This is a genomic window from Pseudomonas sp. 24 E 13 (assembly GCF_900004715.1).
GTDB lineage: Bacteria > Pseudomonadota > Gammaproteobacteria > Pseudomonadales > Pseudomonadaceae > Aquipseudomonas > Aquipseudomonas orientalis_A.
Map to the genome: position 1 here is coordinate 1 of NZ_CVTO01000116.1, position 43,679 is coordinate 43,679.

The 43,679-nt window shown below is 61.1% G+C and carries 34 protein-coding genes and 2 pseudogenes; 16 read left to right on the top strand and 20 right to left on the bottom strand.

The annotated features are described in order from the left end of the window. Positions 1-132, top strand: a pseudogene (locus BFP90_RS29185) (3-(3-hydroxy-phenyl)propionate transporter MhpT); the annotation flags it as partial. Here the strand turns inward: BFP90_RS29185 and BFP90_RS12865 are convergent. From BFP90_RS12865 to BFP90_RS12875, 3 genes are all read right to left on the bottom strand, one after another. Continuing rightward, positions 110-1,057, bottom strand: a complete 948-nt coding sequence (locus tag BFP90_RS12865) for a SphA family protein (RefSeq protein WP_065896884.1) — start codon at positions 1,055-1,057, stop codon at positions 110-112. The pseudogene BFP90_RS29185 and the gene BFP90_RS12865 overlap by 23 nt on opposite strands. Before the next feature lie 81 nt (positions 1,058-1,138). Then, a complete protein-coding gene (locus BFP90_RS12870; protein ID WP_065893283.1) occupies positions 1,139-1,906 on the bottom strand; it encodes a coniferyl-alcohol dehydrogenase in 768 nt (255 codons plus the stop codon). A gap of 73 nt (positions 1,907-1,979) precedes the next feature. Then, complete coding sequence (locus BFP90_RS12875; protein WP_065896885.1) at positions 1,980-3,455, bottom strand: benzaldehyde dehydrogenase; 1,476 nt, start codon at positions 3,453-3,455, stop codon at positions 1,980-1,982. Between the two features lie 269 nt (positions 3,456-3,724). Between BFP90_RS12875 and BFP90_RS12880 the strand changes: the two genes are divergently transcribed. Both BFP90_RS12880 and BFP90_RS12885 read left to right on the top strand, forming a co-directional pair. Continuing rightward, entirely contained in the window at positions 3,725-5,479 is a 1,755-nt protein-coding gene (locus tag BFP90_RS12880) for a sigma-54-dependent Fis family transcriptional regulator (RefSeq protein WP_065896886.1), read from the top strand. 98 nt (positions 5,480-5,577) lie between these two features. Further along, complete coding sequence (locus BFP90_RS12885) at positions 5,578-6,189, top strand: TetR/AcrR family transcriptional regulator (protein WP_065896887.1); 612 nt, start codon at positions 5,578-5,580, stop codon at positions 6,187-6,189. A gap of 19 nt (positions 6,190-6,208) precedes the next feature. On the opposite strand, the gene BFP90_RS12890 is transcribed toward BFP90_RS12885, so the two are convergent. From BFP90_RS12890 to BFP90_RS12930, 9 genes are all read right to left on the bottom strand, one after another. Further along, complete coding sequence (locus BFP90_RS12890) at positions 6,209-6,688, bottom strand: DUF3237 domain-containing protein (protein ID WP_017139047.1); 480 nt, start codon at positions 6,686-6,688, stop codon at positions 6,209-6,211. A gap of 42 nt (positions 6,689-6,730) precedes the next feature. Further along, a complete protein-coding gene (locus BFP90_RS12895) occupies positions 6,731-7,834 on the bottom strand; it encodes a polyamine ABC transporter substrate-binding protein (protein WP_065896888.1) in 1,104 nt (367 codons plus the stop codon). 40 nt (positions 7,835-7,874) lie between these two features. Continuing rightward, positions 7,875-9,212, bottom strand: coding sequence for a hypothetical protein (locus tag BFP90_RS12900; RefSeq protein ID WP_065896889.1), 1,338 nt, complete (start codon positions 9,210-9,212; stop codon positions 7,875-7,877). 117 nt (positions 9,213-9,329) lie between these two features. Then, positions 9,330-10,592 (bottom strand): serine hydrolase domain-containing protein, encoded by a 1,263-nt coding sequence (locus BFP90_RS12905; RefSeq protein WP_065893289.1) that lies wholly within the window; start codon positions 10,590-10,592, stop codon positions 9,330-9,332. A 208-nt stretch (positions 10,593-10,800) separates the two neighbouring features. Continuing rightward, positions 10,801-12,408: a GMC family oxidoreductase gene (locus BFP90_RS12910; RefSeq protein ID WP_065893290.1), complete on the bottom strand. Its 1,608-nt coding sequence runs from the start codon at positions 12,406-12,408 to the stop codon at positions 10,801-10,803. 68 nt (positions 12,409-12,476) lie between these two features. Beyond that, positions 12,477-13,694, bottom strand: coding sequence for a mandelate racemase/muconate lactonizing enzyme family protein (locus BFP90_RS12915; protein ID WP_065893291.1), 1,218 nt, complete (start codon positions 13,692-13,694; stop codon positions 12,477-12,479). A gap of 1 nt (position 13,695) precedes the next feature. Next, positions 13,696-15,015 (bottom strand): MFS transporter, encoded by a 1,320-nt coding sequence (locus BFP90_RS12920; RefSeq protein ID WP_065896890.1) that lies wholly within the window; start codon positions 15,013-15,015, stop codon positions 13,696-13,698. 83 nt (positions 15,016-15,098) lie between these two features. Continuing rightward, the gene (gene aldA / locus BFP90_RS12925; protein WP_065896931.1) at positions 15,099-16,523 is read right to left on the bottom strand and encodes an aldehyde dehydrogenase; all 1,425 of its coding nucleotides are present in this window, start codon (positions 16,521-16,523) and stop codon (positions 15,099-15,101) included. 145 nt (positions 16,524-16,668) lie between these two features. Beyond that, positions 16,669-17,601: a LysR substrate-binding domain-containing protein gene (locus BFP90_RS12930; RefSeq protein ID WP_065893293.1), complete on the bottom strand. Its 933-nt coding sequence runs from the start codon at positions 17,599-17,601 to the stop codon at positions 16,669-16,671. Positions 17,602-17,944: 343 nt separating this feature from the next. On the opposite strand from BFP90_RS12930, the gene BFP90_RS12935 reads away from it, so the two are divergent. After that, the gene (locus BFP90_RS12935; RefSeq protein ID WP_065893294.1) at positions 17,945-19,180 is read left to right on the top strand and encodes an MFS transporter; all 1,236 of its coding nucleotides are present in this window, start codon (positions 17,945-17,947) and stop codon (positions 19,178-19,180) included. Here BFP90_RS12935 and BFP90_RS12940 read toward each other — a convergent pair. Further along, positions 19,118-20,032, bottom strand: coding sequence for a LysR family transcriptional regulator (locus tag BFP90_RS12940; RefSeq protein WP_065893295.1), 915 nt, complete (start codon positions 20,030-20,032; stop codon positions 19,118-19,120). The genes BFP90_RS12935 and BFP90_RS12940 overlap by 63 nt on opposite strands. 116 nt (positions 20,033-20,148) lie before the next feature. On the opposite strand from BFP90_RS12940, the gene BFP90_RS12945 reads away from it, so the two are divergent. The 8 genes from BFP90_RS12945 (at position 20,149) to BFP90_RS12980 (ending at position 30,388) form a co-directional block, all read left to right on the top strand. Beyond that, a complete protein-coding gene (locus tag BFP90_RS12945; protein ID WP_065893296.1) occupies positions 20,149-21,030 on the top strand; it encodes a HalD/BesD family halogenase in 882 nt (293 codons plus the stop codon). A 55-nt stretch (positions 21,031-21,085) separates the two neighbouring features. After that, complete coding sequence (locus tag BFP90_RS12950; RefSeq protein ID WP_065896891.1) at positions 21,086-22,315, top strand: M24 family metallopeptidase; 1,230 nt, start codon at positions 21,086-21,088, stop codon at positions 22,313-22,315. Positions 22,316-22,773: 458 nt separating this feature from the next. Then, on the top strand, positions 22,774-24,408 hold the full coding sequence (locus BFP90_RS12955; RefSeq protein WP_065896892.1) for an ABC transporter substrate-binding protein: 1,635 nt from the start codon (positions 22,774-22,776) through the stop codon (positions 24,406-24,408). A 75-nt stretch (positions 24,409-24,483) separates the two neighbouring features. Further along, the gene (locus BFP90_RS12960; RefSeq protein WP_054052764.1) at positions 24,484-25,437 is read left to right on the top strand and encodes an ABC transporter permease; all 954 of its coding nucleotides are present in this window, start codon (positions 24,484-24,486) and stop codon (positions 25,435-25,437) included. After that, entirely contained in the window at positions 25,434-26,270 is an 837-nt protein-coding gene (locus BFP90_RS12965) for an ABC transporter permease (RefSeq protein ID WP_065896893.1), read from the top strand. Before BFP90_RS12960 ends, BFP90_RS12965 begins: the two co-directional genes overlap by 4 nt. Positions 26,271-26,272: 2 nt before the next feature. Further along, positions 26,273-27,919, top strand: a complete 1,647-nt coding sequence (locus BFP90_RS12970; RefSeq protein ID WP_065896894.1) for a dipeptide ABC transporter ATP-binding protein — start codon at positions 26,273-26,275, stop codon at positions 27,917-27,919. Between the two features lie 161 nt (positions 27,920-28,080). Further along, entirely contained in the window at positions 28,081-29,187 is a 1,107-nt protein-coding gene (locus tag BFP90_RS12975; RefSeq protein WP_256097474.1) for a hypothetical protein, read from the top strand. Positions 29,188-29,512: 325 nt separating this feature from the next. Next, the gene (locus BFP90_RS12980) at positions 29,513-30,388 is read left to right on the top strand and encodes a LysR substrate-binding domain-containing protein (protein WP_065896896.1); all 876 of its coding nucleotides are present in this window, start codon (positions 29,513-29,515) and stop codon (positions 30,386-30,388) included. Positions 30,389-30,449: 61 nt separating this feature from the next. Here the strand turns inward: BFP90_RS12980 and BFP90_RS12985 are convergent, their stop codons facing one another. The 7 genes and pseudogenes from BFP90_RS12985 to BFP90_RS28315 all read right to left on the bottom strand — a co-directional run. Further along, positions 30,450-31,814, bottom strand: a complete 1,365-nt coding sequence (locus tag BFP90_RS12985; RefSeq protein WP_065896897.1) for an MFS transporter — start codon at positions 31,812-31,814, stop codon at positions 30,450-30,452. A gap of 100 nt (positions 31,815-31,914) precedes the next feature. Then, the gene (locus tag BFP90_RS12990; protein ID WP_065896898.1) at positions 31,915-33,348 is read right to left on the bottom strand and encodes an NAD-dependent succinate-semialdehyde dehydrogenase; all 1,434 of its coding nucleotides are present in this window, start codon (positions 33,346-33,348) and stop codon (positions 31,915-31,917) included. Beyond that, positions 33,345-34,379, bottom strand: a complete 1,035-nt coding sequence (locus BFP90_RS12995; protein ID WP_065893306.1) for an aldo/keto reductase — start codon at positions 34,377-34,379, stop codon at positions 33,345-33,347. The genes BFP90_RS12990 and BFP90_RS12995 overlap by 4 nt, the downstream gene beginning before the upstream one ends. Positions 34,380-34,389: 10 nt before the next feature. Continuing rightward, positions 34,390-34,902 carry a formaldehyde-activating enzyme gene (fae, locus tag BFP90_RS13000; protein ID WP_017845677.1) on the bottom strand — a complete coding sequence of 171 codons (513 nt, stop codon included), beginning with the start codon at positions 34,900-34,902 and terminating at the stop codon, positions 34,390-34,392. 239 nt (positions 34,903-35,141) lie between these two features. Next, positions 35,142-35,291 (bottom strand): hypothetical protein, encoded by a 150-nt coding sequence (locus BFP90_RS28815; RefSeq protein WP_158254517.1) that lies wholly within the window; start codon positions 35,289-35,291, stop codon positions 35,142-35,144. Positions 35,292-35,352: 61 nt separating this feature from the next. Next, a complete protein-coding gene (locus BFP90_RS13005; RefSeq protein ID WP_065896899.1) occupies positions 35,353-36,975 on the bottom strand; it encodes a methyl-accepting chemotaxis protein in 1,623 nt (540 codons plus the stop codon). 230 nt (positions 36,976-37,205) lie between these two features. After that, positions 37,206-37,535, bottom strand: a pseudogene (locus BFP90_RS28315) (SDR family NAD(P)-dependent oxidoreductase); the annotation flags it as partial. Positions 37,536-37,634: 99 nt separating this feature from the next. Here BFP90_RS28315 and BFP90_RS29190 point away from each other — a divergent pair. From BFP90_RS29190 to BFP90_RS13025, 4 genes are all read left to right on the top strand, one after another. After that, positions 37,635-37,757, top strand: coding sequence for a hypothetical protein (locus tag BFP90_RS29190; protein ID WP_256095207.1), 123 nt, complete (start codon positions 37,635-37,637; stop codon positions 37,755-37,757). Positions 37,758-37,894: 137 nt separating this feature from the next. Further along, the gene (locus BFP90_RS13015) at positions 37,895-38,698 is read left to right on the top strand and encodes a response regulator transcription factor (RefSeq protein ID WP_065896900.1); all 804 of its coding nucleotides are present in this window, start codon (positions 37,895-37,897) and stop codon (positions 38,696-38,698) included. Further along, positions 38,698-41,100, top strand: a complete 2,403-nt coding sequence (locus tag BFP90_RS13020; RefSeq protein WP_083203237.1) for a hybrid sensor histidine kinase/response regulator — start codon at positions 38,698-38,700, stop codon at positions 41,098-41,100. Before BFP90_RS13015 ends, BFP90_RS13020 begins: the two co-directional genes overlap by 1 nt. A gap of 1 nt (position 41,101) precedes the next feature. After that, complete coding sequence (locus BFP90_RS13025; RefSeq protein WP_065896901.1) at positions 41,102-43,453, top strand: TonB-dependent receptor; 2,352 nt, start codon at positions 41,102-41,104, stop codon at positions 43,451-43,453. The last annotated feature ends 226 nt before the right edge of the window (positions 43,454-43,679 follow it).

A 43,679-nucleotide genomic window follows, 5' to 3' on the forward strand; every position in this document is an offset into this window, starting at 1 on the left:
CAACTGCTTGCCGCCGGCGCCGGCACCGCCGGGGTACTGCTGGCGACGTCCCCCGGGGTGGTGATTGCCGCACTGACCATCATCAGCGTGATGGTGCGTACGGCGCCCACTAGAACTTATGCAGCCAATTGAGCACCAGTTTGTTGCCCTCAGTGCGGTTCTCAGCCTGCTGTTCAAAGTAGGCGTTTACCGATAGCACCTCTTCCTTGCTGAACGCATAGACCAGGCCTGGGCCAATGGCCCAGGCCTTCTCCCGGCGCCCGCTCACGGCGCGTCCATCGACCCGGGTGTCGGTGATTTGCTTCAACCAATAGCCGTTGACCCCCACGCTCAGTTGCTGGTTCAAGGCATATTGCAGCGTCAGATTGGCATGCAATGCCTGGCCGGCCTGGGTATCGGAAACATCCCCGAAGCCTGCCTGCGGATCATCATTCTTGCCATTCCACAGGTACATGAAACGCCCGCTCGCCGACCATTTCGGGCTGAACCAGTACGTCGCCGCGTAATACGGGTTGAATGACCAGAAGTTGCTGCCGGGGTTGATCGAACGATTGCGGTCATAGGCGCCCACCGGGATCGACACATCAGCCTCCACACGCTGGGTCAGCAGTGGGCTGCCATCGGCGCGGCTCAGGGTCGGCAGTTGCAGGAAGGCACCGACCGTCAGATCACCAAAGCCGGCACGGGAACTCAGCGCCGCATTGTTCAACCCATCGTCGACATTCACGTGGGCCAGGGAGGTGTTGATCAGGGTGAATCCGGGCATCGCGCCATTGGCCAGGGGCTGGCCGACGTAGATGATCTGCGTGGTGGGCGCCACCACTTCCACATCCTGCCTGGGCAACGCCAGCTTGTTGCCGTGGGCATCGTTGAAACGGCTCGCTCGGGAGTACGTCAGGTATTCCTCCAGGTACCAGCCAGGCCCCGCCGGGGCCGGTGAGCCGTCGTAGAAACTGGTGGTGCCCAGGTTGAGTCCGGGCAGGTCATAAGCGTGTGCAATCGGTGACAGTGCGACAAACGTGGTGGCCGCAACCGTCCGCAAGATAGGCTTGAGCATCTTGTATGTCCTGTATTTTTGTTGTTGTTCAAGACTCCCGGCACGGTGGGGCCGCACCAGGATTTATTGCTGTGGCAGGCCCTACACGTAGGTGGCGGCCAACCCGCCATCCACCGGCAGGTTGACCCCGTTGACCCAGCGCGAAGCGTCCGAGCAGAGGAAGGCAATCACCGCCGCCACCTCATCGGCCAGGGCTGGGCGGGTCATGCGCCGGCTGTCCTCGGCCACCCGCTGCGGCCCGAGCATGCTGACGAAATCGCCGAGAATCGGGGTAAACACCGGCCCCGGCGCCACGCAGTTGATACGCACCGAGTGATCGCGAAACCAGCCCTGGGATTGCTGGAAGCTCCACACGATCAGCGCTTCCTTGAAGTACTGATAACAGCTGGCCTGCTCCACCGGATTGGCCGCCAGCCACTGCTGCCCCGCCTCGAAGCTGGACGTCGCGGCCAGCGCCTTGTGCAGCTCCAGCCGTTGCGGCCATTGCGCGCCAAGCACCGAGGCGACATTGACGATGCTGCCGCCCGCCGGCATGCGTGGCAGCAGCGCTTGAGTCAGGTGCCGCAGCCCCAGATAATTGACCGTGGCCACCGCTTGCGTGGGCGCCGTACCGGGCACCCCGGCAATGTTGCACAGCCCGTCGACCCGCGCGGGCAGACGCGCCACCAGGGCATCAATGCTGGCCGGGTCGCCCAGGTCAGCCTGGAAGAAGCCATCCAGGGTCAGTTGCGGTTCATGGCGATCCACACCGATCACCGTCGCGCCCTGGAAACGCGCGAGCCGTGCCAGTTCGGCGCCAATACCGGAAGCGACGCCGGTGACAATCAGGGTTTTGTTGTGCAGGTTCATGTTCAAGCCCTCTTATTTTTGTATAGGCATGGGTGTATCAAAGCGATGAGCCAGGGCCCGGAACGGCCACGGCTCAGAATGGATAGACAGGCGGCGTATTTTTTACCGTGACCCACTGCCACTGGCTGTACTCGTCCCAGTCGGCCGGCCCGCCGACGCTGCCGCCGTTGCCGGATGCACCGCGCCCGCCGAACGGGTTGATGCATTCGTCGGCCACGGTCTGGTCGTTGATGTGCAGCAGGCCGCAGTCCAGCCGCTCACCGATGGCCATGGCGCGCCCGACCGACGGCGAGATGATGGCGGCCGAAAGGCCGTACTCCGTGCGGTTGGCCAGTTCGATCGCTTCCTCGTCGGTGGAGAAACTGACCACCGTGGCCACCGGGCCGAACAGCTCTTCCTCAAAGGCGCGCATGCCCGGACGTACGCCACTGAGCACGGTCGGCTGGTAGAACAACCGGTCATAGTCGCCGCCCGCCTCCAGCCGTGCGCCGGCCTGTACGCTGTCACTGACGATCTCGTGCACGCGCTGCAGTTGCCGTTGGTTGATCAACGGGCCGAGCGCCGCTTCACCCTGGGCGGCATTGCCCACAGTGAGCGCCCGGGCCTTGTCCACCAGCTTGCGGGTGAGGCTTTCGGCGATGGATTGATGCACGAGAATCAGCCCGGTCGCCATGCAGATTTGCCCCTGATGCAGCCAGGCGCCCCAGGCTGCATTGCTCGCGGCCAGGTCGAGGTCGGCGTCTTCGAGAATGATCAGCGGGTTTTTCCCGCCCAGCTCCAGTGCAACCTTTTTCAGGTGTCGACCGGCCACTTCAGCGACTTTGCGCCCGGCCGCCGTGGACCCGGTGAATGCAATCATCCGCACGTTCGGATCGCGGCACAGCGCTTCCCCCGCCGGCGCCGCGCCGGGCAACACCTGCAGCAGGCCCTTGGGCAAGCCCGCTTCCTCAAACAGACGGGCGATGAGAAAACCGCCGCTGACCGGAGTCTGTGGGTCGGGTTTGAGCACCACGGCATTGCCCGCCGCCAGCGCCGGAGCCACTGAACGCAGTGACAGCACCAGCGGGAAGTTGAACGGTGAAATCACCCCGACCACGCCGTGGGGCTGGCGCCGTGCATAGGACAGTCGGCCGGCAGCACTGGGCAGCACCACCCCGTGAGGTTGGGACAACAGCCCCGCCGCCTGATGCAGCAGCACAATCGCTTCACGCACTTCGTGCTCGCCCTTGAACAACGCGCCGCCGGTTTCCCGGGCGACGTACAGCGCCAGCTCGGCGAAGGACCGCTGGGCCAGGTCCGCCGCTCTGCGAAATACCTCGGCGCGCTCCCGTGGGCCCAACGCAGCCCAGGCAGGCTGCGCCAGAGCCGCACTGCGGCAGGCGATGGCGATGTCGGCCGCGTTGGCCATGGCGCAGCGCATCAGGGGTTCGCCGGTGGCGGGTTCAATCACGTCAATCACAGATCCCGAAACGGGAATCCAGTCGCCGTTGAACAGGCATTCGGACGCGATGGCCCGCTGTAAAAAAGGGGTGGTCTCAGACACTGGCATTGGCAACTCCGGTTCTTGTAATTGTCATCGTCTGCACAGGGTGCACACGCCGCATCAGGTCTTGAGCAAAGGCTGTGCCGCTTGCACGCAACGGCGCCTACATAAACCGGCGAGGGCTCTGGGTCGAGGCCTGCCACGCAGCGCTCACACGCCTGGGGCGTTCACCGGCAAAAAACCGGGCTCTGCCACTTGTTCAAATGATAAGGTTATGTTTTATAACTATCTGAGCAGTTGCTCATATCGATCACTCGCTTTGCAGGGGCATAACAATGACTAATCCCCACAGCGCGCTGCCCGACGACCGGGCGGCCACCGCGCCCTACCCTCCGCGCGGCGACAGTCGCCAACTCAGTGACAGCAGCTCGCCCACCACGGCGGAACTGGCCGACTGCCTGTTCTTTTCCCCCGAAGACGGGCGCATCTGGCTCAACGATCAACGCATGTTGTTGCTGCACAGTTCGTCGTTCGGCGCCTTGCGCGCCGAGGTCATCGAGCGCCTGGGACTGGACCAGGCCCGGGGCCTGTTCACCCGCACCGGTTATGCCTCCGGCGCACGGGATGCGCGCTTGATCCGCGAGCGCTGGCCACAGGCCGATGCCGCCGCGGTGTTTCGCGCCGGGACTCACCTGCACACCCTGGAAGGCATGACCAAGGTCGAACCGCTGCACTTCAAGTTCGATGCCGACTCGGGGTTCTATGAAGGGGAATTTCTCTGGCACCACTCGTGCGAAGCCGATGAACATGTAGGGGCCTACGGCATCGGCCAGGACCCGGTGTGCTGGACCGAAACCGGCTATGCCATCGGCTTCGTCAGTGGTCTCTTCGGGCAAATGGTGATTTTCCGCGAAGTGGAATGCCGCGGCATGGGCCATCGCCGTTGCCGCGTGATTGGCAAGACCGCCGAGCAATGGGGTGATGTCGAGCAGGACCTGCGCTACCTGAATGTGTCCCAGGCCGTCACTGGCCCTGCTCCCCCCACGCTCGCAGGCCCCGTCGCCAGCAGTGGCGGAACCCGCCAGCCGCAACCGTTGGTGGGCGCCAGTGCCGCGTTCAACGCGGCGATGCAAGCGCTGCAACGGGTCGCGCTGACCCCGGCAACGGTGCTGATCAGCGGTGAGTCCGGCGTGGGCAAGGAGATGTTTGCGCGCCAGTTGCACCAGCTCAGTCGTCGCCATGACAGCCCGTTTGTGGCACTCAATTGCGCCGCCATCCCGGATAACCTGGTGGAGGCCGAACTCTTCGGTGTCGAACGCGGCGCCTACACCGGCGCAACGCACTCACGCCCCGGGCGGTTCGAACGGGCCCAGGGTGGCACCCTGTTCCTGGATGAAATCACCAGCCTCAGCCTGCCCGGGCAAAGCAAGTTGCTGCGAGCCTTGCAGGAACGGGAAATCGAACGGGTCGGCGGGGTGCGCGGGATCAAGGTGGATGTGCGCGTGGTGGCCGCCACCAATATCGACCTGCGTAAAGCAGTGGCAGACGGAAGCTTTCGCGAAGACCTGTTCTACCGGCTGAATGTATACCCCATCGCCCTGCCCCCGCTGCGTGAACGCCGGGACGACATCCCGCTGCTGATCAATGCGTTCCTGACGCGCTTCTGCCAGGACTACGCCCGGACCCCGGCAGGCCTGACCATGCGCGCCCTGAAGACGTTGCTGCGCTACGACTTCGCGGGCAATGTGCGCGAGCTGCAAAACCTCATCGAACGCGGCCTAATCGCCAGCGATGAAGGCCAGGCCATTGACCTGGTGCATCTGTTTCGCAACGAACCGATGCCCGCCGAGCCCTATGGCCTCGACGACCAGGGCGGCCTGTCGAATACCGCGCAGGCGCCGCGCGCGACGCTGCTGGGTACCCTCGACCCGTTGGACCAGGGGGTTTCCATCGAAGGCCTTGAATCGCGCCTGATCACTGAAGCGTTGCAACAAAGCGCCGGCAACCTGGCTGCGGCCGCCAGACTCGTGGGGCTCAGCCGTGCTCAATTTGCCTACCGTATGAAGAAGCACCAGCGGCAAACCCCTTGAATGGCAATTAGTGCTTTAAAAGCTTTACCCAATTAAGTATTTTGCAGGGGTATGGGGCCGACACGCGCCCCTCTTTTTATTCGTGACAAGGATCTCCTGTGAGCGGACTGCGTGAACGTCAGAAAGCCGAGCGCCGGCAAGCTATCAGTAAAGCCGCGGTCGAACTGTTTGAGCGCCAGGGTTTCCAGAACACCACCATCGAACAGATCGCCAGCCAGGCCGGAGTGTCGCCGCCGACGGTGTTCAAGTACTTCGGCAACAAGCAGGAAATCATCCTCGAGATTCTGCGCCATGCCGATCAACGCGCGATCACCGACACCCGCAGCCTGATCCACGAAATAGACGACCCGGTCGAAGCGCTCTGCCACCTGGAACGCCTGCTCACGGGCTATGCCCTGGAGGTCATGCACCCCAGCCTGTGGCGTGAACTGTTGCCGCTGATCCTGTTTGGCGGCAGCAATGGGCTGCCCGAAGGCTATCGGGCCATGAACGATGCGCTCAGGGCCGAAATCAGCGAACTGCTGCGCGAGTTGCAACGGGCCGGCAAGCTGCGCCCGCAACTCGATGTGGAATTGGCCGCGTTCCTGTTGAACGATTATTCGCACCTGCAACTGTTCCGGCTGGTGAACCAGGAACACCCGGATATCGACGCACACTCGATGCAGGTCAGGCGTATCACCGAGTTGCTGTTCTACGGCATGCAGGCCTGAGAGCTTCCAGGGTCGGGCCTCAGTAAAAGCGATAGCAACGAATCACCACCTGGTCGGCGCACGGGTAATGCACCAAGCCGATAAAACTTGAACGGGTGAGCCAGTCCAGCCGCCCCTTGGGCACCTGGAACACCGGCGTACAGGTGCAGCGGTACTCCGTCTCAGGAATCGGCCATTGGCCGTCGCGCTCCAGTTGGCGTCCGTACTCAGTCATGCTCAGCACACCCCGGTTACGGATGTTGATCACCTCGCCTTCGTCGGTCCTTACGCTGTAGCGGGCATCCAGTTGACCGATGCCATCGGGGCGCAAAAGAAAGCAATCTTCTCCACCCGCCAGGACCTGGCCGCTGATGCCGACCCCATCGAAATCCCCGCCCACAATCGGGTAATTGCAGCGCAGGCCTTCAACGCTGTCGCCCAGCATCACGCCCGGCCCTATCGCGACGCGAAGGGTCAGCACCCGCTGCAAGTTGGGGGCAATGTCCATCCGTTCAGTCATGGCAAGCTCCAAGCCCGGCGCGCACGCACCGGGCCACACTGATCAGCGGTTGCTCTTGATGGCGGTCCAGGTGCGGGTGCGGATGCGCTCCGCGGCAGCCGGGATCGGCTCCAGGGCGAACAGGGTCTTGCGCGCTTCGTCCGGCACATACATGTTCGGGTCGTTGCGGATGCTGGCGTCCACCAGCGCAGTGGCGTCCTTGTTCGGGTTGGGGTAGCCGATCTTGTTGCTGATGCGCGCAATCACGTCCGGGCGCAGGATGTAATTGATGAACGCATGGGCCTCCGCCAGATCGGGGGCCTTGGCCGGGATCGTCATCACGTCCGACCACATCGGCGCGCCTTCCTTGGGCAGTGCCATTTCGACCTTGACGCCCTTGCCAGCGGCATCTGCCAGTCGTGTGGCCAGTGCGACACCGCCGGACCAGCCCACGCCCACACAGATATCACCGTTGGCCAGGTCCATGCCGTAGCGCGACGAGTTGAAGTAACTGACGTAAGGGCGAATCTTCATCATCAGGGCCTGGGCTTGTACATAGTCCTCGCGCTTCTGGCTATTGGGGTCGAGGCCCTTGTAGTGCAAGGCAATCGGCAGGATCTCGTTGGCGGCGTCGAGAAAACCCACGCCACAACTGGCGAGCTTGGCGAGGTTTTCTTCCTTGAAGATGATGTCCCAGCTGTTCATCTGCACGTCAGGGCCGAGAGCTTTGCGCACCTTGTCGACGTTGTAGCCGATCAGCGTGGTGCCCCACAGGTAAGGCACGGCGTAGCGATTGCCGGGGTCACCTGCGGTTTCCAGGGTTTGCATGAATAGCGGGTCCAGGTGCTGCCAGTTTGGCAACTGCTTGCGATCCAGCGGCTGCACGGCCCCGGCCGTGATCAAGCGTCCCAGGTTGGCGGAGCCGGGAAACACCACGTCATATCCGGAGTTGCCCGTCAACAGCTTGGACTCCATGGTTTCGACGCTGTCGAACACATCGTAAATCGGGCGAATGCCGGTTTCCTCCTGAAAACTCTTGAGCACTTCGGGTGGCAGGTATTCGATCCAGTTGTAGATCCGTACGGTGCGTTCTTCAGCCAGGCAAACTCCACTGATGAGCAACGAGGCGACAGCGCCCAGCACGGTGTTACGCAAAAATCTGTTCATGATCAAAACACTCCAGCGCGGCCGCGATGGCTCGCAGCACTTAATAGCGGTAGGTGAAATACAGTTCCAGCGCACTGAACATCTGGTCGTTGCCGAACACCTGTTTGGCGGCGGCCAGTGGCTTGACCCAGTTGTAGGACAGCGACGTATAGAACGACGGCGTGGGTGTCCAGTCGAGGAAAACCACACTTTCGTCAGCAAAGCGCCGATCGCTGACCGGTGCGCCCAGGTAGTTTTTCTCATCCAGCCAGAACTGGTAGTGAATCGCGCCGAGGGTCAGGGTTTCGTTGAGGTGGGTCTTGAGGGAGAACTGCTGGACGTTTTCGTTGCTGTTGAACAACAGGTAGTTGCCGACCACGTCCCCGACCAGCCAGGTGCTCCAGTCGACGAAGCCTTTGCTCAGTGGGTCCCAGGCTTTTTGCCGGTTGTCGGTGAGGTTGTCGTCACCGGAAAAGCTCGCGTAGCGGTAGCCGAGGATCGGCGTCAGCGGCACGGTGCTGAAGGCGTAGTCGGCCTGGGCGTACCACGCGTTGGCATCGTAGTCGACGCCCTCGCCGCTGCCGCGCTCCAGCGCGTACTCGGCATTCAGCGTCAGCGCCTGTAAGCCGGGCACCTTGGCGTTGAGCGCCCGCAGGTTGTACACCTGCATCCCGTCCCGGCGGCGCGGGAGCGTGCTGCCTCGGGGGCCAAGGGCATTGACCTTCATGGCCATGGCGCCGAGCGTCACCTGGTCATCGAAGTTGTAGTCCAGGTTGACGCCGGTCATGCGGAAATCGCCCAAGTCATCATCGGTGCGCAAGGTGAAGGCCTGGGACTTCAGCGCGCCATGATCCCAGGCGAGGATCGCCGAATCCTTGAAGGCGGTTCGCGGGGCGAGCCAGTAGGCGCCATCCTTGAACTGGTCGAGGTTGCCATCCATGACGATGAACCCCGTACCGATCATGTAGTTCTGGCGGCCGGCGGTGAGCTTCCACTCGCCGGCGCGAAAACCGCCGTAGAGTTCTTCGGCTGCGGCCTTGCCATCGGAGCTGCGGGTCAAGCCACCCGCGTCGCCGTCGCCGAAGGTGCTCGCCGCCACCAGGGAGCCGCCCGCGAGCAGGCTGAAATCCGGTTGCAACGCATACTCCAGTTTGACCCCCGGTTTTACGTAGACCTCTTGCCAGTTGATCCGGGCGCCGCCGTTTTTACCGTTGCGCGCATCGACCTGGCCGCTGCCGAAGTTGACACCACGGGTAAACAACGTCGCCCCGCCTGCGGTCAGATTGACTTCGCCCTTGAGATCGCCGTCCTCAAAGGTGTAGCCCGCCAACGCAACGTGGGTAGTCAAAGGTAAGCCGACCGCCAACAGCGCTCGAGAGAAACGCTTGGTGAATACCATAAGAAGCTCCTGTGGAATTATTGTTGTTACAGGGCAGTCAATGGCGACGCAGGGCGCCGCCAACACCTGGGCAAGCCAGGTGAATAGAACGCAAGACTCTTATTTTTTAGGCATGGGTCAGTGACTCAGGTGGGCGGCGATCGCGCGCAGCATGCGCACGCTGTCCGTATCGAACGGGCTGACCGCATCGGTGAGCGACGATTGCTTGACGATCACTACGCCGGACGGCTTGTCGATGAACAGGTACTGGCCGTGAATGCCCCCGGCCATCAGGGCCTGGCTGTGGTCGTTGAACACGTACCACTGGCTTCGATAGGACGCCCCCGGGGTCCAGCTGGAGAACTCGGCATTTTGCGCGTAGATCGCCGGGTCCGCACCGGCGGCGATACGGGCCACGGTCTCGGGCGACAGCAGCTCAGCACCGTCGTGGCGACCGTTGTTGGCCAGCAGGCGACCGAAGCGCGCCATGTCTCTCAAAGTGGCGCTGAACCCCGCCCCGGCCACGTTACGGCCCCACGGATCGGCCATGAAATAGCCGTCGCGCTCGCACCCCAGGCGCCCCCAGACCTCCTCCAGCATCTGACTGCAGGCCTTGCCCGAGGCACGTTCCATGACCCACGCCAAGGCTTCGGTGGTGGCCGTCACATAGTGGAAAAAGCCGCCGTGGCTGCCGCGTTTCTTGAGGGATGGCAAGTACTGGTACAACGATTCGAACTGCGCGTACTGCGCCGGTGCGGGTTGAAAGCCGCAGGCATAGCCGTACTGCGAGCTTTCTGAATTGGGGTCGTCATACACTTCGCTGTAGTCGATGCCCACCGCCATATCGAACAATTGGCGCACCGTCGCATCGCCAAATGCGCTGCCCGCCAGTTCAGGCACGTAGTAAGCGGCCGGCCGCTCGGGGTTGAGCGCGCCGCGCGTCACCAACTGTTCACCCAAGGTACCGATCAACGACTTGGTCACCGAGAACATGATGTGCCGGTCACAGGCGCGCTGACCGTTGAAGTAGCGCTCGTACAACACCCTGTCACCCTGCATCACCAAAAAGGCGTCCGTCTGGCTGGCGACGAGGTGCTCGATCACACGGATGCCCAGCCCACTCTCACTGTCGAAACACAGCTGATCCAGCGCGCGCGGGGCCTCCTGGAGCTGACCGGCAGGCCCTGGCCCCGCCGACACATCAATGCTGGGGCGCAGTCGAGACAGATGACGGAACCCCCATTGATTGAAGGGCGCGCGCATCCAGTTGTTCCACGTTACCCGGTGTTCCGGCGCGGCGGGAAAACCCTGCATCAGCAGCGGCGCCACGCGAGTGGCCAATGAGGATTCATTGGCCAAGACGTAAGAAGTCGCGAGGGAGAATTGAGCTTTATGACTCATCGGGATAACCCTGAAGATGACTCTGCATGAAGCAGATGCAGAGAAATAATTACCCCGTACAATATTTTAGTCAATAAAACTTTTTACCATGAAAATAAATTTGCTTGCACGTAGCGCGCGAGTCCACCCTGCCCATTCTCCAGCAACAGACCTGAGGTTCGCTTCGAGCAAAAACAAACGGCGGGCTTTCAATCACGATGGCAACGAATCAGGCGTCCTGCAAAATCAGGTCGGCGCCCTTCTCCGCTACCATCAGCACTGCGGCGTGGGTATTGCCGCTCGTCACATTGGGAAAAATCGACGCATCAACAATGCGCAGGCCATCGAGACCATGGACTTTAAGCCGTTTATCCACCACTGACGTCTGTACATCCGCCCCCATCGCGCACGAGCCGCACAGGTGATAGATCGAACCGCTGTTTTCGCGAAAGTACTGCAGCATCTGTTCATCACTTTCGACCATCGGCCCCGGGAGGACTTCGGCAACCGTGATGCTTTTCAAGGCCGGCGCCTGCATGATTTTGCGCATCAGCCGACTGCCCTGGATCACTTCGTCGATGTCCTTTTGTGTGCTCAAGTAATTGGGATCGATCAGCGCCGCATCTCGGGGGTTATTCGACCGGATCTCGATATGCCCACGACTCGTCGGACGGCAGGGGTTGAAACACAACAGGAAGCCGGAGTACGGCTCTGGCTTGAGGCTGGCCTTGTTGTTTTTCGGGATCTGGTACGACAGCGGATTGAAGTACAGCTGAAGGTTCGGGTTGGCCTGCGCCTCGTTGCCACGGAAGAAACCACCGGCCTGGTTGACGCTCATCGCCAAGGCACCCTTGCGGGTCAGCAGGTATTTGAGGCCGAGCTTGAACTGCCCGAACAGCGAGCTGAGCTGGTCATTAAGCGTCGCAATGTTGGCCTTGTAGTAGTAGCTGACGCACAAGTGATCCTGAAGGTTCTGCCCCACCGCCGGCAGGTGTTTGACCAGCGGGATCTGGTGCCTGGCCAGCAACGCCTGATCGGCGACACCGGACAGTTGCAGAATCTTCGGTGTGTCAACAGCACCGGCGCAGAGGATCACCTCTTTGCGCGCCTGGAAGGTGCGGACCACGCCGTGTTGGGTCACGCAAATACCGCTGGCCCGCTCGTTCTCGAACACTACCCGATCCACCAGTGCGTAATGCTCGACCGTCAGATTCGGGCGGCTGAGTGCGGGATGCAGATGCGCAAAACTACTGGAACTGCGCTGGCCGTCCTTGGTGTTGACATCGTAGATGCCCGAGCCTTCGAAGTTCGGCCCGTTGAAGTCGTCACTCTGCGGGTAACCGAGTTCATCGCAACCCTTGAGGAACACATCGCAGATTGGATGGGTCTCTCCCTTCATCGGAGTGATGCTGATCGGGCCGCTGCCGCCGTGGTATTCGCTTTCGCCCAACGGGTGGTTTTCCAGTTTGCGAAAATACGGCAACACGTCCTTGAAACCCCAGCCATCGTTGCCGTTGGCGGCCCAGTCATCGAAGTCATGGGCCTGACCACGGACGTAGACCATTGCATTGATCGAGCCGGAACCGCCCTGGACCTTGCCGCGCGGGGCATAAATTTCACGGTTGTTGAGCTGCTTTTGCGGCTGGCTGTAGTACATCCAGTTGAAGGTTGGGTTGTAATACATCTTGGCGAAGCCAACCGGGATCTTGAACCACAGCGAACTGTCCTTGCCGCCCGCTTCCAGCAGCAGCACCGTGTATTGGCCGCAGGCCGATAGCCGGTTGGCGAGGATGCAACCGGCCGCGCCTGCGCCAGCGATGATGTAGTCGTATGTCATGCACGGTTACCGCGTAAGTCGTTATTTAAAAAACACCCATTCCCGCAACTGAACGACGGGAAATCCCGTCAGCCTCTGGCCGGCGATGTGTCTTTGACGTCTGCCGGGGCCGGCGCCATTTGCAGGTGCAAACGCTCACCGGTATAGGGCGAATGCCTGCGCACCACGTCCATGTTCAGCTCCACCCCAAGGCCCGGCTCGGTGGACGGGATGATGTAGCCGTCCTCCCATTGCAGCGGCTTGGTCAGTACCTCGGCGTGGAAACCGCCCCAGGTCATGATGCTTTCCTGGATCAGAAAATTCGGGGTACAGGTTGCCAACTGGAAACTCGCCGCCGCGCCAATCGGCCCGTTATAAAGGTGCGGTGCGATCTGCGCGTAATAGGCCTCGGCCATGCTCGCGATCTTCTTGGCTTCCAGGAGCCCGCCGCAGCGGGCGACGTTCATTTGCAGAATCGACGCGCCGCCAGCCTGCAACAGCTTGAAAAATTCGTACTTGGTGGTCAGCCGCTCGCCCGTAGCAATCGGAATGGTGGTCTTGGCCGCGACTTGCGCCATCGCCTCCTCCTGGCCCGGTGGCACCGGTTCTTCAAACCACAACGGGTCGTACTTCTCCAGGCGCTTGGCCAGGCGAATCGCTGAGGACGGGACCATTTGCCCGTGGGTGCCGAACAGCAGGTCGCACTTGTCGCCCACCGCTTCGCGGATCTTGCGGCAGAAGGTTTCGCAGCGCTCCAGCACTTGCAGCGAAATCTGGTGCCCGGAGTACGCGGTGTACGGCCCGGCCGGGTCGAACTTCACGGCGGTGAAGCCTTTATTCATGTTCTCGACGGCGCATTCGGCAGCCAGGTCCGGGTCGTCGTAGTCGTACTCACCCTGGCTGTTGACCGGGTACAGGTAGGTGTAGGAACGCAGGCGCTCATTGACCTTGCCGCCAAGCAATTCATAGACCGGCTTGTTCGCCGCTTTGCCGATAATGTCCCAGCAGGCCATTTCCAGGCCGCTGACCACGCCCATCATGGTCAGGTCGGGACGCTGGGTGAAACCGCTCGAATAGGCCTGACGGAAAAAACGCTCGATGTGATGCGGGTCGTGGTTGAGCAAGTAGCGTTCAAACACGTCTTCGATGATCGGCAGCATGGCTTTGGGGCCGAAGGTCGCAGCGTAGATTTCGCCGACACCTTCAATGCCGCAATCGGTCTTGAGCTTGACGAACAGCCAGTACATGCCGCCGATGTGCGGTGGCGGTACGGCAACAATATGGGTTTCAAGGGCGACGATTTTCATCTCAGGCACCTGTTTTATTCGAAGATTGACGATTGATACGCGCGCGCAAGGTCAGGGCCGCGAGGGTCCCGATCACGCCGACGGAGGCGATGTAACCGAAATACAGCTTGTAACCAAGGGCGCCGGGGAAGTGCTCGGTGAGGTAGCCGTTGATTAATGGAATGAAGGCGTCCGGCAGGTAACCGACCACCGAGACAATGCCGATGGCCAGACCGGTGATACGCAGCGGAATGTTGCAGGTGTCGAGGATCGCCCAGTACAAACCGCGAATCGCATACGTCATCAGGCCGATGAAGATCACCGTACCGACCAGCAGGCCCATGCTGTTGAGCGCCGGGAACACGATCAGGCCGACCATCGCCAACGTCGCGAGGAACAGCGCCACGATCAGCACCGAAATGTTCGAGAACCTGTCACCGAGCCAGCCGCCACCGATACCGCCAATCGGGCGCATCCACAGCTTGATGGTGGTGATGGTGCCGGCCATGACGGCGGTCATGCCGCCGCCCTGCAAATAATCGGAGAAGCTGTAGGTCGCCCAGAAGATGTGGTAACCGCAGAACACGATGGCCGTCACCAACCACAGCTCGGGGATTTTCACCAGTGTGGTCAGGTCGCTGAGCAGGTTGTATTTGCCCTTTTCCACTGGCGCGGTGTCCTCCATCGACTTCGGGTCCTTGATCAGCACCAGCACACAACCGATGGCGATACAGGTGCAGGCGTACAGGTAGACCACGTGCTTGAAACCTTCAGCGGCGGACTCGCCACGGGTTTCAGTGGCGAAGGCGAACAGCCCCAGGGCGACCGTTGCGAGCAACGCCTCGACCAGGCCGCGACCGCCGTCGAGGATGCCGAAGAACCGGCCCTGTTCAGTGTGATGAGCAATCATCTTCACCCGCTTGAGCACAGAGGCCCAGAACGTCAGGCCGGTGGTCAGGCCCCAGCAACCGAAGATGATCATCAAACCGGTCATCGAGGGTGCCGTGGAGTACCAAAGCCCCAAGGCTCCGGTGGCCACCAGCGAAAAGAAAATCAAAAACCGTGGCGCGATCCGGTCGGCCAGCCAACCGCTCGGCAAATAGCTGAGCAGGAAAATCGTCCCGAGCATCGAGTACAGATAACCCAATTCGCTGTGGTTGATCTGGAACACCTCAAGCATGGTGGTCTGGTAAACCTGGCGCAGGTAGAGGATCGGATAGATCGCCCCGGCGGCCAGCACCAGCAGCATTAACTGGACGTAGCGACTTCCCGTGTCACTGCGGCTTTTTGCACCCGCGCTCGAACCCTGAACAGCGGCAACAGTGGTTGCAGACTTGGACATCTGTGAGACCTCGGGCAGCCCGGTGGTCCGGGCGCCCCAATAATTGTTTTTATAGGTGTGGCGTGAGGCGTATTGCGGGTGGATCAGTACTTCATCACCACAAGTCGGGTCTGGGTGAATTCGAGCATGCCGTGCTTGCCGTCATCACCGCCCAGGCCCGAACGTTTCCATCCGGCGTGGAAGCCCTGGTAGGGGTCGGCCGGGGTCCGGTTGATGTACAACTCGCCGGCCTCGATGGTGTTGGCGACTTTCAGGGTGGTGCGATAGTTCTCGGTGTACAGCACCGACGACAGGCCGAACTGGTGATCGTTGGCCATGGCCAGCGCTTCGTCGATGTCGCGGTACTTGAGCACTGGCAGCACCGGGCCGAAGATTTCTTCCTGGATGATTTCCATGTCCTGGCGACAATTGCTCAACAGCGTCGGCGGGTAGAAATGGCCGTTGCCCTCAGGCAAAAAACCGCCTGTTTCCAGTACAGCACCGTCGGCGACGGCGCGCTCGACCATGGCGTGGATGTTTTGCTGCGAACTTGCGTTGACCAATGGACCCATCAGGTTGGCGTCGGTGGCGCGGTCGCCAAACTTCACGGCGCTGATTTTGGCTTTGAGCAACCCGAGAAATTGTTCGTAGACACTTTCCTGCACATAAACCCGCTCCACCGCCGTGCACACCTGACCGCAGTGAGTGGTCTTGGACGCGACGATAGCGCTGGCGGCGGCTTCAAGGTCAGCATCGGCCTCAATGATTGCCGGAGTTTTGCCGCCCAGTTCCAGGGACGGTTTGGCGATGTTGGTCTTGCAATAATCAAGCACCATGCGCCCGGCGTTGACACTGCCGGTCAGGGTGATCAAGCCGACGGCGTTGTGGGTGCAGACCGTTGCGGCGGTGGCATGGTCCATGGTCAGTATGTTGACCACCCCAGCGGGCAGACCGGATTGCTGCACCGCCTTGGCGATTTCAAACGCGGAGGTCGGGGTGTTGTTACTCGGGCGCACCACCACGGTATTACCGGCAATCAGTGCCGGGGCGATTTTTCGCAGCAACGTGTAGACCGGGTAGTTGAAAGGAATCAGGCAGGCGACCACACCAATCGGCTCGCGGTGCAGGAAGAGGTTTTCGTTCGGGGTGTCGCTGGGGATGATCTCGCCTTCGATCCGCCGTGCCCACTCGGCGTGGTATCGGGTGACTTGCGCGGCGTAACGGGCTTCGTTGCTGGCGTCGCTGACACTTTTGCCGGACTCGGCGGCCAGTGCAGCACCGATGCTCTCGGCGCAGGCCTCCAGGGCGTCGGCGAATGAACGCAGATGCTCGGCGCGTTCAATGCTGGTGAGTTTGCCCCAGCGCTTCTGGGCGGCGGCGGCAGCCTCGACAGCTGCCGTGGCTTCAGCACGGGTGGCGGCCGAAACCTGACCGACCAACGCTTCAGTCGCCGGGTTGTAGACTGCAATCAGCGCATCGCTGGCAGGCTCAATGAAGTGACCGTTTACAAAGTTTCGCTCAAGTCGCATGTGCATCGCCCATCGTTGTTTTTATCCAGTTCCCGCAGTCTTGGCATCCTGAGGGGGTTGAACAAACGATTTATCGAGCGGCGTAACATTCAAAAAATGCATGTTCCCCGAGAAGGAATCAAATGTCCCCTGAAGGTTGGGTGGGTCAACTGGCGGCGGTGGAGGGTTCGAGCTGCCTTTGCGCCAACCAGATTTCTTCCTGCAACCACTGGGCGAACACCTGCAGTTGCGGCATCAAGGTTTGCTCCGGCCGGGTCACCAACCAGTAGGATTGATGCCCTTCCACATGCACGTTCAGTACCTGGGTCAACTGCCCGCTGGCCAGCTCCGGGGCAACCATGTGCCAGTCGGCAATGGTGATACCCAGGCCGTCGGTGGCCGCACGAATCGCCAGGTCCAGCAGGTCGAATTCATAACCGCCCTGGGTATCCACGCCGCTGATTTTCGCCGCGTCGAGCCAGTGTTTCCAGGTCAGATAACGCTGATCTTCCCTGGCCAACACGTGCAGCAAGGTCAGGCGATTAAGGTCGATTTCGCCCTCGCTCGCTTCCCGCGCATACAACGACGACGCGCACACCGCAATGTGCCGTTCCTGAAGCAGCAGCGAGCTGTCCAGCCCATCCCATTCGCCATCGCCAAAGCGGATCGCGCAGTCCAGGGTGCTGGTTTCCGCCAGGCTGTCCTGCAAGCGCGTGGTAATGCTCAGCTCCAATTCGGGGTGTTTTTCCCGCAGCCGTCCCAGGCGCGGCATCAACCAGCGGCTGGTGAAGGTTGGCGGCGCGTTGATGTGCAGGCGATTAGCGTGGGACTTCTGCTGGATGCTGCGCACTGTCAGCTCGATTTTGTCGAAGGATTGATGCAGTGCCCGCAGCAGAACCCGGCCGGCGCTGGTCAGTTCAAGGTGGTGGTGCCGGCGTTCCAGCAGATTCTCACCGAGCTGTTCTTCGAGCTGGCGCACCTGGCGGCTGACGGCACTTTGAGTGACATTGAGCAGCTCCGCCGCCCGGGTAAAACTGCCGGTACTGCCGGCCACTTCGAAGGCTTTGAGCGCATTGAGTGCGGGCATTTTGCGTTTCATGAACAGGACTCGCGCTGGGGCTGACGAGCCCCAAGCATCCCACGGCTTGCGGGAAATTTCCCGAGTAACATGCATTTTTGTGTTGTGGTGGGCGACTCCCTGCTCCCTCGCCACAGGTAATCGGCACGATTCAATGACGTCGCTTTCAGCCCTGCCGCTGTCGCCGACGTATAAATAGCATGAGTATTTCGCAGCACACTCATGACTATTAAGCACTGGCTGTTTTATTTATAGAGACGCTAGTCTTATTTGAATTAAATGCCCGACCCAGTCAACGCACTTACCTAGGGCAGTCCTCGCACTTACGCCCCATTCCATAGCAATTAATGACCGAGCCAACTCCATGCCAATCAACCCACACTCACCCACAAGAAGTATTGTTTTATTGGCGCTTATCTTTACGGCGTGTAACGCCACCACCCACGGCTTCAGTATTTTCCTCTATTCGGCCTTATTACCCCAGATCCGCCAGGTGTTCGAGCTGAGCTACAGCCAGGCCGCGTTTATCGCGGCGCTGCTGCAACTGTTCTACATGGGCGCGTCGATTGTCAGCGGTATCGCCGCGGCGTGGATCAGCCCACGCAACATGGTAAAACTGACGATGGCCTTGAGCCCGGCACTGCTGGCCTTGGCGGTCGCCACCCCGTGGGTGCTGCCGTATGCGCTGTGCCTGGCGTTGGTCTCGGCCTGCGCCGTGGCGAACTGGAACGCCATCGCCGCACTGGTCGGCGAAGTGATCCCCGCCTCCCACCGCAGCCGCGTGCTGGGCCTGGCGTCGTCAGGTGCGGCGTTTGCGATCTGCCTTAACGGGGTGCTGATCGCCTTGTTGCAGGGCATCTCGCTGCGGCACTTCTGGCTGGTTTGCGCCGGGCTGACACTGATGGTCACCCTACTGACCTTTTGGGTCCTGGCACCGCTGGCGACAGCCCAGCGCATCAAGCAAAGCAGCGCGCCGTCGCTGCGCCGGATACTCAGGCAATGGTTGAAGCTGTGTGTGGAATACCCGGTGGCGCTGCACATACTGCTGCTCAGTGCCTTTATTGGCGGGATCAGCGGCCCGTTCCTGAATTTCCTCTCGGCGTTTGCCAGCGAACGATTGGGCGCCAACGCACAGATCACCGGCTCGTTGTGGACACTGATCGGGATTGGCGGGGTTGTCGGCGGATTGTTGTTGGGTTCGCTGGCGGATCGCTGGGGGGCATTGAGAGTAATGGCGTTGAGTATCGGCGCCTTCGGCCTGGCGATGCTCGCACTACTCTGGCAACCAAGCTTGAATCTGACCTGGCTGGCGGCCGGGCTGTTCGCGCTGTTCTATTTCCCGGTCTGGGGCTTGATGGCCGCCTACCTCAGCGCACGCTTGAGCCCCGTACAAAGCCTGCAAGTGGTGAGCCTGAGCATGGTCGGTTATGGCTTGGGCAGCGCCACCGCCAATTGGCTGTGCGGCTGGCTGCTGCAAGCCACCGGACAGTTTGGCCTGGTGCATGGCTGGATCGTCTGCTGGGTCACTGCCAGCCTGTTATTGCTGGGGCTGATGGCCCGCCGTCAACGCTGTGAACCGGCGCTCGGCCAGCCACTTTGAACGGCCTAACCGGCGCGCCACAATGTCCACCAAAGCCTCCACCGCCAGCGCCTGGCACTGTGCAGAACGCCAGAACATCAACCGCGCAGGCTCAATCGGCGGAAAGCCCTGAGCCTCGTCCAGCACCTGCCAACCCGACGGCACCAGGCGTCGCGCCGTGACACCGACCGACTGGCCCTGTTCGATGGCAATCCCAATCCCACGCGGGCTCTGGCTGGTGTAAACCACATGCCACGCCCGTCCGGCCTCGGCCAGCGCCCGCACGGCGTTGGCTCTAAAGGCGCAGCCCTCGGCATACACCGCCAGCGGCACAGAAGCATCCGCACCGGCGCACCACCCCTCAGCCGCCACCCACACCAACGGTTCGTCGCAGAGGTATTCACCCGCGTGCAGATTGGCGTGTTGCACGCCGAGCACCAGGTCCAGCTCACCGCGCTGCAAACGGCTGACCAGCGCGGTCGACATCTCGCAACAGACGTCCGGCCGCACCTGGGGGAACTGCGCCTGAAAGTCGCGCAACACCCCGGCCAGGCAAAACTGGGCGTAGTCCTCGGGCATGCCGACGTGAATGCACGCCTGCTCATCCGGCAGTTGCACGGCGTTGATCGCATCAGCGTGCAGCTTGAGGATTTGCCGCGCATAGATCAGAAATGTCTCGCCACAGGGTGTCAGGCTCACCGAGCGACTGGTGCGCTGGACCAACGGCGTGCCGACAATCTCTTCCAGGCGCTGCAAATTCTGGCTGATGGTCGACTGGGTTTTGTGCAAACGCTCGGCCGCCGCAGAAAATCCCTGGCACTCGATTATCGCGACAAACACTTTCAGTAAGCTTCCATCCAGTTCGCCTGACATAACTATCGCCCCTGCCGATGGATTCGATCACAACTTGTAATTTCCACTTCGGACCTCTTTAAGCAACTATCGATTCAACGCCAAACACTGTTAATTGATAGTTCCAGGAGACTTGCATGAGCCTTCAACTTGCCGACGCCGAAGTGGGCGATATCAGCGACATTATTAATACCGAGTTATACCCCATACATGATTCGGGCCATGTCCGGTTGCAGGCGCTGATCGAGCACGCCCGTGCCGAACTCGCCAAGGACGGTTGCTGCCTGCTGAAGAATTTCCTGCGGCCCGAGGCGCTGGAACGGGCCCGTACTGAAGGTCAGGCACTGTCGGGCAAGACCTTTTACTCGGTGCGCAAGGTCAACGCCTATTTCACTGAAGACGACCCTACCCTGCCCCAGGATGACCCGCGCCGCACATTCATGGAGCGCACCAGCGGTTTTGTCACCCGGGACATGATTGCCCCGGACGCGATCATTCATCGCCTGTACGTCTCGCCGATGATGAAACGCTTTATCGGTGCCTGCCTCGACGAACCGGAGATTTTCGAATACGCCGACCCGTTCGCCGGGCTGGTGATCAACGTGATGCCCGAAGGCACCGAGCAGCCTTGGCACTTCGACACCAACGAATTCATCGTCAGCATGATGACCCAGAAGCCAGAGGCTGGCGGTCTGTTCGAGTACGCACCGATGATCCGCTCGCGCACCCAGGAAAACCTTGGCGCCGTCGGCAACGTGGTGCGCGGGGACGACCGCAGCCGCGTGCAGGAACTGCAACTCAACCCAGGCGACTTGCAGATCTTCAAGGGCCGCTTTTCAGTGCACCGGGTAACCCGGGTCGAGGGCGCTACTGAACGTAATACGGCGATCTTCGCCTACTCCGAAAAACCCGGAATCATCGGCCGTGCCCAGCGCACCAAGCAGCTTTACGGACGCCTGTCCGAAGCCCATCTGCAAGCCGAACGCAACCTGGTGCGCAGCGACCAGTTGCTCGACTGACTCACCCAAAAACTCCTAGAAAAAACTAACCGTATTTGCCCTGCGAGGAACACCTATGAGGCTGTCCGGCCCTAACCGCAACCCCGCCGACTGCGAACCGACGTACGCCGAGATCCAGCAGATCCAGCTCGACCGTTTGCAACGGGTGCGCAACGAACTGAAAAAACGCGACTACGCCGCGTGCGTGCTGTTCGACCCGACCCACATGCGCTACGCCACCGGTTCGCGCAACATGCAGGTGTACTCGGCGCGCAACCCGGCACGTTATGCCTTCATCCCGGCAGAAGGCCCGGTGGTGGTGTTCGAATTCGGCGGCTGCCTGCACCTGGCCGAACAGCTCAACACTGTCGATGAAGTGCGCCCGGCCAAAGCCATTTCCTATTACTTCTGCGACAGCTTCCTGAATAACGTCACTGCGCAATGGGCCGCCGAAATCGGTGAACTGGTACGCAAGCACGGCGGCGGCAACAAACGCGTCGCCATCGAAAGCGCCACTTCAGCCGCTGCGTTCGAACTGCAAAAACTCGGCTACCAGATCTTCGACGCCCAGGAACCGCTGGAGCGCGCGCGCTGCATCAAAGTGCCGAACGAGCTGAAGATGATCCGCGCCAGCCTGCGTGCCACCGAGGCTGGCGTGCGCTTGATGGAAAGCAAACTGGTGCCGGGCATCAGCGAAAACGAACTGTGGTCGCACTTGCACCAACACGTGATCGCCACCGACGGCGACTACGTCGAAACCCGCCTGCTGTCTTCCGGGCCGCGCACCAATCCATGGTTCCAGGAATGCAGCACCCGGCCCATCGAAGCCGGTGACCTGGTGGCGCTGGACACAGACGTGGTCGGGCGTTTCGGCTACTACGCGGACTTTTCGCGGACCTTCCTGTGCGGCGAGCAAGCCGCCACCGCCAAGCAACAAGAGCTCTACAAACTGGCTTACGAACAAGTGCAGACCAACGTGGAGATGCTCAAGGCCGGCCGCAGCTTCAAGGAATACGCCGAGCTGGCCTGGAGAATCCCGGATAACTACAAGGCCAACCGCTATTTCGCCCTGGCCCACGGCGTTGGCATGACCGGTGAATACCCGTACGTGGTGCACCGCGAAGATATTGATGCACTGGGTTACGACGGGGTGTTCGAAGCCGGCATGACCATCTGCGTGGAAAGCTACATCGGTCACGATGCGGGCGGCGAAGGGGTCAAGCTCGAAGAGCAGATCTACATCCACGAAAACGGCATCGAATTGCTCTCGGACTACCCGTTCGATCCGCGCCTGATGCCGCGCTGAGTTGCCTCGGACGGCGCCGTAACCTCCTTCGACATCGTCCGGTTTTCCCCTTGTTCCCACCCGGAACAAGGGGCGTTTGCGGCCACCGCGCAGTGTTTCGTACCCGCGCGCTCCTCCGTCCGGCCTGTCTAGCTCAAGCGGCAGCCTTCCTTACGGTCAGTAACATGCATTTATCGAACGTTTCAGCGTTGAATTTATCGTTTGTCGATCGTTGCCCAGATGACAAAACTGCGGACATCTCTAATAAAAACAACATAAGAGCAGCCCTATGTCATACCCAGCCTCCGTCCTTCTGATCTCGTTGCGCCTTGCTCTACTGCCGGCTTCACGCCTGTCACGCCTGCGCCTTTGCGCTGCCGGCCACTGACAGTCTCGGTTCATCGAACCGACTGCGTCTGCCGCTCGCCCCACTTGCGGCCAGTCGAAAAACGCACTTTTGCACGTTATCGGAGAGGCATATGAAAGACTTAATAACACTGGACGGCACTCTGCCGCATCCAGCGGTGAACGACCTGTGCACCCAAGTCAAACGTGGCGAAATCAATCGTCGCCAATTCCTGCGCACCGCCGCGCTGCTGGGCGTCACCGCCGCCAGCGCCAGCACTTTCCTCGGTTCCGCGCTGCTCGGTAATTCGGCCCATGCCGCTGACGCGGTAACGCCGCGCCAGGGCGGCAGCCTGCGGTTTGCCTGCGCCATCCAGGAAATCCAGGACCCGATGCTGATCACCTGGATCGAAGCCTCGAACCTGCTGCGCAACAGCCTCGAATTCCTGACCTGGGTCGATGCCGACAACATCACTCACCCGTACCTGGCCGAGAGCTGGAGCCCGTCCGAGGACCTGAAAACCTGGACCTTCAACCTGCGCCAGGACGTGAAGTGGAGCAACGGCGACACCTTCAACGTCGAGGACGTGCAGCACAATATCGAACGCTGGATTGCCGCCGATTCCAAGTCGGTCAACCGCACCGCGTTCCAGGACATTACAGCGTTCGAAAAAGTCAGTGACTTCCAGTTCCGCCTGGTGCTCAAGCGACCGATGCTGGCGATCCCGGAAATGCTCAACGCCTTCACCTGCGCCATCGTCCACCGCAGCTTCAAGGCCGGTGACGACTGGGCGAAAAACCCACTGGGCACCGGGCCGTTCAAGCTGGTGTCGTTCGCGGTCAACAAACAGGCGACCTTCGCCAAGCGTGCCGATTACTGGCGCAAACCGGCCAACCTCGACGAATTGCGCTACGTCGACATGGGCACCGACATTTCCACCCATCTCGCGGCGCTGCAGGCTGGGCAAGTGGACGTGTTGTACCGGGTGACGGTGGCCGAACTGGACCTGGCGAAACGTTTGCCGGGCGCGCAATTGCTCACCTGCAAGTCGGCGCAAACCATCGTCATGCGCATGGCCTGCGATCAGAAGCCGTTCGACGACCTGCGCATTCGCAAAGCCGTAGTGCTCTGCGCCGACAACGCGCAAATGCTGAAGATCGCCTATCGCGGCATGGGCACATTGGGCGAAGACCACCACGTCGCCCCGTCCCACCCGGAATACTTCCCGCTGCCCAAACGTGCGCGGGACGTGGCGGCGGCGAAGAAACTGCTCGCCGAAGCCGGCCACCCGAACGGCATCGACATCGACCTGATCGTCGGCAACACCCAGGGCCGCTACGAACAGGACTGCGCGCAGATCCTCCAGCAGAACTGCGCCGAGGCCGGCATCCGCATCAACCTCAAAGTGATCCCCGCCACGCAATACTGGCCGATCTGGGACAAGGCCGCGTTCAGTCTCACCTACTGGGCGCACCGCCCGCTTGGGGTGATGTCGCTGGAACTGGCCTACCGCAGCGGCGCGGCGTGGAATGAAAGCCACTACAGCGACCCAGCGTTCGACGCAGCGCTGGACAACGCCATGGGCATCATCGACCCGAAACAACGAGCCGCAGCGATGCAAAGCGTCGAGCAGATCCTGCAAGACGCCTGCGTCATGGTCCAGCCGTTCTGGGGCGACAAGTTCACTGCCGCGAGCAAGAAGGTCCAGGGCTTTGAGGTTCACCCCTCGGACTTCTACCCAATGGATCAAGTCTGGTTGAGCGCCTGATTCAGGCGCCCCGAACGCGCCCGCCCACTCAGTTGCGGCGGGCCGCCATCCCTTGATTAGCCGGAGCGTGCAAGCATGGCTGAATTTCTATTGCGCAAGTTATTGGCGCTGGCGGCAACTTTGCTGTCGGTGTCGGTGATCGTGTTCCTGGCCCTGGAACTGAACATTGAGGACGTTGCAATCAACGTCCTCGGCCCCTACTCTGCCGCCGACCAACGCGCCGCATGGCTGGTGGAACACGGTTACAACCAACCTTTCGTCTGGCGCTACCTGGTGTGGCTAAAGGATTTTCTCAGCGGCGACTGGGGCACTTCGGTGCACTTTCGTGAGCCGGTGATCGACCTGCTGCTGCCGAACCTCGGGCAAACATTGATCCTCGCTGGATTGGCGTTGGCAGTGATGGTACCGGTGGCGTTGACACTCGGTATCCTGGCCGGGATTCGCCAGGGCTCGGCGGTGGATCGACTGGTATCGTTTCTGTCGATCGTCACCACCTCGATCCCGGACTTCGCCAGTGCGGTGTTTGTCTCGGCGATTTTCGTGTTCTGGCTTAACTGGCTGCCGGGCGTGAGCAGCATGAGCGACGGCTTCAACCCAGTGGAACTGGCGCTGCCACTGATGGTGCTATGCCTGTTCGGCATCGGTTATCTGGCGCGGATCACGCGGGCCTCGATGGTCGAAGTGATGCAGGCACCCTACATCCGCACCGCCCGCCTCAAAGGCGCGTCGACCTCACGTATCGTGTTGCGCCATGCCCTGCGCAACGTGCTGATCGCCCCCATCACCGTGATCATGCTGTACATCCCGTGGCTGCTGTCGAACGTGATCGTGGTCGAGGTGTTCTTCGCCTACAAAGGCTTCGGCTCGCTGCTCTACACCGCGTCGCTTAACCATGACGTCTACCTGATCGAAGCCTGCGCAATGATCAGCGGCATCGTAGTCGGCGCGACCAAAATCTTCTCTGACCTGGCCTATACCTGGCTCAACCCGCGCATAACGTTGCGCAGTCTTGGCGGAGGTGGCCAATGAATTTCCTCAATTCGTTCAAACATCCCCTTGCGTTACTTGGTTTGCTGCTGGTCGGCGGCTGGGTGCTGATGGCGCTGTTCGCGCCGTGGTTGGCGCCCCATGATCCGCTGGAAAGCTTCACCCCGCTGCTGACGCCGATGACGCCGGATGGCGACGGGATGCACTTTCTGCTCGGCACCGACATGATCGGCCGGGACATTCTCTCGCGGCTGATCTGGGGCACGCGCACCGTGCTGTTCTGGTCAATTCTGGCAACGCTGACTGCATTTGCCGTCGGCATCGCCATGGGCCTGTGCGCCGGCTACTTCAATGGCTGGGTCGATGCGCTGCTGTCCTATGTCGCCGACACTGTGTTGTCGTTCCCGGTGCTGGTGCTGTACATCGTGATCATCATCGCCCTCGGCGCGTCGGCGCTGAACATTCTGATTGCGGTGACCTTCACCAGCGCTCCGGCGATCTTCCGGATCATGCGCGCACTGACCATCGACATACGCTCGCGGGATTACGTGCTCAGCGCCATCACCCAGGGCGAAGGAGCGCTGCGGATCATGCTGGTGGAAATCCTGCCCAATTGCGGCGGCCCGTTGATCGTCGATTTCTGCCTGCGCATCGGCTACACCGCGATCATGATCGGCGCCCTTGGCTTCCTCGGCCTCGGCTTGCCGCCGCCGACCCCTGACTGGGGCGGCATGATCAACGAAGGCCGCAGCATGGCCATCGCCTTCCCCCATTTGGTGATCTTCCCGTGCATTGCCATCTCCACCCTGATGCTGGGCCTGAGCCTGTTGGCGGACGGTCTGGACGAGCACGCCCAGAAAGGCGCAAGGAGCTGAGCATGAGTCATCAACAAGTATTGAGCGTGGAAAACCTCTCCATCGAACTGCCCGCCGGCGCCGATCGTAGCCACGCCGTCAAGGGCATCAACCTGGACGTACGCAAAGGCGAAATTCTCTGTGTGATCGGCGAGTCGGGCTCCGGCAAATCGGTACTCTCGGCCGCGATCATGGGCGATTACGCCAAAGGCCTGCGCCACAGTGAAGGCGTGATTGATTTCCTCGGCGACGATATCTGCCGCATGGATGAAAACGCTCTGCGCACGCTGCGCGGCAACCGCATTGCGATGATTTTCCAGGAGCCGATGGCGGCGCTGAACCCGGCGATTCGCATTGGTCAGCAGGTCGAAGAAATCTTCGATATTCATGCGCCGCAGATGCCCGCCACGGAGCGCCGCGAACGCATGCTCGCCCTGCTCGACTCGACTCAATTGCCCGACCCGCCACGGATTGCCAACAGCTTCCCGCATCAACTCTCGGGCGGCCAATGCCAGCGGGTGGTGATTGCCATGGCGCTGGCAATGAACCCGGATTTGCTGATTGCCGACGAACCGACGACGGCGCTGGATGTAACCACACAGGCCCAAGTGCTGAAACTGGTCCGCGACCTGCGCGGTCGTGGTCAACACGGCATCCTGTTCATCACCCACGACTTCGGCGTGGTGGCGGAAATCGCTGACCGCATCGCGGTGATGGAGGGCGGCGTGCTGGTGGAAATCGGTGAACGCGATCAAGTGCTCAACTCGCCAAGACACCCGTACACCCGCAAGTTGATCGCCGCTGTGCCGGCCCTGCACCCAGAGCTGCACGCGCCGTGCGCCGACGGTGAGCTGGCGCTGCGCATCGAGCACTTGACCAAGACCTATAACGTCGGTGGCCGGTTGATTCCGGCGCTCAAGGATGTCTCGCTGCAACTGCCACGGGGCAAGACGCTGGCGATTGTCGGCGAGTCAGGCTCGGGCAAAAGCACCCTGGTGAAAGCGGCGATTCGGCTGGTGGAAAGCGACAGCGGCCACGTCTGGGTGGGTGACACGGATTTTCTCGCGTTGCGCGGCTCTGCGCTGGCGGCCAATCGGCGGCGGATTCAGATGATTTTCCAGGACCCGTACGGCTCGCTCAATCCACGCCATCGGGTCGGCGACATCATCGCCCGCGCGGCGCAATTGCGCGGTTTGTCGGCCAGGGATGCGTGGACCGAGGCCGGTGATTTGCTGGAACAGGTCGGGCTTAAGCGTGACGCCCTCAAGCGCAAACCCCGGCAGTTCTCCGGCGGTCAGCGCCAGCGCATCGGCATCGCGCGTGCCCTGGCGATGCGCCCGGAAGTGTTGATCGCCGATGAAAGCGTCTCGGCGCTGGATGTCTCGGTGCAAAAGCAGGTGCTGGAGCTGCTCGCCGAGCTGCAACAGCGCCTCAACCTGAGCATCTTGTTCATCACCCACGACCTGCGCGTGGCGGCGCAGATCAGTGACTACATCGCGGTGATGCGCCAGGGCGAAGTCGTGGAATATGGAACGGCCGAACAGGTGTTGCTGCGTCCGCAAAACACCTACACACAGACCTTGCTCGCCGCGGCCCCCGGCGCTTCGGCGATCCCCATGGTGCCTGTCACAGAACCTGCTCTGAGGCTGATCCGACCGCATACACACTGAGTCAATAACCCTTTTACCAAGTCGCAGCGTTCGCTGCGGCGTGGGCTGCTGTTGCCAACCATAACTAAAAAATCAGGAGTATCACTGTGCGCACTACCACCCAGATTGCGGTCCGTTCCATCGTCCTCATTCCGCTGCTCGGCGCCTTCGCGGCCCCGGCCATGGCAGTACAGGTCACCGACAACCTCGACCTCGGCGGCGCCATCCGGGCGCGCTGGGATTACGATCCGGACCGCGACATCCAGAAGTTTGGTCTGGACACGGTGTTCCTCAGCGCCAAGTACAACTCTGACAGCTGGATCGGCGAGGCCCAGTACCGCTTCTACGGCCGCTCCTATCCCTACCAGTACACCAAGAATTACGGCGATATCCAGTTCGCCAAGTTCGCCTGGGTCGGCTACAAGTTCAATCCCGACCAACAAGTGCAGGTAGGCCTGAATACCGTGCCGTTCGGGTTGCAGCCTTACTTCGGCAGCACCTTTTACGAAACCCTGGGCAACGTCATCGGCCTGGAAGATGTGCAACAAGTCGGCGCCAAGTACATCCAGCAAAGTGGCGACTGGAATATCCAGGCCGGCTACTACCTGCGCCCGGCGTGGCAAGGCAAGGGCACGAGCAAAGGGGTGACGTATTCCAGCGTGGTGTCCGGGGCCGACAGGTACGTAGGCGACGGCAGCGACAACCAGGAGCGCAATACCGTGGTGCTGCGCGTGGCCAAAGCCCTGGACCTGGGCGGGTGGAAATCCGAAATCGGCCTCTCCGGCCTGACCTCGACCCTGGAAAACAAGGACACCGATAACGATGGCCGCCGCAACGCGGTGGCCGTGCACTACCTCGGCAAGAACGGCCCATGGGGCGTGCAATTGCAAGCGGCGCGGCAACAGATGTCGCCGCGCAACCGTGGCAGCGATGAAGTGGTTACGCTCGGCGGATACGACGGCACCTACAACGTCGCCAGTCGCGGCAACTTGTACGTCGCCGACCTGAGCTACGACGTCGCCGGCAAATACCTGTTCGACCAGATAAGCGGTGTGAAGCTGTACGCCAACTACAGCGCCTTCGACAAGTCCGCCGACGCGTTCAAGACGTCGCAACGATTGATTCTGGGGACCTCGTTTTCCTTCAGCAAACTGTGGATCGCGACGGAATGGTTGTACGGAAAAAATGATCCGTACATTGGTGGCAGCAGCTACACCCAGAGTCTGGCGGCTGGTGGGAGTAACCAATGGGAGAATCAGCTGTACATGAACATTGGGTATTACTTCTGATCCATGATTTTTGGCGTTCTTGAGCACGCCTTCGCGCGCAAACCTCGTTCCTGCAAGGAACACGCAATCCCTTGTAGGAGCGAGCTTGCTCGCGAAGAACTCACAGGCGCCACGTTTATCCAGGAAGCACGCGTTATCGTTTACGTTTTTCGCGAGCAAGCTCGCTCCTACACGGCATTAAGGCTTGCCCGCGAAGACTTTTGCCCAAACACCACTTGCAGCCCCCCTCAGACAGGAGTCAGATACGCCATACACAATACTCACCAAAAACAATAAACCTGCCCGCGCACTACCGCGTCGAAGGCAGGTATGGAGTCACCCTTTCATGCGTCAACTGCCCTCGCTCAACATGCTGCGCGTCTTTGAAGAAGTTGCTCGGCACCGCAGTTTCAGCCAGGCAGCGGTGGGGTTGAACGTTACCCAAGGCGCGGTCAGCCGTCAGATCAAGCAGCTTGAAGACTATCTCGGTGTGACGCTATTCATCCGCACGCCCCAAGGCCTGTCGTTGACCGAGACCGGCCGGGCCCTCTCCCCGCAACTGAGCGACGCCTTCGACCACATCGAGCGCGCCCTGCAAGCGGTGCGCGTGCCCAACCTGCGCCAACGCCTGCGCATAGTTGCGCCACCGACTTGGGCCACGCGCTGGTTGTCGTCGCACTTGCGCGCATTCTGCCAACGCTACCCGGACATCAGCCTCAGCGTGACCCAACAGAACGGTAACGACAGCCTCGCGGAAATCGACTGCCACATCCGCTTCGGCCTCGGAGCGGCCAACCATTGCAGCAGTCAGTTGCTGGTGATGGAACGGCATATGGCAGTGGCCAGCCCGGAGTTGTTCGTCAACGGCCAGCCGCCGGATCTGCGCCAGTTTCCACTGCTGCACATCCTGCATGATGGCAAACGCTTGAAGGTGTGGGAGAACTGGTTGGCGGCGATGGGCCGCGAGGATGTCGATGCCACGCAAGGGCTGGAGTTCAGCACGTTGGACCAGGTGATCCACACGGCACTGGCCGGCGGTGGGCTGGCGGTGATTGACCGACAGATGATTGAAAAGGAACTGGCCAATGGCAGCCTGTTGCCGATCACTGCTGTGGAAGTGCTTGGGCCCTATGGGTATTGGCTGGATGTGGCGAATGATAAACAGGGGTTGTCGAAAGTGCGGCTGTTTACGGACTGGTTGGGGTTGGTCAGCAATCCATAGAACACCAACGTCCCCTGTGGGATCGGGCTTACCCGCTCCCACATTGGGCTGGTGGTAGGTTTTAGATGGGCGCGACGACTTTCACCGCAACGGGCGCCCCGCTCTCCACCGGACTCTGCGCCTTGCACGCCTGGCTCAGCGTCAGGGATTTGGTCTCCGGCGCCCAAGCCCAGGAAATGATCGCCCCCAACGCCAGAATAGCCGCCAATATGCCCATGGTCGGACTCAAGCCGATACCGGCCACGCTCACCGGCAACAGGAACGTGCTGACCGCCGAGCCCAAACGACTCACCGCCGTAGCAAGGCCAATACCGCTGGCCCGCACTTCGGTCGGAAAGCTCTCGGCCGGGAACACGCCCACCAGATTGCTCACCGCCGACAACACCAGCGTGAACACGCCGAACACCAGCACCATCAGGAACGCCGCACTGCCCGGCAGTACCGCCAGCAGGAACAAGGCTACCGCGAGGATGATGAACGAATTGATCAAGAAGCCTCGGCGCGAGAACTTCACCGTGCACCAGATGCCGATCAATGCGCCGAGGATCAGCAGCATGTTGAGCATCAACTCGGTGCCAAAGCCCTCCGCCAAGCCCATCTTCTGCAGGATCGACGGCAGGAAGGTGTAGATAGCGAAGTACGGCATGACGATGCAGACGAAGAACAGGCAGTTGAAAGCAGTGCGTTTACGGTATTCACGACTGAACAGCACCGCGTAGCCGGAACGGGTTTCGGTGGAGCGGGTTTCATCGAGTTCGACATTATCACCCAGGTGTTTTTTGACAATCGCCCGTGCTTCGGCGATCCGCCCCTGATTGACCAGCCAGCGCGGTGACTCGGGTGTGCCGATTCGCGCGATCAGGATGAGCGCCGCCGGAATTGCCGATGAAGCCAGCATCCAGCGCCAGGCGTCATCCCCCAGGCTGAGCATCGCGGTGCCGACGAAGGTCGCGGCGACGTAGCCGAACGTCCAGATAACGCTGAATGAACCGAGCAACACGCCCCGGTGTTTTTTCGGCGAAAACTCCGCGAGCATCGCATGGCCGACGCTGAAGTCGCCGCCCAGGCCAATGCCGATTATTACCCTGCAGAGGAATAGCTGCATCGCAGTTTCGGCGTAGAACTGCATGACCGAAGCAATGGTGATCAGGACAAAACTGACCAGGAAGATTTTCTGCCGACCGACCTTGTCGGAAATCCAGCCGAAGAACAGGCTGCCAAGAAACAGGCCAATCAGTGCCGAAGCGCCGATCAGGCCTTGCCAGAAGGCATCGAGCTGCATCTGCGGGCTGAGCAACGTGAAAGCAATACCGATCAGGCCGAGGATGTAGCCGTCGGTGAAGTGCGCGCCGAACGTGAGACCGGCAATTTTGATATGAAAGCGCCCGATGGGCAGGTCATCGATCTTTATCGATTGAGCGGACATGTTCGTCTCCAATTGTTGTTATTGACGGAGAAATGAAATCGACAGCGCTTGAACCTGTGGGAGTGAGTTCGCTCGCCCCCACAAGGATTACGGTTGGGGGTCAGAGGCCGCCCATCAACAGGTATTTGATTTCCAGATAGTCTTCCAGACCGTACCTGGAGCCTTCGCGACCCAGCCCCGACTCCTTGATGCCGCCGAACGGCGCGACTTCCGTGGAGATGATGCCTTCGTTGATCCCGACCATGCCGGCCTCCAAACCTTCGGCCATGCGCCAGACGCGGCCAATGTCGCGGCTGTAGAAGTACGCCGACAATCCGTAGGGTGTGTCATTCGCCCGTTGCAATACTTCGGCTTCGTCCTTGAAACGGAAGCACGCCGCTACCGGGCCGAAGGTTTCATCCTGAGCGATCAGCATGTCGCTGTTGGCGTCGCAGAGGATGGTCGGCTCGTAGAAGGTGCCGCCCAGCGCATGACGACGACCGCCGCACAACAACGTGGCGCCCTTCTTCAAGGCGTCACTCACGTGCAACTCAACCTTGGCCAACGCCGCCGCGTTGATCAGTGGACCTTGCTCGGTTTCACCGTCCAGTGCGCTGCCGACGCGCATCGCGGCGACCGCTTCGGCGAGTTTGCCGGTGAACGCTTCGTACACGCCGTCCTGGATAAAGAAGCGGTTCACGCAGACGCAGGTCTGCCCGGTGTTGCGGAATTTCGAGGCCATCGCGCCTTTGACGGCAGCATCCAGATCGGCGTCGTCGAACACAATGAACGGCGCGTTGCCGCCCAATTCCAGCGAGACTTTTTTCAACGTATCCGCCGCTTGGCGCATCAACAGCTTGCCGGTGCGGGTCGAGCCGGTGAACGACAGTTTGCGCACGATGCCGCTCGCTTGCAGCGCGCCGCCAATCGCCACTGCATCACCCGAGACGATGTTGAACACGCCGGCCGGAATCCCCGCCTGCTCGGCCAGCACCGCCAAGGCGAAAGCTGACAAAGGCGTCTCTTCCGATGGTTTGAGAATCATTGTGCAACCCGCCGCCAGCGCCGGACCGACCTTGCGCGTGACCATCGCCAGCGGGAAGTTCCAAGGGGTGATCGCCGCAACCACGCCGATGGCCTCCTTGACCACAATGATTCGCGCATCAGCCTTATGGCTGGGGATTACGTCGCCGTAAGCGCGCTTGGCTTCTTCGGCGAACCATTCCAGAAAACTTGCGGCGTAGACCACTTCACCCATGGCTTCAGCGAGCGGTTTGCCCTGCTCGCGGCTGAGCAACGTGGCCAGGTCTTTCTGGTTGCTCAGCATCAGTTCGCTCCAGCACTTGAGGCGCTGGCTGCGTTCTTTGGCGGTCAATTTTCGCCAGGCCGGCAAGGCACGGTTGGCGGCGGCGATGGCGAGGTTGGTTTCCTCGGCGCCGGCCTTTTGCACGTCAGTGATCACTTCGCCATTGGCCGGGTTCAACACCGGATAGGTCGCACCACCGCTCGACCATTGGCCGTCGATAAAATTGCCGTTACGGATCAGCGTGCTCATGCCACAGCCTCGGTCAGAGTAAAGCGTTCCAGAGCCGGGCGAGCCGAGCGCAGGATGCGTTTGCCGGCGGTGTAATCGTTGATCACGTCGCACGGGGTGTAGTTGCGTTCCAACTCATGCAGTTCTTCGGCGTCGAGCCTGGTTTCCAGGGCTGCCAAGGCACTGTCGAACTGCGCGGTGGTGTCGGCGCCGACCAGCATGCAATCGACGCCCGGATGATTGGCAACCCAGGCTTGAGCGATCTGCGCGTTCGAGACACCACGGGCCCGCGCCACGCGCTGCACCGAATGAGCGATCTCGAACGAGGCTTCATCGCTGTACATCTGCTGGGTGAAAAAGTCGGTCTGGTTGCGGGTCGATTGCACATCGCCGGTCAACAAGCCGCGAGCCAGCGGGCTGAACACCGAGACGCCGAGGCCTTGGTCGCGGCAGAACGGAATCATCTCGCGCTCTTCTTCGCGGTAGGCGCAGTTCAATTGCAGCTGCATGTTGATCGGCTTGACCCAACCATTGCGCTCACAGGCCATGAGGATTTTTGCCAGTTGTCCGGTGAGCATGGTCGAGACACCGATATAGCGGGCTTTGCCGGAGCGCACGATGTCATTCATGGCGCTCATGGTTTCTTCGACCGGGGTATTCAGGTCGAAGTAATGCAGCATGAACACATCGACGTAATCCATGTTCAGGCGCTTCAGCGAGGCGTCGATGCTGTCCATGATGTGCTTGCGCGAATGGCCGCTGGCATTGATACCGTTGCGGGTGCCGTAGCCCACCTTGGTGGTGATCACCAGGTCTTCGCGGCGAGCCAGGCGCTTGACGATGCGCCCCACCACTTCCTCGCCGACACCGGCGGAATAGAAGTCTGCCAGGTCAATGAAGTTCACCCCGTTGTCGAGGGCATGGGCGACGATCGGCTCACTTTGCTTTTCATCGAAGATCCACGGTTTCCAGTCCGGGGTGCCCATGTTCATGGTGCCCAGGCACAGGCGGGAGACTTGCAGGCCGGAGTTGCCCAAACGGATGTATTGCATGGCGCAGACCTCAGGCTTTTGGGGTGTAGAAAGGGTTGCTGATGTGAGCGACCACATCCGCCAGTTGCGCGGTTTCCGGTTTACCGGTCAGGGCGGCGCGGATCGCGGTGCGGCAGGCGTTGTAGTTGTTCAGGTACACCGCATCGAGGTCATCGCAGGCCGGGTTGACCCAGTTGGCCGTGACAATCGCCCACTCGTCTTCGGCTTCCGGCGGCAAGGTGCCGTCCAGCAGCGCTTCCAACACAGCCTTGGCGATCCCGGCCTGGGACGCGCCCCAGGTGGCGTTGCCATGCAAGTCGCTGCTGATCGCAGCTTTGTTGACGTAAAGCGTCATCGGCTTGACCGGAATGTTCGGCTGGGCGATCACCATGAACGGGCAATGCCCCTGGCTCGGCGACGCCAGGCTGTTGGCAAACGCCTGCCCCGCCGGACCGTTACGCGGGCCGATCAGAATGTTGATGTGCGCGGCGTTCACGCCTGGTCCTTCAAAACCTTCACCGATGTACAGGTCGAGTTCTTTCATGAGTCATTACTCTTTTTGGATTTATTTTGGGTGATCAGAGGCGCACGCAGGTCTTGACGATCGCGTGGCAAACATCGGGGTAAGAAGAGCGCAACACTAGGCTGGCGAGGACGCGGCAGAGGGGCTTAGTCATGATTGCAAACGCTCTTTTTGTTATTGATGAGCTGTGTTTGCGATTTTTTAACATCGGGGGTCGGAGGGGCTGTAACCATTAAAAGTCATGGGGATATGAGTTCTCCTCATACCCAGCAAAGTCCCGCGCGGAACTGGAAGACGAGCTGTTCGCCAACCAGCGTTCTGGTGGGGCAGATCGCCTGCCCGATGAGTTGCGACACCTTCACCTCAGGTGATGGCAGCAGACAGGTGTGTTCGCCGGACAATGGCGTCACGTCCACACACCTGTCTGTTTTCCGGCTGGCGTATTTGCCTCTTGCTCCAACAACCAGAACGCTAGAGCTGAAACTTGCTCACTTCAAGTTGCAGGCTGGTGGCAAGGCTTTTTAATCCGCCGCTGGTTTTAAGCAACTCCTGGACGGACATATTATTTTGCTCAGCCATCTGCGCTGAGCGCTCGACATTACGCGCAACATCCTGGCTTGCAGCCGTTTGTTCACGCAAGGCAAACGAGATTTGATCGACCACTTTCAGGACTTTGTCCGAGCTGTCGCGGATCTCGACAATGGCGTGACCGGCAGTACCCGCCATTTCCACGCCATGATCCACTTCCTGAACGCCGCTGCGCATGCTTTCAACGGTGTCGCGTACGCCAAGCTGAATTTTCTCGATCATGCTCGCGATTTCCTTGGTCGACTTGCCAGTGTTCTGCGCCAGCAGCCGCACCTCATCGGCTACCACCGCGAACCCACGACCTTGCTCACCCGCGCGGGCCGCCTCAATCGCGGCGTTGAGTGCCAGTAGATTGGTCTGATCAGCGATGCCCTGGATGACACTGACGATCGAGGAAATTTGCTCCGAGTGTTGACCCAACCCCGCGACCTGCGTGGAGGAAAGCTGCACCGTCTTGGCAATCCCCATCATGCTGGACAGGGTATTTTCAATGACCTGTGCACCGTCGTTCGACTGCTGGCCTGAACGGGTCGCCAACTTGTGGGCTTCATCCGCGTTTTCGGAGACGTGATGAATACTGACCGTCAGTTCTTCGACGGTGGCCGCCATCATCGACGCCGACGTTGATTGTTCTTGAATGGCGCCGGAAAGCTGCTCGGATGCACCGGATATTTGCTGCACAGCCACGACCAGTTGACTGGCGGCCTGACTGATCTGTTGAATCATTTCACGCAGGCGGTTCTGCATACGGTCAAAGGCTTTGGGCAACTCGTCATGGCTGCTTGTGTCGATCACGGTGTCGAGTCTGCCGTTGGCAATCGCCGTGGCGGCGTCAATCGCCAGTTGCAGGCGCGCGGTGGTGCTTCGGCCCAAAGACGTGGCCAGAATCACGGACAGAATCGCCGCTGCAACGCCGCCGCAAAACAGGACCAGCAACGCAAAATGCTTGGCGTCGGTCATTTGCTGAGCTCTGGTATCCAGGAGTTTGTTCTCGGCGTCAGCAATCTGCGATAACACAGCGCGCATGCTGTCCATCTTGGTCTTGTCGGCGCCCGATGCAATGCGCTGGTCCAGCTCTTCGTCAGGTGCATTGCGCTGGGTCAAATCTCGGCGCTGGGCAATGATCGGGTGGACATCTTCGTCGATCCAACGCTTCTGGGTGTCGCCCAATGCAGCGAGGCGTTGCTGTTGCTGCGCATTATCGGCCGTCAGGTTTTTCAGTAGGGCCAACACTTCGCCAAAGCGTTTTTCTCCCGCTATCGTCGGTTCCAGAAAAGCATCTTTTGACGATATGACAAAACCGCGCATGCCGGTTTCAATATTGATCAATTGTTCAAGCGCTACCTGAATGCCACTGAGAACCTCATAGCTGTGAACGTTACTCCTGGTCGCCTCTTCAACCTGCCCAAAGCCCCGGTAAGCGCTTATTACCAACAGTCCAATCAACAACACAATAATGAAGAAGCTGACATAGAGCTTTTGCGAAATGCTGAGTTTGTTGAGCATTGTGTAAGTCCCGAGATGGGCCTTTCCCTGGCCGTATAGAGGCGTGTAAATGCACACTACGAAGGCAAACCCGCAGAACACCTGGTTTACTCAAACCTCAAAGACTGTATCGGCGCGCTTTTTCTTTCTTTAGCACGTGTTGTACGAAAACGTACGTCGAAAGATCCCATCACCAAAGAGCAGAGAACTCGACCTCGGAAAAGTCACCGCTTGCTGAGCAGAAATACTCAACACTCCTTGATTTCGTTCCAACGTTGGGCAACCTGCTCGGCACTGGCGGCTTTGACGCGGGCCAGATCGACGGGGCCGCACATACGCGTTTTGGCCACCGGCGATACCGTGTTGACCAGGATGCCCACGGGTGCACCTTCCATGCTCAACGCATTGAGGGTTTGCACCGCGTGCATGACAATCGAACCATCGCCCCCTGCGCCCAGCTTATCGGCCCCGACATCACTGATCACGACGTTGGCGCCCAAGGTGGCTAACCGGCGCGCATAACTAAAGCCGAGCCCCCGACCGGCGCCCGTTACAATCGCAGTTCTTCCGGTAAAGTTCATTGGCTATTTCCTCTGGAGTGCCCTTCACCCTAACAATGTCTGTCGGACCTGTTTAATACTAACGGCAGCCAAAGTCGATGCCTGATTAATATCAAGTTAATGTCGAGTCCATGTAAGCCTGCTGATCAGTTCAATGAAGGAACAGAGGAAATGATCGAAACCCGCCTGCTGCGCCAGTTCATCGCCGTGGCTGAAGAGCTGCATTTCCACAAGAAGGCGTGACGTGACTTATCGTTGCAAAACGCTCTAAAGTGCGGCAATCCGGCAGGCAGACAACCCCCGAGCGAAGGCCTGCCGACGAATCCCCCCGGGTTCGCTGACGATGTCGCGGCAACAAAACAGATAAGAGAACCTGGCGAATGAACAATGGCCACCACGAAAGGCAGGCAGCGACTGCGCAGGACGCGGTGCCGCATATTCTGCTGATCGACGACGCCCCTGAAGATATCCGTGCCACGCTCATTCTGCTCAAGACCCAGTCCTGGCGCGTCTCGGTTGCCAGCGATGCCCATCAGGGCTATCAACGGGCACTTGCCCTGCGTCCGGACCTGATCGTGCTGGATGTTCACATGCCACACATGGACGGCTTCAGCCTGTGCAGGCTGTTACGCGAAGCGCCGGCCACCCGGCATACGCCGATCCTGTTCCTGTCATCGGCAAATACCTCACTGGAACGCCTCGAAGGGCTGGCTGTGGGCGCGGTGGACTACATCCCCAAATCCTACGCTCCCGAGGAAGTGCTGGCGCGCATCCGGATTCATCTGCAATTGACCTGGCGAGCGCCGCCACCCGTTCAGGCCAGCCTGGCCGAGCCAGCACCGCAAGGCGATGAAATCGTGTTGAGGGCGGCCATGCGAGTGATTGAACATCAACTGGACGACATACCCTCCCTGCCCTGCCTGGCACAAAAAGTCGGCACCCATGAAAAACGCCTCTCGGCGATTTTCCGTGAGCACCTGGGGTTGACCGTGTTCGCCTACATTCGCGATGCAAGGCTGCGTCGGGGCCAGGCACTGCTCTGCGAAAGCGCCATGAGCGTGCAGGACGTCGCCGAACTGGTGGGCTTTCGCAATGCGTGCAACTTCACCACCGCATTCCGCCAGCGCATCGGCATGACGCCCAGCCAGTTCCGCCAGCACTCCCTGGGCAACGAGCAGGCCTGATGCGATTTCTACAATGCCTGTTGCTGACAATGGCATTGCTGTTCGCGGGCCTGCTGCGCGCCGCCCCCGTGGATATGTGCCGGGCCGAGCACCTGGACCTGATGCCCACGCTGCATGTGTTCGAGGATACCCAGGCCCGCTTGGGCGTGGACGATGTTGCTCGACTGCCCGAAGCGCGTTTCGCCACCCCACGCCCAGGCTGGCCGACCCAAGGCTATAGCCGCTCGGCGTTCTGGTTGCGCGTGCAGCTCACCAACGCGAGCGACGTGACATGTTCGCGCCTGCTGGTGGTCGGGGCGCCGCGCCTGGAGGACATTCGCGTCTACCAGCACGCCGATGGACACTGGAGCGATGCACGTGCCGGCAGCGCCCATCCCTTGGCCGATTGGCCCCAGCCCCCCGCGCGTCAGCCCGCGTTCCCGATCTCGCTGGCCGCCGGGGAACACGTCACGGTGCTCATCCGCGTGACCAGCCATTTCCAACTGCTGCTGGAGCCGCAACTGTGGTCGGAACCGGCGCTGCTGCGCAGTCAGCAACAGACCTACCTGAGCGACGGACTCACCCTTGGCATCGTCCTGCTGGTCGTGCCGTTCGGCCTGATCGTCGGCTGGATCCTGCGCTCCCGATTGCTGACCGTGAATGCGGGCGCGGTGCTCAGCTACATCCTGCTGACCGGCATCCTCAACGGCTACCTGGTCTACTGGCCCGCTGCGCTGGGCTGGACGCGCGAGTGGCTGACCTGCGCCAGCGTAGTCTCGTTCATCCTGTTTGTGGCCTACATGCGCGTGCTGCTACAGGTATCGCGCCTGCCCAAAGCCATTGGCTGGAGCTATGGGTTGCCCCTGTCGGGCTGCATTCTGGGCCGACTCTGGTGGCTGAACGTCGATCCGGTCCAGGGCGCACAACTGGTCCAATGGTCGCTGATCAGCTTTTATGCCGTGCTGCTCGCCACGTTAGGCATGGCCTGGCGCCGACGCCTGGGTTACAGCTGGATGGCCTGGCTGGTGCCGGGGCTCTTGCTGGGCCAATTGCTGATGCGGATGTTCTTCCCGCAGGAACAGTTGCCCTGGCAGTCGCCGGCCAGCAAATACAGCTTATCGTCCACGCTTGCGGGCGTGGCGTTGCTGGTGTGCACCCTGATCATGGAAGTCGTGCGCAGCCGCGACCGTGAAAGGCACGCGCTGTCCAGCCTTGAACAACAACGCCAGGCCGAGCACGAACGCCTGGAAAGCACGGTGGCGCTGCGCACCGCGCAGTTGCGCGAATCCCTGGCGGCGCGCAGCGCCTTGATGGCGCGGATCAGTCACGACCTGCGCTCGCCGCTGGTACGCATCATCGACTATGCGCGCCTGCTGCACGCCGGGCCGAATCGCGATTATCCAGCCACGATCGAACGCAATGCGCGCCAGCAACTGGAACTGATCGATGAGATGCTCGAATTTTCCCGTGGCGAGCTGGAGCACATGCAACTGACCCTCGCACCGGGTTACCTGTACGGCTTCCTCAAGGAAATCATTGACGAGGCCGGCTTTCTCGCCGCGCGCCAGGGCAATGCCTTCGAAGCGCGGCTGGCCGATGACCTGCCGCCACTGGTCGAGGCCGACTTCACACGTCTTCGGCAAATCCTCATGAACCTGCTGGCGAACGCGGCAAAGTTCACCCGCAACGGCCAGATCCGTTTTGAAGTCAGCGCTGACCCGGGCGCGACGGCTGAGAGCGTGGCGCTGCGCTTCAGCGTGATCGACACCGGTATCGGCATCGACCCACATGAGTTCGAACACCTGCTGCAACCGTTCCGCCGCGGCCTTAATGCACAGCGCTATGACGGCAGCGGGCTGGGCTTGTCGATTGTCACGCAGTTGCTCGCGCGCATGGACAGCCGGCTCGAACCACAGGCCAGTGAACGGGGCGGCAGCCACTTCAGTTTTTGCCTGCGACTCAACTGCGCCGGGGAACAGGATCTGGAACTGGGCATCGTCGACAACAACGCCGCGCCGCTCGACGGCCGGGGCAAACATATTCTGCTGGTGGATGACGCCTTGCAGAACAACGAATGGCTGTACGACCTGCTGGCCGGCTATGGTTTTGACGTGAGCCTGGCGGCGGACGGCGAAGCCGCCCTGGCTTGCCTGGCTGCACAAACGGTCGATCTGCTGATCAGCGACCAGATGATGCCCGGCATGGACGGCTGGGAGCTGCTGCGGCAGGTGCGCAATCACTGCGGGCCTCTGCCCGTGATGCTGTATTCAGCGGTCCCGCCACGCAGGCCGCAGGATTATCCGGATGCCCTGGCGTTCGACGCGGTACTGCTCAAGCCCGCCGACAGCCGAGCATTGCTGGCCTGGGTCAAGGCGCTGGCCTGCCCGGACACGGTGCGTCGCGAGATGGCCACGGAGGTTTAGCATGCCGGGTCCGGGTTATCGGCTGCTCTGGCTCGGCTGTGTTGTGGCACTGCCCTGGGCGCAGGCACATGCCGCACCAGAAGCACCCGGCCTGCTCACGCTGGATGAATCAACCGTCACCGCCAGGCGCCGCGAGGAAGCAGTGCAGGACGTACCGATGCCAATCAGCGTGCTCTATGGTGATCAACTGGACGAGGCCGGCCTGCATCGGCTTCAGGACATCCAGCAACGGGTACCCGGCCTGGTGGTGTCCGGTCATGACGCCCGCTTCGCCGGGTTAGGACTGCGCGGTTTGGGCGCCACCCCCTACAACGATGGCCTGGAAGGCAGCGTCGGCACCTACATCGATGGCGTTTACCAGGCGCGCCAGGGCATGGCCTTCACCGAGTTGATGGACATCGAGCGCATCGAAGTCCTGCGCGGGCCGCAAGGCACCTTGTTCGGCAAGAACACCAGCGCCGGCGCGCTGAGCATCATCACCCGCCCACCTACCTTTGAACCTGAAACCAGCCTTGAAGCCAGCCAGGGCGAGCACGGTTTGCGCGAATACCGCGGCGTGGTTTCCGGGCCGCTGCAGGATGACGTGCTGGCCGGGCGCCTCAACGTGTTCAACCGTTCGGCTGATGGCTCAGTGCGCAACCTGCAGGATGGCACGCGCCTCGGCGACACCGACAGCCAGGGCCTGCGCGGGCAATTGCTGTGGACGCCGAACCCGGAGTTCAGCGCGCGCCTGATCGCCGACCATACCGAGCAAAAGGAGGCCGGCAATGTGCTGTTGGCCAACCACTACAGCGCCCAGACGCGCCAGCGCGCCAGGTTCCTTGGCTATGCGCTGGCAGAACCCTCCCCTTACCAACGCGAGACACGCGTCGACGCACCGGGCCGTCCGCAGACCGTGCAGAACGGCGTGTCATTGGAGTTGAACCGGGACCTGGACGCGGCCACGCGTTTTACCAGCATCACCGCCTACCGCGACTGGGACTACCGCGCTACCCGCGACGGCGACAGCACGGCGCTGTCGGTGGCCGAGTCCGAAACCGCGCTGGGCCACCGGCAGTTCAGCCAGGAATGGCGTGTGTCCGGCACGGCCGGCCCGTCCATCGATTATGTCGCCGGGCTGTATTTCCTGCGTCAGCGGCTCGACCGCAGGATCGACGTCGAATTCGGCAAGGACGCCGCGCCATGGTTCGTCGGCGACCAACTGGCGTCGCTGAAAAAAAACTATGGCATCACCTTCACCGCGCCAGACCAGGTCCCGGCCATGCTGCTGGAGGGCGCCCGGCAACGCTCCGATGGCGAACAGAAAGGCGACAGCCGCGCCGTTTTCGGTCAGGTGTCCTGGCGTCCGATAGATCGGCTGGAACTCACCGGTGGCCTGCGCTACAGCCAGGAACGCAAGGACGGCTGGATCTTGCGCGACGTCAGCCACCTCGCTCCGCTGAATGGATTGCCTCCGGCTTTCCAGGCAGGCGGGCAATTGCTGCGTGGCATCGCACTCGGCGGTGGTTATTACCGCGAAGATTCGATTGAAGAACACAGCCTCTCCAGCCTGCTCAGCGCCAGCTACCGCTTCAACGATGCGGTGATGGGCTATGTCAGTGGGTCGCGGGGCTACAAGGCCGGCGGGATCAACTTCGACGTGGTCGGCCCGTTCGCCGCCCCCACGTTCGAACCGGAGCGCGCCACGTCACTGGAACTGGGCGTGAAGACGCGTTTCTGGGACGAGCGCGCGATGCTCGACCTTGCCGTATACCAGACCGACGTCGACAACTACCAGGCGCTCACCTACAGCCCGCCGACCTCGCCGTTCGCGCCACCGCTGCGCGACAACCTGATCAACGTCGGCAAAGTCCGCCTGCGCGGCATCGAACTGGATACCTCCTGGCAACTCGCCGCCCCACTCACCGCCCGCCTGGGCCTGGCCTGGAGCGATGCGCGCTACCGCAGCTTCCCCAACGCCCCCTGCCCCCCGGCCTCGGGCCAGTGGAACTGCGACCTCAGCGGCGATCGTCTCTACAACGCGCCGCAATGGAGCTTCAGCGCCGGCCTCGACCACGTCCACTCGCTTGCGTATGGACTGCAAGCCTACAGCGCTATCGACTACAGCTTCAGGACCGGCTACTACGGCACCCTCGAGGGCGGCGAAGGCAGCTATCAACCCGGCTACGGCCTGACCAACCTGCGCCTTGGGTTACGCAGCCAGGACCGTGCCTGGGAAGTGGAAGGCTGGGTGCGCAACGTCTTCGACCGCCAGTACATCAGCGCCGTGTACTCATTGCTCGGCGCCGGTGACTACGGCGTCATGACCGGCAGCGAACGCACGCTTGGCACCACCGTCAGGCTGCGCTACTGACCATAGGCATCTACACAACGCTGCAGCGCCAAACGTAACCACGATGCGAAGCGAGGCGCTCTTGATCTGCTTTTGATCTCAGGCGCCCCGTCAAACCATGCTGGCTGAACGCAGGAGCGGATATGCCACCGGCATCCTGGTCGGCCCAGAGGCCGCCATCGGGGGCAAGCCCCCTCCCACATTTGGATCGCGGATCGACACACGATACCGGTCGGCTCTAAGGCCG

Bases quoted from the DNA above. Each gene is read 5' to 3' on its own strand.
- BFP90_RS12940 (WP_065893295.1), bottom strand. From the start codon at position 20,032: ATGTCAGGCGAACTGGATGGAAGCTTACTGAAAGTGTTTGTCGCGATA.
- BFP90_RS12910 (WP_065893290.1), bottom strand. From the start codon at position 12,408: ATGACATACGACTACATCATCGCTGGCGCAGGCGCGGCCGGTTGCATC.
- BFP90_RS12865 (WP_065896884.1), bottom strand. From the start codon at position 1,057: ATGCTCAAGCCTATCTTGCGGACGGTTGCGGCCACCACGTTTGTCGCA.
- BFP90_RS12900 (WP_065896889.1), bottom strand. From the start codon at position 9,212: ATGGTATTCACCAAGCGTTTCTCTCGAGCGCTGTTGGCGGTCGGCTTA.
- BFP90_RS12895 (WP_065896888.1), bottom strand. From the start codon at position 7,834: ATGAACAGATTTTTGCGTAACACCGTGCTGGGCGCTGTCGCCTCGTTG.
- BFP90_RS12985 (WP_065896897.1), bottom strand. From the start codon at position 31,814: ATGTCCGCTCAATCGATAAAGATCGATGACCTGCCCATCGGGCGCTTT.
- BFP90_RS13015 (WP_065896900.1), top strand. From the start codon at position 37,895: ATGAACAATGGCCACCACGAAAGGCAGGCAGCGACTGCGCAGGACGCG.
- BFP90_RS13005 (WP_065896899.1), bottom strand. From the start codon at position 36,975: ATGCTCAACAAACTCAGCATTTCGCAAAAGCTCTATGTCAGCTTCTTC.
- BFP90_RS12975 (WP_256097474.1), top strand. From the start codon at position 28,081: ATGGCAGTACAGGTCACCGACAACCTCGACCTCGGCGGCGCCATCCGG.
- BFP90_RS13025 (WP_065896901.1), top strand. From the start codon at position 41,102: ATGCCGGGTCCGGGTTATCGGCTGCTCTGGCTCGGCTGTGTTGTGGCA.
- BFP90_RS12935 (WP_065893294.1), top strand. From the start codon at position 17,945: ATGCCAATCAACCCACACTCACCCACAAGAAGTATTGTTTTATTGGCG.
- BFP90_RS12990 (WP_065896898.1), bottom strand. From the start codon at position 33,348: ATGAGCACGCTGATCCGTAACGGCAATTTTATCGACGGCCAATGGTCG.
- BFP90_RS29190 (WP_256095207.1), top strand. From the start codon at position 37,635: ATGTCGAGTCCATGTAAGCCTGCTGATCAGTTCAATGAAGGAACAGAG.
- BFP90_RS12965 (WP_065896893.1), top strand. From the start codon at position 25,434: ATGAATTTCCTCAATTCGTTCAAACATCCCCTTGCGTTACTTGGTTTG.
- BFP90_RS12880 (WP_065896886.1), top strand. From the start codon at position 3,725: ATGACTAATCCCCACAGCGCGCTGCCCGACGACCGGGCGGCCACCGCG.
- aldA (WP_065896931.1), bottom strand. From the start codon at position 16,523: ATGCGACTTGAGCGAAACTTTGTAAACGGTCACTTCATTGAGCCTGCC.
- BFP90_RS12915 (WP_065893291.1), bottom strand. From the start codon at position 13,694: ATGAAAATCGTCGCCCTTGAAACCCATATTGTTGCCGTACCGCCACCG.
- BFP90_RS12870 (WP_065893283.1), bottom strand. From the start codon at position 1,906: ATGAACCTGCACAACAAAACCCTGATTGTCACCGGCGTCGCTTCCGGT.
- BFP90_RS12905 (WP_065893289.1), bottom strand. From the start codon at position 10,592: ATGAGTCATAAAGCTCAATTCTCCCTCGCGACTTCTTACGTCTTGGCC.
- BFP90_RS12955 (WP_065896892.1), top strand. From the start codon at position 22,774: ATGAAAGACTTAATAACACTGGACGGCACTCTGCCGCATCCAGCGGTG.
- BFP90_RS12875 (WP_065896885.1), bottom strand. From the start codon at position 3,455: ATGCCAGTGTCTGAGACCACCCCTTTTTTACAGCGGGCCATCGCGTCC.
- fae (WP_017845677.1), bottom strand. From the start codon at position 34,902: ATGAAAGAACTCGACCTGTACATCGGTGAAGGTTTTGAAGGACCAGGC.
- BFP90_RS12970 (WP_065896894.1), top strand. From the start codon at position 26,273: ATGAGTCATCAACAAGTATTGAGCGTGGAAAACCTCTCCATCGAACTG.
- BFP90_RS12930 (WP_065893293.1), bottom strand. From the start codon at position 17,601: ATGAAACGCAAAATGCCCGCACTCAATGCGCTCAAAGCCTTCGAAGTG.
- BFP90_RS12980 (WP_065896896.1), top strand. From the start codon at position 29,513: ATGCGTCAACTGCCCTCGCTCAACATGCTGCGCGTCTTTGAAGAAGTT.
- BFP90_RS12890 (WP_017139047.1), bottom strand. From the start codon at position 6,688: ATGACTGAACGGATGGACATTGCCCCCAACTTGCAGCGGGTGCTGACC.
- BFP90_RS12945 (WP_065893296.1), top strand. From the start codon at position 20,149: ATGAGCCTTCAACTTGCCGACGCCGAAGTGGGCGATATCAGCGACATT.
- BFP90_RS12920 (WP_065896890.1), bottom strand. From the start codon at position 15,015: ATGTCCAAGTCTGCAACCACTGTTGCCGCTGTTCAGGGTTCGAGCGCG.
- BFP90_RS12950 (WP_065896891.1), top strand. From the start codon at position 21,086: ATGAGGCTGTCCGGCCCTAACCGCAACCCCGCCGACTGCGAACCGACG.
- BFP90_RS13020 (WP_083203237.1), top strand. From the start codon at position 38,698: ATGCGATTTCTACAATGCCTGTTGCTGACAATGGCATTGCTGTTCGCG.
- BFP90_RS12960 (WP_054052764.1), top strand. From the start codon at position 24,484: ATGGCTGAATTTCTATTGCGCAAGTTATTGGCGCTGGCGGCAACTTTG.
- BFP90_RS12995 (WP_065893306.1), bottom strand. From the start codon at position 34,379: ATGCAATACATCCGTTTGGGCAACTCCGGCCTGCAAGTCTCCCGCCTG.